Raw genomic sequence first — 56,967 nt, forward strand, 5'->3', positions numbered from 1 at the left:
CCCTCCTACATGCTCACCCTGCTCGACGAGTTCGAGCGCCAGGGCGTCGACCCCCGCTCCACCTCCCTGCGCGTCGGCATCTTCGGCGCCGAGCCGTGGGGCGAGGGCATGCGCCGCGAGATCGAGGAGCGCTTCGCGATCGACGCGGTGGACATCTACGGCCTGTCGGAGGTCATGGGCCCCGGCGTCGCCCAGGAGTGCATCGAGACGAAGGACGGCCCGCACATCTGGGAAGACCACTTCTACCCGGAAATCGTCGACCCGGTCACCGGCGAGGTCTTGCCGGAAGGCAGCCACGGCGAGCTGGTGTTCACCTCCCTCACCAAGGAGGCGATGCCCGTCGTCCGTTACCGCACCCGCGACCTGACCCGGCTGCTGCCGGGCACCGCGCGGGTCTTCCGGCGGATGGAGAGGATCACCGGCCGCTGTGACGACATGGTCATCGTGCGCGGGGTGAACGTCTTTCCCTCCCAGATCGAGGAAATCCTGCTCCGCACGCCCGGCGTGGCACCCCACTTCCAGCTGCGCCTCACCCGCGAGGGCCGGCTGGACCGCCTCACGGTGCGCGCGGAGGCCCGCCCGGAAGCGGCACCGCAGCAGCGCACCGCGGCCGCCGAAGCCATCGCCCGGCAAGTGAAGGACGGCATAGGCATCTCGGTGACGGTCGACGTCGTGGACCCGTACTCCCTGGAACGGTCGGTGGGCAAGATCCGCCGCATCGTCGACGAACGGGGCTAGGCGCCGGCGCGACGCGCCCGCCACTCGTGCCGCAGCATCGCGTAGACGTAGTCCTCGCGCCAGGCGCCCTTGAAGATCCCCGTGTCGATGAAGTGCGCCTCGCGACGCATACCCATCCGCTCCATGAGCCGGGCCGAAGCACTGTTCCCGGCATGACAGCGCCCGATGATCCGGTGCAGGCCCAGCTCGTCGAAACCGAGCCGCAGAGCCGCCGAGGCGGCCTCCGTCGCCAGACCCTTGCCCTGGTAATCGGGGTTGAAGACGCAGCCGATCTCCCCCTGGCGGTCTTCCTCGCCGAGCCACACCAGCTCCACCTGGCCGATGACCTTGCCGTGGTCCGGCGAGACCACCGCCAGGCTGAGGCAGTCGCCCTCCTCGGCCAGTTGGACCTCGCCGGCCATCTGGTCGACGGCCTCCTGGGACTGCCGGCGGTCGCGTGGTTCCCACCGCATATAGCGGGCCACCACGGGCCGGCGCTGGTAGGCCCAGACGTCCTCGACGTCCTCGGAGGTGAAGGGACGCAGCAGCAGGCGCTCGGTGGACAGGGGTTCGGTAATGCGCAGCATCGGGCGACCTTATAGGCGCCCTGCGGACCGGGCCACGGCATTTTTCCTTGCCGAACCGGAGCCGGCCGACGGTCAGTCCAGGGTGGTGGGGCACCGGGTCGTTCCACGGCGCGCCCGGACCCCGTTGCGTCTTGGCCCGGGGGTGGTGACACCCTCCCTCTGGGGCCGAGGGCAGAAGTCCGTACGGCCGTACAGGAGAGGACGGTTCCATCCCATGACTGGTGTGCACTCCCCGTCGGGCCCGGGCGCCGGGCGAATCGGCCGCCGCGGCGTGCTGGCCGGGCTGGCCGCGGCCGCCCCGCTGCTGCTGGCCGGGTGCGGCGGGCACCACGACAAGCGGGCGCAGGCCGCCTCACCGTCGCCCTCCGGCCCCGCCGCGGACGCCACCATCGTGATCATCAGGCATGGGGAGAAGCCCGACGGCGATCACCCCGGCATGGACGAGAGCGGCAAACGGGACAAGAAGTCGCTGACTCAACGAGGGTGGGACCGGGCGAACGCCCTGCCGCGGCTCTTCCCGCCCGCGTCGGGCGAGCCCGCCGCCGGCGTTCTGCCGCGCCCCGCCGTCATCTTCGCCGCCGCCGACCAGGGCCCCCACGCGGGCGCGCACCGCATGCGGCAGACCGTCACCCCGCTGGCGAAGCAACTGAAGCTGGAGGTGGACACCTCCATAGCCGAAGGCCAGGAGGACAAGCTGGCCGCGGCCGCCCTGGCGGCGCACCGGACCGTGCTGATCAGCTGGGAGCACTCCCGGATCCCGGACATCGTCAAGGCACTCGGCGCCGAGCGCGCGCCGGGGGTGCCCACGTCCTGGCCCAACCGCTTCGACCTGGTGTGGGTGTTCACCCGCCGGCACGGGGACTGGTCCTTCCGGTCGGTGCCGCAGCACTTGCTGAGCGGGGACGCGGCGGCGTAGCAGCGGCAGGCGCGCGAACGCCCGCCCGGCGCACTGGATTTCTCACGGCACCCGTCCACACTGGCGAGCAGCACCCCGTTTCCGGGCCGGCCGGCCCGGGATCGTCGGCATCGGCGGAAGGGACACCAGACCATGTGCCGGTTGTTCGGCCTGAGCAGTGCGCCGCAGCGTACGCGCGCCACCTTCTGGCTGCTGGACGCCCCCGACAGCCTCAGCCGTCAAAGCCACCGCGACCCCGACGGGACGGGGCTCGGGTACTTCGACCCCGACGGCACCCCGCACGTGCACAAGGCGCCCATCGCCGCCTACGACGACCGGTCGTTCGCCGAAGAGGCCAGGCAGGTGGAGTCCGCCACCTTCCTCGCCCACATCCGCTTCGCCTCCACGGGCGGCCTCAAGGCTCGCAACACCCATCCCTTCGAGCAGGACGGGGGGCTCTTCGCCCACAACGGCGTCATCGAAGGCCTCGACCGGCTCGAAGCGCGGCTGGGCCCGGACAGGGCCTCGGTCGAAGGGGACACCGACTCCGAGCGGTTCTTCGCCCTCGTCACCCGTGAGACCAGAGCGCACGGCGGTGACATCACCGCCGGGATCGAGCACGCCGCGCAGTGGATCGCGCGCAATCTACCGGTCTACTCCCTCAATCTCGTCCTCACCACCCGGGACGAGTTGTGGGCTCTGCGCTATCCCGAGACACACGAGCTGTATGTGCTGCGGCGCGCGGCCGGCGGTCATCACGGCACCCGGCACCTGGACCACAGCGGCACCGCCGGCCGTATGCGCGTCCACTCCCCCGACCTCACCGACGTACCCGCCGTCGTCGTCGCCAGCGAGGCCATGGACGACAATCCCCACTGGGAATCGATGGCGCCGGGCGAGCTTCTCCACGTCGGGCCGGACCTCGGCATCACCCGCCGGACCGCCCTCCCCGACGAGCCGGCGCACCGGCTCACCCTCGACGACCTGCGCCCCGAAGCGGCGGCTTCCCAACAGCCCGCCTGAGCGCGGCAGCCCGCGGTCCTTGCCGTCCCCACGGCACCGTGCGGCCGTCACCCGACCACACCGCCTCCCGCACCTATTTTCATCGTCTACAGTGCCGTAGACATTGACCGGCCGATCACCCCCGCTTCGACGGAACCGGGGTGGCCGAACCATGTCCTGACGGCGTATATCGGGCAGTTACGGCGCAACGGCGCCGGGAGGAGCGGGGCGACCATGACACAGCCAGGCGGCGGGGCGACGACCGAGTGGGCACGAGCGGCATCGGGCCCGGAGCATGCCCGCCACGGCCGATCCGGGGCGGGGTGGAGCAAGGTCCCGGAGGTCGCGGCCCTGTTCTGGATCGTCAAGGTGCTCACCACCGGCATGGGCGAGACCGCTTCGGACTACCTGGGCCGCACGCTCGGCCCGATACCGGCCGGGGCCGTGGGGCTCGTGGGCATAGCGACCCTGCTGACGATGCAGTTCCGCGCGGACCGCTACCGGCCGTGGATCTACTGGTCGGCGATCGTCATGGTCAGCGTGTTCGGCACCATGGCCGCCGACGTCTTCCACGTCGTGGCCGGAGTCCCGTACACCGTCTCGACCGTGATGTTCTGCGCCGCTCTGGCCGGCGTCCTGACGGCCTGGTACGTCAGCGAGAAGACGCTGTCGATCCACAGCATCCGCACCCGCCGCCGCGAGACCTTCTACTGGACGACGGTGCTCACCACCTTCGCGCTCGGCACCGCGATCGGCGACCTCACGGCCGGCACCCTGCACCTGGGATACCTCTCGTCCGGCATCCTCTTCGCCGTCGCCATCGCCGCGCCCGCGCTGTCCGGCCGCTTCGCCTGGCTGAGCCCGGTGGCCGCCTTCTGGTCCGCCTACATCCTCACCCGCCCGCTCGGGGCATCCTTCGCCGACTGGATGGGCGTGCCCGCCGGGCGCGGCGGCGTCGGCTGGGGTACGGGGCCGGTCACCCTGGCGCTCCTGGTACCGATCATCGCCCTCGTCAGCTACCTGGCGGTCAGCCGCAAGGACACCCCGGCGGAGCAGCGGACGGCCGCCGGCGCCGTCGGCTAGCGGACGAAGACGGCCGAAGGCGAACACAGTACAGCCCCCGGAGAGCCTCCCCACCGATCCTTGAACCTCAGTCGTCGCTGACGTTCCGGTCTCGATACGTGCTCCTCCGGGGGCCTAGCCAGTTGCCGAGATGGGGGTCACTCGGGCCGATGGACGTCTCCACCGACGGTGCGGCTCTCACCGGTTGGCTGGTGTAATGACGAGTCTCCTCCTTATTTGTCCAGAGTCAAGAGGTATGTCGGAAATGCGGTGACGCAGGGGCGCAGGCGTTGCCGTTGAGTGACGCCTGCCGCTGTTTCCGCAGGTCAAGGTAGGTACTCAGCTCACCCCGCGAGGGCGGAACTGGATGCTGATCCGGGGGCCGACGGGCCGTGCCGTCTTGGGGATCGCGTGGTCCCATGTGCGCTGGCAGGTGCCGCCCATGACGATCAGGTCCCCGTGCCCCAACGGCTGCCGCACGCGCGGGGCGCCACCGCCGCGCGGCCTGAGCAGCAGGGGGCGCGGCTCGCCGAGGGAGAGGATCGCGACCATCGTGTTCTCCTCGGCGCCGCGGCCGATGCGGTCGCCGTGCCAGGCGACGCTGTCGCGGCCGTCGCGGTAGAGGCAGAGGCCGAGGGTGCGGAACGGCTCGCCGAGCTCCTCGGCGTAGTGCGCACTCAGCGCGTCCCGGGCGGCCGCCAGTACGGGGTGCGGGGGTGCGTCGGCCTCCCCGTAGTGGGCGAGGAGCCGTGGGACCGCCACCACGTTGGCGTACATGTGCCGGCGCTCAGCGCGCCACGGCACCGTCTCCGCCAAGGCCTCGAAGAGGAGGTCGGCGCCGCCCAGCCAGCCGGGCAGGACGTCGATCCAGGCGCCGTGCGTGAGCATCGTCCGACGGGCCTCGGCCAGTGGGCGCCGCAGGCCCACGTCGTCCGCCACGTCGAAGAGCGAACCCTGAAGCTGTACTGCCATGCGGCCAGCGTACGCCACTTATAGAACATATGAACGAATGAAGCCGCGCGGCACCCCGATGGCCCATCCAGGCCGCCCGGTGTCGGGGAGGGCCGTAGCGTCGGCTTCGGCGGCCGGGTACGACGAGGGCGTCCGGCCACTGAACCTTCTTGCAGACTGCAGGCGTCATCAACGTCAACTGCTGTCTCTCGCATGCCTTTTGGAGGACACGTTGCCCAGACGTCACCGCTTACGCGCACTGGCCGTCGGCGGCCTCGCGCTGCTGACCGGCGCGAGCACGCTTCCCGCCGCGGCGGCCGATCACGCCGCCCGGCCCTCCGAGGGCGGTCTCTCGGCCGTCATCCGCTACACCGAGTACGGGATTCCGCACATCTTCGGCAAGGACTACGCCGACCTCGGCTTCGGCGAAGGCTGGGCCCAGGCCGCCGACCAGGTGTGCACTCTGGCCGACGGGTTCGTCACCCTGCGCGGAGAGCGCTCGCGGTACTTCGGGGCCGACGCCGCTCCCGACCGTTCGCTCTCGTCGGCTGCCACCAATCTCACGAGCGACCTCTTCTTCCGCGGCATCCAGGACGCGAAGACCGTCGACAAGCTCCTCGAACAGCCCGCTCCGGCGGGTCCCAGCCGCCAGTCCAAGGAGCTGATGCGCGGCTGGGCGGCCGGGTACAACGCCTGGCTGCGGCAGAACCGCATCACCGACCCCGCCTGCCGCGGCGCCGCCTGGGTGCGGCCGGTCACCCCCGTGGAGGTGGCGCGGCACGGGTACGCCATCACCGTGCTCGGCGGGCAGGGCCGCGCGGTCGACAGCATCACCGGCGCCCGCCCCACGCCCCAGGGTCCGGCTCCACAGTCCGCCGCCGGCGTCGACCCGGCACAGGCCGCCCGCGAAACGTTTTCGCAGGCGAACTCCGACATGGGTTCCAATGCGGTGGCCTTCGCGGGCTCCACCACCGCGAACGGACGCGGGCTCCTGCTCGGCAACCCGCACTACCCCTGGCAGGGCGGCCGCCGCTTCTGGCAGTCGCAGGCCACCATCCCCGGCGAGCTGAACGTCTCGGGGGGCTCGCTGCTCGGCACCACCCTCATCTCGATCGGCCACAACGACCGCATCGCCTGGAGCCACACCGTCGCCACCGGGGTGCCGGTCAGTCTCTTCGAGCTCAAGGCCGCCCCGGGCAACCCGCACGCCTACCTCGTGGACGGCAGGCCCGAGCGGATGACCGAGCGCGCCGTGACCGTGCCCGTACGGGGCAAGGACGGCCGTGTCTCCAGCGTCACGCGCAGCCAGTGGTGGACGCGCTACGGCCCCGTGGTGACCTCGCTCGGCTCCCTGCCCCTGCCGTGGACGGCCCGCTCGCTCTACGCGCTGTCCGACCCCAACGCCTCCAGCCTGCGCTTCTCCGACGCCTCGCTGGCACTGGGCAAGGCCCGCAGCGTCAAGGGCATCCAGGACGCCCTGCGACGCACCCAGGGGCTGCCGTGGGTGAACACCATCGCCGCGGACGCCGACGGGCACAGCCTCTTCACGCAGTCGCAGGTGCTGCCGCGCGTCACCGACGAGCTGGCCCGCAGCTGCTCCACGCCGCTGGGACGGCAGACCTACCCCGCCGCCGGGCTCGCCGTGCTGGACGGCTCGCGCGGCGCCTGCGCGCCCGGCAAGGACGCCGACGCCGTGCAGCCCGGCATCTTCGGGCCCTCCGCGATGCCCACCCTCGTGGACGCCCCGTACGCCGAGAACTCCAACGACAGCGCCTGGCTGGCCAACGCCGACCGCCCGCTGACCGGCCACGCGCGCATCTTCGGGAACACCGGCACGGCCCGTTCGCTGCGCACCCGCGGCGCGATCGAGGACGTGGCCGCGATGGCCCGGCGCGGCCGGCTGACCGTCGAGGACCTCCAGCGGCAGCAGTTCGCGGACCGGGCGCCCGCGGGCGACCTGGCGGCAGCCGACGCGGCCAAGGGATGTGCGGCGCTGCCCGGGGGCAGGGCGAAGGACAGTGACGGCAAGAGCGTCGACGTGTCGGCGGCGTGCGGCGTGCTGGCGCACTGGGACCGTACGGTGCGCACCGACAGCAAGGGCGCGCTGCTCTTCGACCGCTTCTGGCGGAAGCTGGACGATTCCGCGTACATCCCCGAGGGGCAGCTGTGGCGGGTGCCGTTCTCGGCGGCCTCGCCGGTGACCACGCCCCGCACGCTCAACACCTCGGCCGCCGGGTTCGGGCGCGCCCTGGCCGATGCGGTCACGGAGCTGCGGTCGGCGGGCATCGCGCTCGACGCACCGCTGGGCGAGCACCAGTTCGTGGTGCGCAACGGCAAACGGCTGCCGGTTCCGGGCGGCACGGAGGCGCTGGGCATCTGGAACAAGGTCGAGGCCCCCTGGGATGCGGCACACGGCGGCTACGCGGACGTGGGCATGGGGTCCAGCTACATCCAGGCGGTCGGCTTCGACGGCGGCCCCTGCCCCGTCGCCCGGACACTGCTGACCTACTCGCAGTCCTCCAACCCCAAGTCGCCGCACTTCAGCGACCAGACGGAGCTGTTCTCGGCCGGGCGGACGGTCACGGCCCGGTTCTGCGAGAAGGACATCCTCGCCTCCCCGGAGCTGAAGGTGGTGCGGGTGAGCGAACACTGAGCCGGCGGGGCGCGCGGGCTGCGCCGTGCGCCCCTCTGGTCAGTTCATCCGCAAGTGCCGTTTGTAGAGCTTGCCGTTGGGGTCGCGGGGCATCTCGGCGATGAACTCCAGCGACCTGGGCCGTTTGTAGCCGGCCAGGTGCCGGGCACAGTGGGCGAGCAGCTCGGCCGCGAGCTCCTCGCCCGCCTCCCGGCCCCCGGCCGGTTCCACGACGGCCTTGACCTCCTCGCCCCAGTCCTCGTGTGGCACGCCGATGACGGCGGCGTCGGCGACGGCGGGGTGGGACAGGAGCACCGCTTCGATCTCGGCGGGGTAGATGTTGACGCCGCCGGAGATGATCAGGTCGATCTTGCGGTCGCGCAGGAAGAGGTAGCCGTCCTCGTCCAGGAAGCCGAGGTCGCCGACGGTGAAGAAGTCGCCGACGCGGCTCTCGCGGGTCTTGTCCTCGTCCTTGTGGTAGGAGAAACCGCCGGTGTCCATCCGCAGGTAGACCGTGCCGAGCCGGCCCGCGGGCAGGGGCTTTCCGTCGTCGTCGAGGACGGCGATCTCGCTGATGGGCCAGGCCTTGCCGACCGTACCGGGCTTCTTCAGCCACTCCTCGGCGGTGGCGAACGTACCGCCTCCTTCGCTGGCGGCGTAGTACTCCTCGACGCACCTCCCCCACCAGTCGATCATGGCTCGTTTGATGTGGTCCGGGCAGGGGGCGGCGCCGTGGATGGCGTGGCGCAGGGAGGAGACGTCGTAGGCGGCCCGTACGTCCTCGGGCAGCGCGAGCAGGCGGTGGAACTGCGTGGGGACCATGTGGGTGTGGGTGCAGCCGTAGGTCTCGACGAGGCGCAGCATTTCCTCGGGCGACCATCCGTCCATCACCACCAGCCGGTGCCCCAGGTGCAGGGACGCGGCGGCGAACTGGAGCACGGCCGTGTGGTAGAGCGGCGAACAGACCAGGTGGGTATGGCCGTCGAAGGGCTTGATGCCGAAGATGCCGAGGAAGCCGCCGAGGTGGGTCTCCTCGGGCGGTTTCCCGGGCAGGGGGCGGCGGACGCCGCGGGGGCGGCCGGTGGTGCCGGAGGTGTAGTTCATGACCCAGCCGAGCGTCCGGTCCTCCGGCGGGCCGTCCGGGTGTCCGCCGAGCAGCGCGGCGTAGGGGCGGAAGCCCGGGATGGCGCCGACGGCGTAGCGGCGCTCGTCCGGCAGCCCGGCCTCGTCGGCGGCTGCGATGGCCGTGTCGGCCCAGCGTTCGTGCGCGATGAGCACCTGGGCGCCGGAGTCGGCGACGATCCAGGCGATCTCGGCTGCGACGAGGTGGTGGTTGACGGGGACGAGGTAGAACCCGGCCTGGGTGGCGGCGAGATGGGCGGTGAGGAACTCGGCGCCGTTGGGCAGCACCACCGCGAAGGCGTCGCCCGGGCGCAGCCCCGCGGCGCGCAGTCCGTGGACGAGCCGGTTGGCCGCGGCGTGCAGCCGGCCGGCGCTCCAGCCCCGGCCCCCGGGCGTGACGAGCACCCGCCGCCCCGGGTCGGCGGCCGCCTGTGCCCAGAAGCCGTTGGGGATCTCGGTCATGGCGCCTCCTGGATGTCAGCCGTCTCGTCCGGCGATGCGTGCGATGCGGTCGGCCGCCCGCTCGAAGCCCGCCGTCAGCTCGTCGAAGACCTCTTGGACGCCGCGCACGGAGTCCATCCGGCCGACGATCTGGCCGACCGGTGTGCCCAGCAGCGGGGTGACCTCGTACTTCTGGATGCGCGAGAGCGCATCGGCGACCAGCAGCCCCTGCAGCGGCATGGGCAGCGGGCCGGGTCCGGCGGGATCGTCCCAGGCGTCGGTCCACGCGGTGCGCAGCTGGCGGGCGGGCTTGCCGGTGAGGGCGCGCGAGCGGACGGTGTCGCCGGAACCGGCGGCGAGCAGCTTGGCGGTCAGGGCGGGCGACAGCGGCCCGGCCTCGGTGGTGGTGAGCCAGACCGAGCCGAGCCAGACGCCCTGCGCGCCGAGGGCGAGCCCGGCGGCGATCTGTTCGCCGCTGCCGATGCCGCCCGCGGCCAGTACGGGCAGCGGGCCGACGGCCCGGACGACCTCGGGGGTGAGCACCATGGTGGCGATCTCCCCGGTGTGCCCGCCCGCTTCGTACCCCTGGGCGACGACGATGTCGACGCCGGCCTCGGCGTGGCGGACCGCGTGCCGGGCGCTCCCGGCGAGCGCGGCGACGAGCGCGCCGTGGGCGTGGGCACGGCCGATGACGTCGGCGGGCGGCGAGCCGAGGGCGTTGGCGAGCAGCGCGAAGGGGTAGTCGAAGGCGACGTCGAGCTGGCTGCGGGCCACCTCGTCCAGCCATCCGGTGATGCGCCAGCCACCGGCCTCGCCCGCGGCGAGTTCGGGCACGCCGTGCTCGGCGAGCGTGTCGTGGACGAACCGGCGGTGCGTCGCCGGGATCATCGCCTCGACATCGGCCTCGGTGACGCCCTCGACCCGGGTGGCGGGCATGACGACGTCCAGGCCCCAGGGCAGCCCGCCGGTGTGGGCCTGCATCCAGTCGAGGTCGGCGGCGAGTTCGGCGGGCGCGCGGTAGCGCACCGCGCCCAGCACGCCCAGTCCGCCGGCGCGGGTGACGGCGGCGGCGACCGCCGGGAAGGGGCTGAATCCGAAGAGGGCGTGCTCGATCCCCAGCCGTCTGCTCAGCTCGGTCCGCATGGGCGGCAGGATGCCGCAGCGGGCCGGACGAGGGAACCCGTGGAACCGGGATTTTCTGACGAGGCGTCAGATGGGCCGGGGGTGCCCGCGCGTCGAGCGGGTCTGGCGCAACGCCGCGACCTGCCGGTACAGCTCGACGGCCTCGGCGGCCCGGCCGAGCTGCTCCAGGCAGTGCGCTTCGTCGTTGCGGCTGGCGAGCGCGTCGGGGTGGTCGGCGCCCAGCACCCGCTGCCGGGCCTGCGCGACGTCGCGGTAGACGGCCAGGGCATCGGCCCACCGGCCCAGCCAGCCGAGCCCGACCGCCACCTCGCGGCGGCTGACCAGCGTGTCGGGGTGGTCGGCGCCCAGCACCCGGGTCCTGATCGCGCACACGTCGCGCGCCTCGGCCAGCGCCTCCTCCCAGCGGCCCAGGCGGCCCAGGTTGACGCCCAGGCCGTGCCGGGCGCGCAAGGTGTCGGGGTGGGCCGCACCCTGGGCGCGCGTACGGTCGTCGACGAGAGCGCGGTAGAGCGTCAGCGCCTCTGCGCTGTGCCCCAGGCGACCCAGGCAGATCCCGGCCTCGTAGCGGGCGGCCAGGGTGTCGGGGTCGTCCGGGCCGAGCACCCGGGCGCGGGCGGCCGCCACCTCGCGGTACGTGCGCAGCGCCTCGGTCCAGCGGCCCAGCTGGCCGAGGGCGTAGCCGACCTCGTAGCGGCTGACGAGCGTGTCGGGGTGGTCGGTGCCCAGCACCCGGGTGCGGGCCGCCGCCACCTCGCACGCCATGCGGTACGAGTCCTCCAGGCGCCCCAGCCTGCTGAGGCTGAAGGCGAGGTTGTGCCGGCAGCGCAGGGTGTCGGGGTCGTCGGGGCCCATCACGCGCTCGCGGACGGCGAGCACCGCGGAGTAGACCTGGTGGGCCTCGAAGTGGCGGCCGAGCTGCCCCAGGACGTAGGCGGTCTCCTGGCGGGCGGCGAGCGTCTCCGGGTGGTCGGGACCCAGCAGCCGCTCCCGGCCGGCCGCCGTGCGGGCGAACTCGCGCAGGGCGTCCGCGGGGCGGCCCAGCCTGCCGAGGGCGAAGCCGTACTCGTGGCGGCTGGCCAGGGTGTCGGGGTGGTCGGGGCCGAGCGCCTGCTCGCGCTCGGCGACGACGGCGCCGAGCACCTCGCCGGCCTCGGTCCACCGCTCCAGGCGGGCCAGCCGCAGCCCTTCGCTGTGCCGCCCGGCCAGCTCGGCCAGGAGCCCGGCGGGAGGCGGGCGTTCGGTGCCCGCGGTGTGGGGGGCGGTGGAGCGGCCCTTGTCCCACTGGCCGGTCCAGGGGCCCGTCCAGGTGCCCGTCAGGGCCGCCGACGGGTCGGGGGGCGGGTGCAGCGGGCCGGTGCCCGCGGCCTTGGAGCCGGTGGACATGTTGCGGGCCCAGCCCGGCAGCCGGGGCGGTTCGGTGAGTCGGACGGAGGTGCGTACGTACGGCCGGGGGCGGCCTTCGGGCAGGGTGCGGCGCTCGGCCGGCCCGGTGCGCCGCGAGGGCAGTCCGGCGATGCGGCGCACGAGGTCGGCGGCGTCCTCCGGCCGGTCCGCGGGGTCCTTGGCGAGCAGGTCGAGGACGACGCGCTCGAAGTACTCGGGGAGTTCGGGCCGCATCTCGCGTGGCGGCCGGGGCGGGGTGTCGCGGTGGCCGACGAGGACGGCCCAGGCGTCGTCCATGTCGAAGGGCGGGGCGCCCGTGGCGATCTCGTAGAGCACACAGCCCAGCGAGTACAGGTCGCTGCGGTGGTCGACGCCCGCTGCGCCGATCTGCTCGGGCGACATGTAGTGCGGGGTGCCCATCGCGATGCCGGTGCCGGTGAGCCGGGCGGAGAAGCCGATGTCGTGGCCCAGACGGGCGATGCCGAAGTCGCAGATCTTCACCGTGCCGTCGGTCAGCCGCACGATGTTGGCGGGCTTGAGGTCGCGGTGCACCACGTCCTGCCGGTGGGTGTAGGCGAGGGCGGCGCCGACCTGCTCGGCGATCTCGATGACCTCCGGGACGGGCAGCGGGTGCTGCTTGTTGTCCTCCAGCAGCTGGCTGAGGTTGCGGCCGTCGAGCAGCTCCATGACGAGGAAGAGCACGCCGTCGCTCTCCCCGAAGTCGTGGACGACGGTGATGCCGCGGTGCTGGAGCGAGGCGGCCACCCGGGCCTCGCGCCGGAACCGCTCGCGCAGCACCCGCAGGTACGACGGATCGTGCTGACGGCCCATCGGCTTGAGGCACTTGACGGCCACATGGCGGCCCAGCGACTCGTCGCGGGCGCGCCACACCTCGCCCATACCGCCCCGCCCGATCAGGTCGAGCAGCTCGTACCGGCCCTGGATCAGCCTGGTGTCCGCCATGCCGTGCCGCCGCCCCCGTCGATTCGCTGTGCCTCCCCCGGCCCCTCAAGTATGGCCGCCTGTCTGCGCAGCTTGTAGGCCGAGGGACGGCTGCCGGGGCCCAGCCGGGAGACCGCGCGCAGGATGTGTTTGGGCGGGAGTTGCCAGCGTATGGTCGAGGGAATGCCGCGCAGCATGGTGCCGGTGATGCGCAGGTTCCGGGTAACGGTGGCCGGGGGCGGGGCGGGCCGCCCGTACATCGCGTGGGCGTACGGGGGCAGTGCGGCGTACGCGAGGGAAGCCACACGCCCCCAGATCAGCTCGCGCGCCGGGGCGAGGGCGGGGGTGGGCACGGGCGGGCGGCGCAGGAAGGCGTCGATCTCGCGGGCCTCCGGGGTGAGGGCCAGGGCGGACCGCATCCGGTCGAAGTACGCGGCCAGCTGCACGGTGCTCGCGGGGGCGGTGTCGGGGCCGAGCCCGACGAGCCGCGCGGACGTGCGGTGTTCGGCCACATAGGCGTCGGCCTGCGCATCGGTGAGCGGCACCCCCGAGCGGCGCAGCACGTGCAGGTACGAGCCGATCTCGGCGCAGTGCACCCACAGCAGCAGTTCGGGGTCGTCGACGCCGTAGCGCTCGCCGGTCTCCGGATCGGTGGCGGTCAGCCGGCGGTGGATGCCGCGCACGGCGGCCCCCGCGCGCTCGGCCGCCTCGGTGGTGCCGTAGGTGGTGGTGCCCACGAAATTCGCGGTCCGCAGCAGGCGGCCCCAGGCATCCCGGCGGAAGTCGGAGTTCTGGATGACGCCGCGGACGGCGCGCGGGTGCAGGGCCTGGAGCCACAGGGCGCGGACGCCCGCGATCCACATCATCGGATCGCCGTGCAGCTGCCAGGTGACCGATGCGGGCCCGAAGAGCCCGGGGTCGGCTTGCGGCATGTCACCTCCCGAGGTCGGCGCGGGTCCCGGCGTCGCCGCCGGCCCATCGGCCACAAGGGTCTTCTTCCCCTTGGCCGTGGCCGTCAGGGGGGATCGTGGAAGGAGAGACGGAGAGGCGGTGACGACGGTGGATCTTCCTGTGGTGGTGGGTGCCGACGGGTCCGAGGGCAGCCTTGCGGCCGTGGAATGGGCGGCTCGGCAGGCGGTCCGCTTCCGGCTGCCCTTGCGCATCGTCCACGCGTCGCGGTGGGAACGCTACGAAGGGCCGGACGAGCTCGTCCCCGGGCAGGTCCTCGCCACCGCCGAGCAGCGCGCCCGGCAGCGCTGCCCGGACCTGGAGGTGCACGGCGTGGCGGTGCCCGACGACGCCGTCTCCGCCCTGGTGGACCAGTCGCGGCAGGCGGCGGCGCTGGTGACCGGCGCCTCGGGGCGGGGGGCGGTCAAGGAGCTGCTGCTGGGGTCGGTCGTGCTGGCCGTGGCGGGCCGGTCCCACTGCCCGGTCACGGTGGTCCGGGGAGACGAGCGCAACGTGTGGGGCGCGTCCTGGCCGGTGGTCGTCGGGGTCGGCGAAGGCGGCGAGGGGATCGCCGCCGTCCGCTTCGCCCTGCGCGAGGCCGCGGCCCGCGGCTGCGAGGTCCAGGCGGTGCGGGCCTGGCGCGCTCCCCAGCAGGTCGTGGGTCCGCTGAGCGTCCTGGACGACACCGCCCGCGCCTTCGAGGAACAGGCCAGAGCCGTCCTCGACGAGGTGCTCGGCGCGGTGCAGAGCGAGTATCCGCAGGTCACCGTCCGGCGCACGGTCCTCGAAGGACCTCCGCACCGGGTGCTGCAGTGGCCGTCGGCCGATGCCGGCCTCCTGGTGCTCGGCGCGGGCGGCCGGCACGGGCACCGGGGCCTGCAGCTGGGCCGGGTCTGCCACACGGCACTGCACCGCGCGGCCTGCCCCGTCACCGTGGTGCCGCACTCCTGAGGCGCGGCGCCCGCGGCCTGGCCTCACCGGCGCACCCTCGGCATCCCCAGGCCGATCCAGGAGATGATCTCGCGCTGGATCTCGTTGTTGCCGCCGCCGAAGGTGAAGATGACGGCGCTGCGGTAGCCGCGTTCGAGTTCGCCGTGGAGGGCGGCGCCCGCGGAGCCCTCCTTGAGCGGGCCGGCCGCGGCGAGGACCTCCATCAGCCAGGCGTGGGCGTCGCGGCGGGCCTCGGACCCGTAGACCTTGACGGCCGAGGCGTCCTGGGGGGTGAGCGTGGAGCGCTGGAGGGCGTCGACCATGCGCCAGTTGAGCAGCTTCATGGCCTCCAGCCGGACGTGGGTCCGGGCCAGCCGGCCGCGTACCCAGCCGAGGTCGATCACGCGCCGGCCGTCGGCGAGCTTGGTGGCGGCGGCCCAGCGCTGGACGTCGCGCAAGGCCCTGATCGCGGTGGTGCCGTGGGCGGCGAGGGTGACGCGCTCATGGTTGAGCTGGGTGGTGATCAGCCGCCACCCCTGGTTCTCCTCCCCCACGCGGCGGGAGAGCGGGACGCGGATGTTGTCGTAGTGGCTCGCGGTGGTGTCGTGCGAGGCGAGGGTGTTGATGAGGGTGCAGGAGTAGCCAGGGTCGCTGGTGGGGACCAGCAGGATGCTGATGCCCTTGTGGGGCGGGACCCCCTCTTCCGCGGGGGCGGTGCGCACGGCGAGCCAGACCCAGTCGGCCGTGTCGCCGTTGGTGGTCCAGATCTTCTGTCCGTTGACGAGGTAGCCGTCGCCCTCGCGGACGGCCCGGGTCGTCAGGGAGGCGAGGTCCGTGCCGGCGCCGGGCTCGCTGTAGCCGATGGCGAAGTCGATCTCGCCGGAGAGGATCCGGGGCAGGAAGTGGCTCTTCTGCTCGTCGGTACCGAACTGCATCAGGGTGGGGCCCACGGTGTTGAGCGCCATCAGGGGCAGCGGCACCCCGGCCTGGGCGGCCTCGTCGAAGAAGATGAACTGCTCCATCGGGGTCAGGCCGCTGCCCCCGTACTCCTCGGGCCAGCCCACTCCCAGACGGCCGTCCGCCCCCAGGCGGCGGATGGTGCGCCGGTAGAAGCTCTTGCGCTCGGCGGGGTCGGCGTGCCGCTCGTAGGCGCCGTCGGGCACCAGGGCCGCGAAGTACTCGCGCAGTTCGGCCCGTAACCGCTGCTGCCCCGGGGTGTATTGGAGATCCACGGTCCCTCCCAGCCTCGCCGTCCCCGCGCTGACGGCGCACACGGTAGAACGTGTTCCAGTGATTCGGAAGGCGGACGGCCGTCCGGGAACGGAAGAGCGGGCGCGGATCACCGAAGTGATCCGCGCCCGCCGCTTGCCGCGTGGGGGCCGTCAGCGGCCCGCGTGCCTGCGGTGCCGGCCGCCGGAGCCCGGCCGGGCCGGGCCGGGCACGGAGGTGGCGTGGCCGTAACGGGCCGCCTCCAGCTCGGCCCGCTCCTCGGCCAGGCCGAAGCGCTCCAGCAGCGTCAGGCGCTCCAGCCGCGGCAGCAGCCAGGCGTGCCAGACGCCGGTGACGAAGAGGATCGCGGACGTGGCGATCAGCACCGAACCGAAGGTGTCGGTCGGGTAGTGGGCGCCGATGTACATCCGGGAGAACGCCACCAGCAGGACCGCGAGGACGCCGCAGACCGCCACGGTGCGCCGGTGGCGCGTCTCGCGGAAGAGGAAGTACGCGGCGACCGCCGCGGCCACGGTGAAGGCGGTGTGGCCGCTGGGGAAGCTGTTGGAGCCGATCTCCGGGTCCAGCGAGAACTGCGTCGGCGGCCGGTGCCGGGCGACGATGGCCTTGGCGATCTGCGTGCTGTTCCAGCCGATCGCCACCACGAGGAAGGTGGACAGCGCCCGCAGCGGACGGCGCCGCACGAACAGCAGCCAGCCGCTCCACACCGCGAGGATCAGCACTCCGGCGACCGGCGACGCACAGTAGCTGACCAGCTTCATGACGGTGTTCAGCCAGCCGGTGCGGGTGTTGGTCTGGATCGTGCGGTCCAGGTCGAGGTCGTGCGGCTGGATCAGCTGGGTGTGCGCGGCGACCAGCCCGAGCACGATCGCCGCCGCGAACAGCAGGATGGAGTTGCGCAACCAGTGGCGCACGTAGGGCATGGGTGGGGCGTCCTTCGTATCGGTATGGCGGCGGCACGCGTGCCCGCGGTCTGGATGACGAGTACATGCCGCGGGTAGTAGTCACCAGCACGGCTGTACGGCAAAACTACACGCGCCGCACCGCCCGCCTCGGGGACGCCCGCCCGGAGCGCGGACGGGGCCCTTGCCGAGAGAGCCCGTCAGGGTCCCGGTCGTGACAGAGGTCACTCCATTTGCGTACGCCCCACAGGTGGTCTTCCGGCCACACGAGGGGGTGTGGTGGACGGTGCGTCCGGCCGCCATACTCTGGGCGGTGCTCTTGGGCGTGTCCGGTGGGTCAGTGCGGGTCCCGCGGCGTCTGGCGCTGGGGGCACCTCCCAGCGGTAGCTGGGGGAGCATCGCAAGACGGAGCATGACCCGCGTACTGGGCGTACTCGGGTCGTGCGACAACGCAGCGAGGTGCCGTACCAGACGCTGCGGGGCCTGTGCCGACCCACCGGACACGCCCTAGGTGCCCTGTCCGAAGCCCGTGCAGCGGGGAAGGGAGTGGGGTGGCATGTCGGATGTGACGCTCCTGGTGATGGGCAGCACCGCGATGACCCCGTGGGGCCGCGACCAGATCCGGCGGCTGAGCCGGCAGGCCCGGCGGCGCGGGGCGCGGCTGCTGGGCGCCGACACCCCGGAGAATCTGCGGGCGGCCCCGGAGGAGCAGCATTCCCTCGTCGACGACGTGGTGGAGCTGGACGTGCACGACCCCGCCGCCTGCCGCGCCTGGGCCGCCCGCACCCGGCCGCGGGTGGACGCCGTGCTCACCATCCGCGAGCTGTCCGTGCTGCCCACGGCGGTGGTCTGCGAGGAGCTCGGCCTGCGGGGCAACACCCCCGAGGCCGTCACCCTCATCCGCAACAAGGACCTGTGCCGGCAGCGGCTGCGCGAGGCCGGATTCGCGCAGCCGCTGACCGGACTGTGCAAGGACGCCGGGGACGCCGAGCGGTTCATGGACGGGACCGGGCCGGGCCCCTGGATCGTCAAGCCGCGCGACGGCCTCGCCAGCATCGGCGTCTCCCGGGTCGACCGTCCGGAGCAACTGGCCGGGGCGCTGGCGAAGTTCACCGCGCCCCCGGCGGCCATGGGCTCGCTGCCGCCCTCCCCCTACTTCCTCGTCGAGACCTACGTCGAGGGCGAGGAGTACTCCGCCGAGGGCGTCGTGACCGGCGGCGTGCCCCGCGTCCTGGCGCTGACCCGCAAGGGCATGGCGCACGGCTTCGTGGAGGTCAGCCAGCGGGTGCCGGCCGGCCTGGACCCGGCCACGGCCACGGCTGCGGGCGAGGCCGTCGCCGGGGCGCTGACCGCGGCCGGCGTACGGCACGGCGTCTTCCACGTGGAGTTCTGGGTGACCGCGGCCGGCATCGTCCTGGGCGAGCTCCACGACCGTGGCGGCGGGGACTACATCCACGCCCTCGTCGAGCACACCCGCCCGGGGCTGGAGCTCTACGGCACCCTCGTCGACGACCTGCTGGGCCTGGACGCCGGCCCGCTGCCGGGCGCCGTCGGCGCCGCCCGCGCCGAGTTCCTCGTCGCCCCGCCCGGCCGGCTGCGCGCCGTGCGCGGCTGGGACGAGCTCAGCCGGCACCCCGCCGTGATCGCCGCACACCTCCAGGTGGCGCCCGGCGACACCATCGGCGCGGCCAAGGACTCGTACACCCGCTCGGCCGTCTTCGTGGCGGGCGGCGATTCCCCCGACGACATCGACGCGCTGGTGACCGGCCTCGCGTCGGGGGTCGTCTTCGACGTCGGCTGACGAGACGGCGCGCATGCCGCGCGGCGCACCACCGGGACGAAAGGCGGACATGGACCCTTCACTGAGCAACCTGCTGTACGACGACCCGGCGCTGTACGAGGCCGTGTACCCGACATCCGAGAAAGAGATCCCCGCCATGGCCGAGCGGCTCTTCGCCGAGCACAGCCGGGCCGGGGTGCGCACGCTGCTCGACTTCGGCTGCGGGACCGGCCGGCACGTGGAGTACTTCACCGGGGCCGGCATGGACTGCGTCGGCGTCGACTACCAGGACGCCATGGTCTCCTTCGCCCGCCTGCAGCGGCCCGGGCACGACTTCCGCGTCGGCGACATGCGCACGGTCCGGCTCGGCCGGACCTTCGACGCCGTCACCTGCCTGGGCTGGGCGATCTCCAACATCCACGCCAACGAGGACCTGGCCCGGGTCGTGGCGACCTTCGCGGCGCACTCCGCACCGGGCACGCTGCTCTTCCTGCACGTGCCCAACGCCATCGCCGGCCCCGAGGGCCACGGCCTGCAGCGGCACTTCACGATCGACACGCCCGGCTTCACGGCCACCGCCGAGGCCACCTACACCCTCGAACACCGCACCCAGCTGCTGACCCGCGAGCGCGTGTGGCACATCGCGGGCCGGCCTCCGCACCGGGACCACGTGCGGTTCAGGCTGCTCTTCCCGATGGAGCTGGAACTCCTGCTGGCCGGCGGAGGGTTCACGGTGCTCGGGATGTACGACAACACCGCCGCCCGGCCCGGCGATCCGACCGGTCCCGCACTGTACGTCCTGGCCCGCTTCGACGGCGCCCGGACCGACCGCGGATCTACTGCTCCACGTTGACGGTAACGGTCTTCGGCCGCTGGTACTCGGCGAGGGCCAGCACGCTCAGGTCCGTGCCCGTGCCGGACTGTTTGCGCCCGCCGTGCGGCAGTTCGCCGGTCTGCTCCAGATGGCAGTTGACCCACACCTCACCGGCCTCGAGGGCGGTGGCCAGCCTCAGTACCTCCGAGGTGGTCCGGCCCCACACGCTGGCGGCCAGCGCGTGCGGCACGCCGTTGGCCGCGCGCACCAGCTCCTCGGGGCCGGCGACGGCCTGCACGGTCAGGACCGGGCCGAAGACTTCCTCCCGCACCGCCGGGTCGTCCTCGGGGAGATCGGCGAGGATCATGCCGGGCCGCCAGTAGCCGTCCTCCTCGCCGTCGGCCGCGGCCACCTCGGCGACGTGCCGGACGCGGGCGCGGCTGGCGCCGATGATGCCGTCGAAGCGCTTGGCCTGGTCGAGGCTGTTGAGGGGGCCGAAGTCCGTGCCCGCGCGCCGGGCCGCCATGGCGGCGGCCAGCTGCGCAACCGTCCGCTCGTAGTTCTCCCGCAGCGTCAGCACGCGGGCCGGGGCCGCGCAGCTCTGGCCCGCGTTGTAGGTGGCGGTGCGGACCAGGGTTTCGCAGGTGTGGTCCGGGGCGTCCGGCAGCACCAGGGCCGCGCAGTTGCCGCCGAGTTCCAGGCTGACCCGGCGCAGCCCCGCGCGGGCGGCGACGTCGAGGCCGCCGGTGCGGCTGCCGGTGAAGGCGATGCCGTCCACCGCCTCGTGCCCGACGAGCAGCCGGCCGGTGCCGCGGTCGCCGGGCAGCGTGGTGAGGACGTCCGGGCCGAGGGTCTCGCGCGCGTCCTCCGCGACGAGCAGCGCGCTGTCGGGGGTGGTCTCGGCGGGCTTGAGCAGCACGGTGTTCCCGGCGGCGAGGGCCGGTGCGAAGCGCCACACGGCCATCAGCAGCGGGTAGTTCCACGGCACGACGGCCGCGATCACACCAAGGGGCTCCCAGCGGACCCAGCTCTCCCGGCCCGGCAGCCGGTGCCCGCCGCCCGGGGCGAGGTCGGCGCGGACGGCGCCGGCGTAGAACCGGATGAGGTCGATGCACTGCTCGATCTCGCCGCGCGCCTCGGCGGCCGGTTTGCCGGTGCCCGCCTGTTCGGCACGTACGTACTGTTCGGCGTCGTCCTCGACGGCGGCGGCCAGGGCGAGCATCCGGCGGGACCGCTCGCCCGTGGTCAGGGCCGCCCAGGCGGGCTGGGCGGCGCGGGCCGCGGCGACGGCGGCGTCGACGCGGCCGCGGCCCGAGACCGGGAAGCCGGCCCTGGAGCGGCCGGTGCGCGGGTCGGTGAGCAGGGTGGCCGTGGCGTCGGGGGCGGTGTGGGCGTCGGGTGTCATGGCGCTGCCGTCACCGCTTCCCGTCCGCCGTGATGACGGCCGTGACGGCCGTCCACAACCGGGCACGCGCGTGGAGCGCGGCGCGCACCGCGTCGGCGCACCGCGCCCACTTGGCCGGGTCGTCCCGGCACAGGTCGACGAGCATGTGCATGGCCATGGGGGTGTGCTCGTCGGCGTCGACCTCGATGTGCCGGGCCAGGTAGTCCTTGAAGCGGGTGAGGCTGCCGTTCGGGTCCTCGATGCGGACGACCTGCTCGAACATCTCGGGGATCAGGTCTTCGCGGCCGAAGGCGAAGACGGCGGCCTGGCAGTGCACCGGTGCCGTTTCGAGGACGCTCCAGGTGGCGCTCACGAAGTCGGCGGACGGCGCGGGGACGCGCGCGGCGTCCAGGGCCTTGGCCACCGGCACGCCCTGGCGCAGCGCCTGGATGAAGGCGTCGACGGGTGCGGTGTCCGCGCCGACGTCCGCCATGCCGGCGCGGTAGAGCTCGAAGTGGCTGATGTAGCTGTCGCCGTATTCGTCGCTCTCCTCCACCAGCGTGATCTCGTTGATCAGCCGGCGGCTGGCCACGGGGCCCTCGGGGACCCAGGGCACCTCGACGCAGGTGAGTTGTCGTTGCAGGTTGGTCAGCAGCGACATGAAGTCCCAGACGGCGAAGACGTGGTGTTCCATGAAGACGCGCGTGGCCGCGGCGGTGGTGATGCTGCGGTAGAGGGGGTGGCCGATGACGCTGTTGCGGACCGGCTCGATCTGCGCCTTGAGGGCGGTCAGGCCCGGGTGGGTGACGTCGGTGTGGTACCGGGACGGTGCCATGGTCATCTGCTCCTGGGGTCGGTGCACAGCCGCGCCTGCTTCAGGTACGGGCCCGCCCGGCGGCCGCGCATGCGTGGCAGGGGCAGTGCGGGCATCCGACGTCGTGCAGGCAGGCGGGCAGCTGGGATTTCGTGTCGCAGATCAGGCAGTGCAGGTTGCCGACCTCGCTCAACACCTCTTCGTAGACGACGACTTCCATCCGGCGGTCGGATTCGACCGGCATGTGGGGCGCGCCGACGGCCAGGATCACGTGGTCCGAGATCGCGCCGACGGCATGGGAGACCGCGCCTTCGACGAGGTAGATGTCGCCCGCCTCGGTGGCGTGGACCCGTCCGTTGTAGGTGATGGTGCCCTGCCCGCCGAGTACGACGAGCACATGGTGCCCGGGGTGGGTGTGCGGCGGGAATCCGGCACCGGCGGGGAGGCGGATGATGTCGGCTCCGATGGCGCCGTTGCTGACCAGGCCCACACCGGTGGCGGCCGCGCCGTGCATCGCCACGGGGCGCTCGTCGTGCGGGATGGTGAGCGAGGTGGCCTTGTCACCGATGAGAGCGGTGGACCACCGTACGATCGAAAGGGTGTCCTGCGGTGCGTGCTGCCCGGTCACGAGCGCTCACCCGCCTCGCAGGTGGCGAAGTAGTCGGCGTTGACGGCGGTGAAGTGCTCCCATTCCGGCGGTAGTTCCTCTTCCCGGAAGATGGCGTCGACCGGGCAGACCGTGGCGCACAGGTCGCAGTCGACACATCGCTGCGGGTCGATGTACAGCTGCCGGTCCTCGGCTTCTCCCTCGATACAGTCCACGGGGCAGACGTCGACGCAGGCGCCGTCCTTGACATCGATGCAGGGTTGGGTGATGACGTACGTCACGTGCAGTCAACTCCTCACAAGCGGTGACCTTGTACGTCGCGGTGGTCGGACCGGTGCGGGGCGACCCTTTTGCCGCTCTCGCCCGTGACCGTCCCGGCGATCCCGAGGTCGGCGCATTGCGGCCCGCGCAGCCGTTTGCCGGTGCGCAGATCGAAGGTGGCCCCGTGCCAGGGGCACTCCAGGAATGTTCCGGTGATGACCCCCTGCGCCAGCGGGGCGCCACGGTGCGGGCAGCGCGCCGGCACCGTGACGGCGCAGTCGCCCAGCCGCACCGTGAAGGCGTCTTCGCCGGGCTGCTCATGGATGGTGTTGTCGGCCTCGCGCATTCCGGCTCCGCTCAGATGTCGAGATCCTTGACCTTGTCCGACCATTTCTCGTCGAAGCCGAGGCCCCTTCGGTAGGTCGCGTCCGCAATTCCCTTGGCCCATTGCGTATAGCGGTATCCGACGATCATGTCGCTCGGCCGGAAGCGGTTTTCCCGGCTGTACGTCGCACGGTTGAGCCGGACGTCCGCCAGGCCGTTCCAGTCGGTGCCGTGGTGCGCGATGGTGATGGGCAGCCGGCACGCCAGCCGGATGCCCGCCGCGGCGTGCCCGCCGTGGTTGGCGTCCTCCGCCACCGCGATGTCGGGCAGGTTGAAGCCCTGTGGCGCGAAGCGCATGACCGGCGCGTAGTTCTGCGCCTTCTTCACCGCGTTGTAGCGCATGCGCTGGGCGATGACGTTGTACATCACCACGCGGTTCGCGGCGATTCCGAAGTCCTCCGGCCGGAAGCCGTAGCGGAATCCCGTGTAGCAGAACAGGTCGGTGAACTCCATGGTCCACGGTTCGTCCAGTTTGCGGCCGAGCGGGACCGTGAAGATCGCGAGATCCACCCGGAGGTCCTGTGCATTGGCCGCCCAGTGGGCGAGTTCCTGCATGACCCGGGTCGGGCTGCTGCCCGCTTCCAGGGCGAGTTCGAGAAAGCGGTCCCATTCGTGGAGGGCGCCCGTGCGGCCGGGCGGCTCGACGCCGAGTTCGGCGTGCAAATGGGCGCAGAGGCTTTCCGGGATGCTCTGCCGGCGCCGGTAGACGGACAGGGGCAGCAGGAATTCCCGGCGCTCCCAGTTGCTGCCGTCGAAGTGCAGGCACCGCTCGTAGTCCTTTTCGACCCGGGTGCGCAGCGTGCCCAGGTGGCGGGCGAGCGCGATGAGGTCGCCGTCCGCGAGGTCCGCGGCGGGGCCGCCGTCGGGCAGCCGGGCGGCGTACTCCCGGGTCTTGCGCAGCAGGAAGAGAGCGAGGGCGGGGAAGGAGAGGAGGGACTGGTTGAGCTCCTGCAGGACGAACCCCGCCTCCTGCCAGCACCACAGCAGGGTGGCCAGGACGAGGCGCTGCTCGGGCCACTCGGCGACGTCTTCCTTGCGGCAGGCGGCGGCTTCGGCGACGACGCCGCGGTTGTCGAGGAGTGTCTCGCCGACGAGGAGGCGCACCCGTTCGATGGAGGAGATCCGGCGTTCGAAGGTGGCCAGCAGCTCGTCGCGTTCCTGCTCCGGCAGCTGCCGCCATGCGGCTCGGGCCAGGGCGGGCAGGTCCCGCAGGGCTGGCACCGGGCCGAGCCACAGGGGGTGGACCGGCTCGCGGGCGCTCCCGGCGGCCGGGGTGGCGGTGACGACCGTGCGGCCGACGACGCGGCCCGCCTCCCTCGCCGCGGGTATGTCGGCCACGGCGAGGAAGGGGGCGCCCAGCCGGACGGCGGTCGTCAGGGCGTCCAGGTCACGGGGCTCCGCGTCGGTGACGACGACGGTGTCGCCGGGCAGGTCGAGCACGTCGCCGATCCGGGTGAGGGCGGCCTTGACGTCGTCGCCGAGCGCACCGAGCCAGTGCGTCATGCGCCGCAGGGCCTCACTGACGTCGCCGTCGCGACCCAGGGCCAGGCAGAAGAGGTACCACCAGACCAAGGAGGCGCGGGCGTAGGGGACCTTGAAGTGGTACCAGAGTTGCTGGAAGCGCGAGAATTCCGCCGCCGGAATCCCGTGCGCCACGAGATCGAGAGGCCGTCCGGCGCGCTCGGCACCGGTCGCCAATCGGGTGACGACGGAGGAATCCACCAGACCCGCGGCGGCCATCCCGGACACGACAATGAGATCGCTGTCGTCGGACAGCATCCGCAGTCGCCGGAAAAGATGTCTCTCGACCTCTGCTATCTCGGTCTCGTCCGCCTCGGTGAAGTCCGGGTGGGATCGGAGCGACGTCGGTAGCGTCATGAGGCGCCTCCAGAGTGCGACTCGAGGAGTCAACGGGGCGACGAATCGTGGGGTGAGAAGCACGGCGAGCGTGGTCCGGTGCCTAAAGAATTAAGGAGACGAGAACCACACACCATAGAACTGACGCTCGATCAAGGAGATTAAAAGCGTTCAGTGGGGGTGTCAATCAACCGTCGGCGGCCTGTGTCGATTCTCCGCCATGAGATGGCTGTGCCCTGGCGTGGCGCCCCGTCATCACCGCGGGCACCGGGCGAGCGGACGGGCATCTTCTGACAGTCAGTCAGAGCGGTTCAAAGTCCGTATTTCCTGGCACCGCCATGCGATTCGAATATGCGCCGGGCAAACGGAGAATGCACCGCGGCGCCATCCTGCCACGGGCCCCGCCCCGGCCGTGTCCGAAAGAGCGGCTTCCGGCAAATGGCGACACCCCGCGGTCGGCGCACCCGTACACCCCGGACGCGAACGGCTACCCTTCGTCACCGGAGCGGGAGCGCGTTTCTCACAGGTACCACGAGGATTTCTCACGGTCACAAGAGGAAGTGGGTTGGTCGACATGGCAGATGTGACGCTCCTCGTCCTGGGTATCGCGGGCATGCCGCCCTGGGGCCAGGACCAGATCCGGCGGCTCGCCGCGCAGGCCCGGCGCCGTGGTGTGGCGCTGGTGGGTGCCGACACCCCGGACTTGCTGCACGCGGCCTCCGCGGCGGAGCTCGCCCTCTTCGACGACGTGGTCCACCTCGATGTGCACAGCCCCCAGGCGTGCCGCTCCTGGGCCGCCGCCACCAGGCCGGAGGTCGATGCGGTCGCCACCGTCCGCGAACTGTCCGTGCTGCCCGCGGCGGTCGTCGCCGAGGAGCTCGGCCTGTGCGGCAACTCCCCCGAGGCCGTCTCGCGCGTCCGCAACAAGGACCTGTGCCGTCGGCGGCTGCGCGAGGCGGGCTTCCCCCAGCCGCTGTCCGTCCTGTGCCGGGACGCCGAGGACGCCCGCCGCTTCCTGCGGGACACCGGGCCCGGCCCCTGGATCGTCAAGCCCCGGGACGGCCTCGCCAGCATCGGCGTCAGCCGGATCGACCACCCCGACCAGCTGCCCGGGGCGCTCGCCAGGCTCGCCGTGCCGTCCGGTGCCATGCCGTCGCCCGCGGCGGCCACGGGCTTCCTGATGGAGACCTTCGTCACCGGCGACGAGTACTCCGCCGAGGGGATCCTGCTGCGCGGGGTCCCCCACGTCCTCGCGCTCACCCGCAAGACCGTCACCGAGGGGTTCATCTCCACCAGCCAGCAGGTGCCGTCCGGGCTGGACGAGGCGACGGCGCGGGCCGCGGGCGACGCCGTCGCCCGCGGCCTGACGGCGGTGGGCATCACCCACGGCATCTTCCACGTCGAGCTCTGGGTGACCTCCTCGGGCATCGTCCTCGGAGAGTTCCACTGCCGCGGCGGAGGCGACTACATCCACGCACTCATCGAGCACACCCGACCGGGCCTGGAGCTCTACGGCACCCTCGTCGACGACCTGCTCGGCCGCGCCCCCGAACCGCTCCCGGCGAGCTCCGGCGCCGCGCGGGTGCAGTTCCTCTTCGCCCCGCCCGGCCGGCTGCGCGCCGTGCGCGGCTGGGAGGAGGTCATCCGGCACCCGTCGGTGCTCGCCGCACACCTGCACGTCTCCCCGGGCGACGTCATCGCCCGGCACAAGGACTCCTTCACCCGCTCGGCCGTCTTCGTCACCGGCACCGAGCGCCCCGAGGACATCGACGACCTGGTGACGTCCCTCGCCGCGCGCGTCGGCTTCGAAACCGAAGACACCGAAGACAGCACGGAAGCCAGCAACGACAGCGACGGCACCGACGAGGACGAGTCGGCGCCGGCCCCAGCCGTGTGAAGCCCGGCAGGACGGCGGCGGCCGGCCCCCACTTCGGCGGAGCCGGGGCCGGCCTCTGCGATTCCGCGCCCTCCTCTACGCCGGCGGCGTGAACGTCACGGGCAGGCTGTGGACGCCGCGCATGATGACACCGGGGCGCCAGCGCAGTTCGCCGGCCGGCACGGCGAGCGCGAGGTCCGGGAACCGGCGCAGCACGGTCCCCAGCGCGATCTGCCCTTCGAGCCGGGCCAGCGGTGCGCCCAGGCAGTAGTGGATGCCGTGGCCGAAGGCGAGGTGCGGGTTCTCGGCGCGGGTGATGTCCAGCCGGTCCGGGGCGGAAAAGCGCTCCGGATCGCGGTCGGCGGCGGCCAGGACGACGAGGACGGCCTCGCCGGAGGGGATCGTCACGCCGCCGATCTCCACCGGTTCGGTCGTATAGCGCCAGGTGGCGGTCTCCACCGGGCCGTCGTAGCGGAGGAACTCCTCCACCGCCGGGCCCAGCAGGGACTCGTCGGCCCGCAGGGCGGCGAGCTGGTCCGGGTGGGTCAGCAGCGCGATCAGGCCATTGCCGATCAGGTTGACGGTCGTCTCGTGGCCCGCCACCAACAGCAGCAGGGACATGGTCACGATCTCTTCGTCGGCGAAGTCCTCGGCACGGTCCTCGTGGCTCTCCGCGGACACCAGGGCCGAGATGAGCCCCTGGTCCGGCTCGCGGCGCTTGCGCGCCACGAACTCGGCCAGATAGCCGTGGAGTTGCTCGTACGCCCAGGCCACCTGCTGCCGCTCGTCCTCGTCCGCGGCGGTGAGCAGGGTGGACCACTTGCGGAAGGCGTCCCGGTCCGCCACCGGTATCCCGAGCAGCTCGCAGATGACGGTGATCGGGAGGGGGAAGGCGAAGCCGTCGATGAGGTCGGCCTGCCCCTTGGGCGCCAGTTCGGCCAGCAGGTCGTCCGCGATCTCCTGGATGCGCGGGCGCAGCGCCATGACGCGGCGTGAGGTGAACGCCCTGACGACGAGCTTGCGCAGCCGGGTGTGATCGGGCGGGTCGCTGTTGAGCATGCTGGACATCAGGGGGAGGTTGTCCTCCCCCTCCCCCGCGACGATGGCCTCCAGCAGCGACGCGCTCACGTTGGCGGGGTCCTTGGACAGCCGCGGATCGGTGAGCACCGCCCGGGCGTCCGCATACCGGGTGACCAGCCATACGTCGGAATACGCCGGGAAGTGCACCCGCCGCACGCCTCCCGACTCACGCAAACCGGCATAGAACTTATATGGGTTCGCCCGGAATGAGGGATCGAACATTTCGAATGTCAGGTCCTCAGGCAATTCCACTCCTCGGTTCGTTGCCATGCACATGCGTCCACCATCATGAATTCGGCAGCATGATGCCGTGCTGACTCGTCGCTGACTTTGAACGGCGGTCCGGGAGCAATCCGGGCGTGAAATCACCTGCGGCCGTGGCCGGTTCGGCCCGCTCATTACCTCGCATGTAATCGACAAGAGGTGGGAGGCAGTCCAATGTGGAACCCGTACTTACCGTCGGCTCGTCCCGCGCACGCCGGGGCGGCCGTACTCTGCATGAGTTCCCTGGAGCATCCGGATGACCACTGAGGCAAACCCGCTGCCCGTGGCGGACAGGCAAGAAGCCGCCGCCGGCCCCTCATGGGGGGCATTGGCAGTTGTCCTGGTCGGCACCTTTATCACCGTTCTTGACTATTTCATCGTCAACGTGGCCATTCCCGCGATCCAGTCGGATCTGCATGCGAGCTCGGCACAGTCGCAGGGCGTCATCATCGGCTACGGGCTCGCCTTCACCGGCGGCATGATCACCGGGGGCCGCCTCGGGGATCTCTACGGCCGGCGGCGCATGTACGAGCTGGGCATCGCCGTCTTCACCGTCGCCTCGGCCGCCTGTGGCTTCGCGCCGTCCGCGGGCTTCCTGATCGGCGCCCGCATCGTGCAGGGGCTGGCCGCCGCCCTGCTGGTGCCGCAGGTGCTCGGCATCCTCACCTCCACCTACACCGGCGAGCGGCGCGGGCGGGCCTTCAACGTCTACGGGCTGACGATCGGTTTCGCCAGCGTCTTCGGGCAGTTGATCGGCGGTGTGCTGATCACCGTGGACATCGCCGGGCTCGGCTGGCGGAGCATCTTCCTCATCAACATCGTGGTGGGCGCGGTGGCGGTGGTCCTGACCCGGCGCCTGGTGCCCGAGTCCCGGGGCGAGGGCGAGGCCCGGCTGGACGTCCCCGGCGCGATCCTGGTCACCGCGGGCCTGCTCGCCGTCACCCTGCCGCTCATCGTGGGCCACGAGCACAACTGGCCGTGGTGGGGCTGGGTGTCCATGGCCGCGTCCGTCCCGCTGCTCGGGGGCTTCGTCGCCCAGCAGCGGCGCCTCGGCAACGCGGGCCGCGCACCCCTGATTCACCTGGGGCTCTTCCGCGAGCGGGTGTTCTCCGTCGGCCTGTTCGCCGTGCTGCTCTACTTCATGGCCATGGGCTCGTTCTTCCTGGTGCTCGCCCTCTACCTCCAGCAGGGCCGGGGCTACTCCGCGCTCGAATCCGGGCTGATCTTCAGCGCCCTGAGCGTCGGCTACTTCCTGTCCTCCCTGCGCTCGGGGCGGCTGGCCCAGCGGCTCGGCCGGCAGCTCGTCGCCCTCGGGGGCATCGCTGTCGCGGTCGGCTACACCCTGGCGGGGCTGACGGTGTCGCACATCGGCATCAGCGGCGGCATCGGCTGGCTGATCCCCTCGCTGCTGGTCGCCGGCGTCGGCATGGGCATGGTGACCGGCCCGCTCACCAACGCCGTGCTGACGGGCGTCGTGCCCGACCACGCGGCGGCCGCTTCCGGGGCCCTGTCCACCATGCAGGAGGGCGGCGCCGCCCTGGGCGTGGCCGTGGTGGGCACCGTGTTCTATCCGGCACTGACCGAGGGACGGCTGGAGAGCTATGCGCACGCATTCAGTCTCGGTGTGATTCCGCTGGTCTGTTTCTCGGTGGTCGTCGCGGTGGCCGTCCAGTTCTTCCCCCGGCCCGCCAAGCAATAGGCTCGGGAAAAGCGCAACACGGCGGACGACCGCCGGCCGGGGCCCCGCGGACAATTCGCCGCGGGGCCCCGGCCGTTGTCCCGTCCGTTACTCATCAGGGCCTCGTCAGGACCCCGCCGCCATAGTGGAGCCAGTGCCATGGATCCAGTGCCGCCGAAGGGATTCTCATGACGGAAACCGACGTATCGTTGCCCGAATGGCCGCTCAAGCGCACCTGCCCGTTCTCACCGCCGCCGGATTTCCGGGACCTGCGCGACGGGCCGCCCCGGCTCGTCCGGCACCGCGGGGGCCTCGCCTGGCTCATTTCCCGCCACGAGGACGTACGCCAGGCCCTGGCGGACCCGCGGATGAGCTCGGACGACCAGCAGCCGAACTTCCCGCACCGGATCATGGTCCCGCCGTGGCCCAGGATCAACTCCTTCTGGCGCATGGACCAGCCCGAGCACGGCCGGCTCCGGCACATGGTCATGCCGGAGTTCACCGCCCGCCGCACCCGTGAGATGCGCCCCCTGGTGCGGGAGCTGGTGGACGAACTCCTCGACCAGATGGCCGACCTGCCCCGGCCCGTCGACTTCGCCACCGCGTTCGCCGTCCAGCTGCCGTGCCTGGTCATCGCGCGCATCTTCGGCGTCCCGGACGAGGACATCGCCTTCTTCAAGCAGCAGAGCGCGCTGATCCTCGCCCAGGACCGCGGCCCCGAGGTGCCGCTGGCCGCCTACCAGGCGATGTCCGACTACCTGGGCGAGCTCGCCCGCGCCAAGGCCCGCCGCCCCGGGGACGACCTGATCAGCCGGCTGGCCGTCGAGTACGGCGCCGCCGGCGAGCTCACCCACGACGACCTCGTCGGCATCGTCCGGCTGATGATCATCGCCGGTCACGAGACGACCGCCAACCTCCTGGGCCTGACCGTCCTGGCCCTCCTGCGCCACCCCGCCCAGCTCGCCGAACTGCGCGCCGACGCGGGGCTGGTGCACCAGGTCATCGAGGAGGCGCTGCGCTACTGGTCGATCTCCCAGGACAACATCGTCCGGGTGGCCGCCGAGGACCTGAGCATCGGCGGCGCCGACATCGCCAAGGGGGACGGGGTGATCATCTCCATCCCCAGTGCGAACCACGACGAGAGCGAATACCCCGACCCCGGACGCTTCGACATCCACCGGGACACCAAGAACCACGTGGCGTTCGGGCTCGGCCCGCACTACTGCCCCGGCGCCCCGCTCGCCCGGCTGGAGCTGGAGATCGCCCTCCCCGCCCTCTTCGAGCGGTTCCCCGGCCTGCGCCTGGCGAAGGACGTCGAGGAGCTGAGCTTCCGCGAGGGGGCGCTCGTCTACGCGGTGGACGGCATGCTGCTGACCTGGTGACGGCCGCGGGCCGCAACACCAGCGGGCACCGCCCGGCCGGGATGGCCGGGCGGTGCCCGTACGCGGCTCATTCGCGTCGTCCGCGGGCGATCAACTGCTTTGGTTGAGAAGGCAATAGCTATACTCGCTCAAGTGACGGTCATCGATACGAGCACGCAAGCAGCCACTCAGGTAGGGCCGTTATTGCGGGAGTGGCGCCAGCGGCGCAAGCTGAGCCAGGCGGAGCTCGCCCTGTGCGCCGACACCTCGGCGCGTCACATCAGCTTCATCGAGACGGGGCGCTCCCGGCCGGGCCGCGACCTCCTGCAGCGGCTCGCCGACCGGCTCCAGGTGCCGATGCGCCAGCGCAACACCCTGCTGGTGGCCGCCGGGTACGCGCCCGTCTACCGCGAGACGGCGCTGGACGCCCCTCGGATGAGGATCATCAAAGAGGCCGTCGACCGGGTGCTCTGCATGCACTCGCCCTTCCCCGCCCTGGCCGTCGACGCCGACGAGAACATCATGGCGATGAACCGGGGGGCCGAGCTGCTCCTCGAAGAGGCCGCCGACCCGGCCCTGCTGGTCCCGCCGGTCAATGTGATGCGCGTGTCCCTGCACCCCGCGGGCCTGGTCCGCCACGTCGACAACGCCGAGGAGTGGCGCGGGCATCTGCTGGGCCGCCTCTACCGGCAGGCGGTGTACTCCGGGCGCACGAGCCTGCGCGATCTGTACGAGGAGGTGGCGGGCTATGTGATGCCGGAGGAGGGGCCCTGCCACGAGCTCGCCGACAGCATCGTGTCGACGCTGTGCATGCGCGCCTTCGGCACCCGGCTCAAGCTGTTCAGCACCATCACCACGTTCGGGGCCACCACGGACATCACCGTCGCCGAGCTGTCGCTGGAGACCCTCCATCCGGCCGACGACCACACGGCGGCGGTGTTCCAGCGTCTGGTGCCGCCTCTGACCGGCCACGCTCCGACGCCGGGCAGGCGGCCGATGGCGGAGCACAGCGCCTGACCGTCAGGGGAGTTCGAGGATCTCCACCACGGCGGCCGAGAAGCCGAACCCGGGCCCGGACCCGACGAGCAGGACGATGTCCCCCGGTGCCACGGCCCCCTGCTGAACGAGATGGTGCAGGCCGGCGTACTGGTCTCCGGCGCCCAGGTGCCCGACGGTGCGCCCGTATTCCCACAGGCTCTGCTTCTCGGAGAAACCCAGCACGTCGTAGTTCTCGCCCTGGCCGCCTCCCCGGTGCATGAAGGGCACCACGGCCCGGCGTATGTCGCCGGTGCCGAGCCCCGCCTCGGAGAGGGCCTGCCAGACGACCTTCACCAGCCCCGCCTCGTACCGCTCCCAGGAGCCGGCCGCCTCGGGCGTGCTCGCGTGCTGGGCGCCGCGCTCCAGCAGGGCCACCGGGCACTCCTGGCCCGGCATGGAGCGGAACGGCGCCGCCCCGCGCAGCCACGGCTCCAGGGAATTGTCCGCGCCGACGGCCGTGGAGAGGATCCGGGCGAAGCCCGCCCTGCTGGAGAGCGTCAGCGCGGTGCCTGCATCGCCGAGGATCATATTGAGCTGCATGTTCCAGCGGTCCAGCATCGGCGGGGCGAAATGGTCCCCGGTGGTCAGCAGCGCCTCGGAGGCAAATCCTGCGAGCAGGTAGGAGGTGGCCAGGTGCAGCGCCCCCATTCCGCTGTTGCAATTCCGGCCGATGTCCACGGGGAACGCGGCACGGCCCACCGTCCGGTTCGCGACATAGGCCGACGGGGTCCACAGGTCGATTCCCTGGAACCAGCAGCTGCTGTGCAGCACGAGGCCGAACTCCTCGGCCGGCACCCCCGACCACCGCACGGCTTCCGTGCCCGCATTGACGGCCATCTCCGGCCCGGCGACGCCCTCGGCCACCGCGATCGACTCATAGCCGAGATCCTGGTGCGCCGCATCCACCACCCCCGATTCCACCGCTTGTGCCAGGGGGACCAGCGGGGGAAGCCAGACAGCGGTACTCGCTATGTAGACCGGGCGGTTGCAGAGCACGTTTCACCTTCTCGGAATTTCACGCCGGGGAGGGCGAGGGGGGCGGAATGACGGCGGACGCGGCGCCGACGGGGGTACGGCGCCGCGTCCTGGAGGGCTCGTATCAGGCGGGAACCTTGTCGATGAACTGGTAGTCGCGCACGATGCGGCCGTCCTCACCGAGGGTGAAGAACTGGGTGCCGATCGAGGCGGCTTCGCCGCCGGCCGGCGGCACCATGTCCCAGGTGAACCTCACGGCATCGTGGTTGACATCCACCTGCGCCACCGTGAAGACGAAGTCGCCGTTCTTGACGAACTGCTCGTAGGCCTCCACCACCGCCGACTCGATCTCCTTGTGCCCGGAGAACTCGGCGCCCTGGTTGGCATACACGGCGTTTTCCGCCCAGATCTCGGCGATACCCCGGCGGCGGAGTTCCGCGTCCGCCTCGTTCCACACCGCGACATACCGCTCCACGAAATCCTCGATCTTGGTCAAGAGTTGTTCCTTTCAGGACACATCGAACGATGACGAAAGAACCGGGACGGCACCGCCCCGACGCCTCCGAGCCTTTCACCGTCCGGCGTCGCCTGTCGATTACCTGAACAGTAATGGCGCACACGCCAAGAGGGGCCTAACGTCCAAAGAAACGGGGGTGATCGAGTGACGCCATTGCGAGCGGCCTTGACTGCTTCCCCATGCCCATCTCTCCCGCCACCCACACACCGCCGTGCAGTTCTAGACGAAGGCAATGGAAGCCAGCATGCTCGAATTCGGTGTACTCGGCCCGCTCGTCGTCCGTTCCCGTGCGGAGTCGTACTCGGCACAGGGGCCTTTCCAGGCAACCCTCCTCATCTCCCTGCTCGTGGCCGACGGACGCCCCGTCCACGTCTGCGACCTCGTCCACGAACTCTGGGGCGGCGGCCACCCGGCACGCCCGGACAACGCCTTACAGGCGCACATCAGCCGGTTACGGCGGCGCCTTGAGCGGCTGGAGCCGCAGCGGCCCACGCCGCGCCTGATCACCCGGCCCAGCAGCTACCAACTGATCGTCGAACCTGGCGAACTCGACGGGCAGTTGTTCACCTCGGCGGTGGCGAGGCTGGAGGCGGAGGCGGCCACGCACCGTCCCCAGTGGACCGTCGCACGGCTGCGGGAGGCGCTCTCCCTGTGGCGCGGGCCGGTCTTCGGCGGCATCGTGGGCGGGCACATCTGCCAGAGCGCCGCCCAGACCTTCGACGAGGCCCGGCTGCGCGCGTACGCCCTGCTCTTCGACGCGGAACTCGCCCGCGGCAGGCACTCCGCGATCATCGCAGAGCTCAGGGCGCTGCTGACCTCGTACTCGCCCTTCCACGACCGGTTCTGCGAGCAGTTGATGACCGCCCTCTACCGTTCGGGCCGCCAGGCCGAGGCGCTGGAGACCTACCGGCAGACCTGCGAGCAGCTGGCACGCATCGCCGGCCGGCAGCCCTCCGAACGGCTGCGCATGTGCGAGCACATGGTCCTGGTGCAGGACCCGGCCCTCGGCGGGCCGCTCGCCGAGGCGGCGCTCGCGGTGCCGTAACCGACCGCAAAGCGAGGAGGCCGCGGCACAAGTGCCGCGGCCTCCTCGTGTGGTGCTGCGGAGAGGGCAGGATTCGAACCTGCGCGGGCAGAACCCGACCGGAACTGGCTTCCGGACCCCGTTGGGCCGCTTCGGGTACCTCTCCTCGGACCTCTCGGCCCGTTGACTCAATGATGCCCGGCGGATCCTGATCCGCCACTGACGGATTCCTGACCGAGGATCGCGCGTTCGACGTCACGCATCACCGGCGAGGGTTCCAGCCCCAGCTCCTGCGAGAAGGTGTGCTGGAGATCCCGGTAGACGGCGAGCGCCTCGGAGCGGCGGCCGGACCGGTAGAGCGCGATCATCAGCTGCTGCCAGAAGCGTTCGCGGAACGTCTGGTCCGTCAGCTGCTCCCGCAGCTCCGGGATGATCTGCGCATAGTTGCCGAGGCGCAGTTCGCTGTCGAAGAGCAGCTCGAGCGCGGCGATGCGCGACTCCTCCAGCCGGCAGATGGCGGCCTGGCACAAGGGGGTTCCCGCCATGCCGTACAGCGCCGGGCCGCGCCACAGGCGCAGCAGGGCGCGCAGCTCGCCGGCGGTCCGAGCCGGGTCGGCGTCCGCGTCGGCGTTGCGGATCCTTTCGAGCCCGGCGGTGAAGACGTCGGCGTCCAGCTCGCCCTCGGCCACGTCGAGCTGGTAGCCGGAGGGGTAGGTGACGAGCCGGGGCGTCTGCGCCTCGGGCTCCAGTGCGGCCAGCCGCTGTCGCAGCCTGCTGACGTGTGCCTGCAGGGCGTTCTCGACGTGCGCGGGGGGAGCCTCCCGCCAGAGCTCGTGGATGAGCGGGTCCGTGGGAACGAGGTTCCCGGCGTTCACGAGCAGTGCCATGAGGAGCTTGCGCTGCAGCAGCCCCCGCGGCCGTACCGCCCGGGTCGGTGTGAATATCTCAAGTGGCCCCAGAACTCGGAACGTCAGCACATGCCCTCCGAAACGGGTATGGGATCTCCGGGCCGGCCAGCGCCGTCCCAGTTGTTTGATCCTTACACGTACCGACTGACATGTTGCTGACGTGTCCCGTGTCCGCCCTCCCGGGTCCGGCTACCGGCGTGCCGCGGCCGCCAACCGCCGCATGTGGCGGGTGAGGTCGAGTGTGATGGGCAGGGCGTTGTCGTTGATGTAGAAGTGGTCGCCCTGGAACTCGGAGTTGCCGAGGTAGTCCGGGGTCCGGGGCAGCCAGGAGTCCATGGCACCGGCCTCCATCAGCTGGTCCGACCGCCCGCTGTAGGTGACGACCGGAATCCGCACCGCGGCGCCGTCGTCCACATAGCTGGCGACCACTTCGAGGTCGGCGCGCATGGCGGGGATCACGGTCGCGAGCGCCTGCGGGTCGTCCATGATCTCCTTCGGCACGGACCCCAGGCTGCGGATCCAGCCCAGGAGTTCGGGCTCCGGCATGCGCGCCTGCTCGGCGGTGACCACCAGGAAGCCCTCGGGCGCCCAGCCGGATGCGCCGATGAGCAGCGGCGTCTGCTCGCCGCGCTCTTGGAGCGCGAGCGTCAGCCGGTAGGCGAGCTGGGCGCCCATGCAGTGCCCGAAGAAGGCGTAGGGGCGCCCGTCGTGCTCGGCGACGAAGGCGTCGCACAGGGCCTCGACGAGCGGCTCCATCTCGGTGAAGCCGGCCTCCCCCAGCCGGTCCTGCCGCCCCGGCAGCTGCACCGTCTGGTGGGTGATGTCGGCGGGCAGCAGCGGGGGCCAGTCGCGGTAGATGGAGGCGCCGCTGCCCGCGTGCGGGAAGAGGAAGAGGCGCATGCCCGCCTCGGGGTCGGTGTCGGACGGCTGGAACCAGCGGCCGACGGCGTGGGGTGCGGAAGTGGTCACTTCGTCTCCTTCACAAGGGGGCGGAGGGCGGGCAGCAGCTCCTGGGCGATCTTCTTCAGCTGGGGGCCGGGGTGGAGGGAGCCGATGCGCAGCACGATGTGGCGGGCTCCGGCCTCCAGATAGCCGGCCAGCCACTGGGCGCACTCCTCGGCGCTGCCGTAGCCGTACGCCTGGATGGTCTCCATGGCCGCGAGCGGGCGGCCGTAGTAGCCCTGGACGTAGGTGTCGAGCTCGCGGCGGGCGCGGGACCGGTCGGGGTTGATGTTGACGGTGGCGTAGAGGCCCGGCGTGATCGCGTCCGGGCGGCGGCCGTGTTCCGCGGCGAGGTCCTCGATGCGGTGCCAGGCGGCCGCATACGCCTCGGCGCTCGGCAGGAACGGCAGCCACCCGTCGTAGTGCCGGGCCACCCGGGCCGTGACGGCGGGTGTGTCGCTGCCGGCCAGCCACAGCCGCGGGCCGCCGGGGCGGGCCGGCGGGGGCAGCCGGTCCAGGGCCTTCCACTGCCCGAGGCGGCCGTCGAAGTCGGCCGCGCCGGGTTCGTCCCGGCTGCGCCAGGCCTGCCGCCACAGTGCGACGGTGTCGTCGAGCCGGGCGGCCCGGCCCGCGAAGGGCACGCCGGCCGCGGCGAACTCCTCCTCGGTCTCCGGAATCGGGAAGCCCGCGCCGAGGCCGAGTTCGAGCCTGCCGTCACAGATCCGGTCCAGCGCGGCGATCATGTTGGCGCCGATGAGCGGCGGCCGGAGCGCGGCGGTGAGGGCGGCCGTGCCGAGGGTGAGGGAGGAGGTGGTCGCCGCCATGGCGGCGAGCACGATCAGCGGGTCCAGGCGGGGGCGGGCCAGCAGGGAGTCCCCGGTCCACAGCGAGTCGAAGCCGTACTCCTCCGCCTGGCGTGCGAAGGCCAGCAGCGGCTTGGTCGAGTAGTCCCCGGTCATGGCCATTTCCCGGGTCGGCAGCAGAACGCCGATCTCCGGCCGCCGGGTGCGGTCGTCGGTCATGTGCCCTTCCTCTGTCCGGCGGCGGGGGCGGACCCGCCGCGGTACGCCTCGCGCAGTTCGCGCCGGAGCAGCTTTCCGGAGGGGTTGCGCGGCACGGTGTCGGCGAAGACGTAGCGGGTGGGGATCTTGTAGTCGGCGACGCGGCCGGCGAGCGAGCGCATGAGGTCGCGCGGGGTCGCCTGCTGGCCGGGGCGCAGCACCACGCAAGCCTGTACGGCCTCGCCCCAGCGCTCGTCGGGCACGCCGATCACCGCGACGTCGGCGACGGCGGGATGCTCGCCGAGCGCCTTCTCCAGCTCCGCCGGGTAGATGTTCTGCCCGGCGACGATGATGGTGTCGTTGACGCGGTCGCGCAGGAAGAGGTAGCCGTTCTCGTCCAGGTAGCCCGCGTCCCCCATCAGCAGCCAGTCGCCGCGGACGAGTTCGGCGGTGGCGTCAGGGAGCCCCCAGTACTCCAGCATCCGGGAGGGGGTCCGTACGCAGACCTGGCCGGTCTGCCCGGCCGGCAGCTGCCGGCCCTCTTCGTCGACGATCTTCAGTTCGTTGCCCGGGCAGGCCCGGCCGGCGGACGCCAGGAGCGGGCTGCCGGGGACGTGGTCCGCCGGGGGCAGGCACGCGGCGACGCTGCCGGTCTCGGTGCTGGCGTAGATCTGGGCGAACTCGCAGCCCATGGTCTCCAGGCACTTCTCCAGCAGGGCGCCGGAGATGGGGGCGGCGCCGTAGGCCACCTTGCGCAGGGAGCGGAAGGTGTGGCGGCCCACCCCGGGTTCGGTGAGCATCATCTGCAGCATCGCGGGGGCGACGAAGGTGGTGGTGACGCCCAGTTCCTCGATCAGCCGCACCGCCTCCTCGCTGACGAAGATGCGCATGATGACGTTGGTGGCACCGGCGGTGAAGCTGTGCATGAACCAGCCCATGCCCGCGGTGTGGAAACCGGGGAAGGAGATGAGGCTGACGTCGTCGGGGCGCCAGTCGATCCAGCTCTCGCCGTGGCGCCGCATCTCCTCGGTGAACGCCAGGAAGGTGCGGTGCGCCAGGACGACCCCTTTGGGGAGGCCAGTGGTGCCGCTGGTGTAGAGCTGGATGACGGGGGTGTCGCGGTCGCCGCGCGGTGCGAGGTCTCGGTCGGGATAGCCGTCCTTCCATTTCACGAAGCCCGCGCCCGGCCCGTCGCCCGCGTCGAGCCGGACGAGCGTGCGCAGGCTGTCGAGGTCCGCGGCGACCCGCTCGGCCGTGGCCAGGAACTCGTCCTCGACGAAGAGGATGTCGGCGCCGGAGTCGCGCAGAATGTGGTCGACTTCGCCCGCGGTGAGCCGCCAGTTGACCGGTACCAGTACGCTCTCGCTCTTCGCGCAGGCCAGGGCGATGGTGTAGTAGTGCTCGGATTCCCGGCCGAGGTAGGCCACGCGGCTGCCGCGGACCACTCCCTGGGCGCACAGCGCGTGGGCGGCGCGGTTGCTCTCGCGGTGCAGGGTGGCGTACGTGGTGCGCCGCCCCTCGCAGTGGATGGCGACGTGGTCCGGCCGCTGTTCGGCGTGGAGCGCCGCGATGGTGGCGAGGGTGTGCTGCTGTGTGGTGTCCATGCTTCCTCCTTCCGGTGTGGCAACCGGGGTCGTTCAGGCCGGCTGTCCGGCCGTGAGCTGTGCGTCGATGTGGGCGGCGAGCTGTTCCGCGCAGGGGTGGTCGAAGGCCACCGAGGCGGGCAGCGGCAGGTGGAAGGCCCGCTCCAGGGCGTTCTTCAGTTCCATGGCGACCAGGGAGTCCAGTCCCAGCTGCGGGAAGGGGACGTCGGATTCGACGGACTCCGCGGATTCGAAGTGCAGGACGGTGGCGACGGTGGTACGGACGAACTCCTCGACGGCCGCGGCGCGTTCCTGAGGCGCTTGGGCCAGGAGTGCGTCGAGGTCGAACGCGGTGGTGTCCGGCCGTCCCGCGCCGGTCAGCCGCTCGTAGAGCGCGTTGGCCACCGGTTTGGCGGCGGTGAACCGGTCCCAGTCGCACTCCCCCGCGACGACCTGGGCCGCCGGGCCGTCGAGGAGGGTGGTCAGGGCCCGCATGCCGCGCCGCGGGGTGAAGAGCTTGATGCCCTGGCTCTGCCACGCGGCGAGCACCGGCTCGCCGAGCCTGGCGGACATGCCCACCTCGGACCAGGGTCCCCAGTTGATGCTCAGCCCCGGCAGCCCGTGGGCCGCCCTGCGCACCATGAGGTGGTCCAGGAAGGCGTTGGCGGCGGCGTAGTTGGCCTGCGTGGCGCCGCCCACCACGGAGGCGGCGGAGGAGTAGCCGACGAAGAACCGGAGCTCGGGCAGGTAGGCCGTCGCCTCGTGCAGCAGCCAGGTGCCGTACACCTTGGCCCGGAACACGGCGTCCAGGCTCTCCCAGTCGAGCTCGGACACCGGCATGTCGGCCAGGGCGCCGGCGGCGTGCACGATCCCGCCCACCGGCCGGCCGGCCGAGGTGAGCTCGGCGATGATCTGCCGGACGTCGCCCGGCTCGGATATGTCGCCCTGGTGAACGGTCACTTCTGCCTTGGTCCGCAGGCTCTCCAGCAGGTGGGCGGCGTCCGGCGGCGGCGTGGCGCTCCGGCCGACCAGCGCGATGTGCCGGGCGCCCAGGCCGACGAGGTGGTGGGCGGTGGTCAGGCCGAGTCCGCCGAGCCCGCCGGTGATCAGATAGGTGTGGGTGTCCGTGACGACGGGCGCTGCGGCATCCGCCGGTCCGGCCTCGCGGCCCGGTACGCCGGGCAGCAGCCGCCGTACGTGCCGGATCCCGTTGCGGAAGGCCACTTGGTATTCCCCGGCGTCGCGGCCGCGCCACTCGTCGGCCAGGCAGTCGAGGCCGCCGCCGGACGGCAGGTCGACCAGGGTCGTCCCGTAGGAGGGGTGCTCGTTGAGCAGCACGTGCCCGAAGCCCCACAGCGTCGCCGAAGCCTGCGGGTGCTCGGCGTGGGCCGGGTCGCCGGGGAGGGTCTGGGCGCCTTCGGTGACGAGCCACAGCCGCCGGCCGCGGCCGAACCCTGCGGCGGCGAGGCCGGACAGGAGGCCGAGCAGCTGCCGGTAGTTGCGCTCGCACTCGCCGCGCAGGGATGCGGCGCACAGCGGACCGGCGGCGGTGTCCCAGAACCAGCACAGGTCGGTGACGCTCTCTTCCCGCAGCCGTTCGAGGGCGGCTTCCGCGGTGGCCGCGAAGGTCAGGCTGGTGCCGGAGTCCGCCAGCCGGTCCGCGAGGGGGGCGAAGTCGGCCTCGGTCCGGCCCACCACGAGGACGTGGCGCCGGCCGGTCGCGGGCGGGCTCGCCAGGGGGTGTTCGAGCCATTGCGTGTGGGAGAAGAAGTCGCGACGCAGCCCGGCGGGGACGGGCGTGGGCCGCAGCCGCACTCCGAGGAGCTCGACGACCGGCCGGCCGTCGTCCAGGAGGACGACGTCGGCGGTGGTGCCGTCGCCGTCGGTGGGTGTGGCGTGGACGCTGATGACCGCCTTGAGGTGGGCGGCCCGCGGCTTCTTGAAGAAGCGCAGCTGCCGGATGCCGTGCGGCAGCAGCACGGGGCCGTCGGTGTCCAGGGCCGACAGGCAGCGCAGCGCGCTTTCGACGAGGGCGGGCGGCAGGTGCTCGGCGGCGGCCCCGTTCAGGCCGCGCAGGTCGCCGACGACGAGGCCGCTGCCGTAGGTTTCGATCCCGGTCACGCGCTGGTAGGCGGGCCCGGCGTCGAGGCCGCAGGACGCCAGGTCGGCGAGGATCTCCTCGCCGGTGCACACGTCGACGGGCAGGCCGGTCGGCCGGGGTATGTCCGGGGACGCAGTGGCGGGCTCCGCGAGGATCCGGGCGGTGGCGTGGCGGCGTTCGGCCGGTCCGTCGCCGCCGGTGGCGAGGCTGACCACTTCCATGACGGCGTCGCCGCCGGGGAGGGTGCGCAGCCGGGTGCGGAGGTCGACGGTGCCGTCCTCGGGGAGGGTCAGGGGCTCGTGCAGGGCGAGGTCCGCCACGGTGCGGTCGGTGGTCCCGTAGACGGCGTCCTGGAGTGCGAGGGCCAGCTCCAGGTAGCCGCCGAGGGGGAAGACCGCTTCTCCCAGGGCGGTGCTGCCGTCCAGGCAGGCGGGCTGCGCGGCGGAGATGCGGGCGGCGAACTCCCGGGTTCCGTCGGCCGTGGTGGCCTCGGTCTCCTCGCCCAGCAGCGGGTGGTGGGCTGCGGCGGTGGCGGCGGGGCCGCCGAGGCCGTGCCGGGGGCCGGTGAAGGGCAGCCAGTACTTCTTGTGGTCGAAGGCGTAGCCGGGCAGGGTGATCCTGCGGCGGTCGGCGCCTTGGTGGAGGCCGGACCAGGAGACGGGGAGCCCGGCGGTGTACAGCTGGGCCAGTGACCGCAGGGCGGTGTCGCCGTGCGGGTCGGTGCGGGCGGCGCTGGGCAGCCAGAGGTGTTCGCCGGCGGCCACGCACTGCTTGGCGAGCGGGGTGAGCGCCGCCGAGGGGCCGATCTCCACGAAGGCGTGCTTGCCGCGCCGTTCGATGGTGCGGACGCCGTCGGCGAAGTTCACCGGCTCGCCGATGTGCCGGACCCAGTACTCGGGCGTCGACAGCTCGCGCGGTGTGGCGATTTTGCCGGTGGTGTCGGAGACCAGAGTCACGGTGGGCTCGTGGAAGCGGATACCGGCCAGGGCCGTGCGGAACTCGTCGTACGTACCCGTCATCAGCGGCGAGTGGAAGGCGTGCGAGACGGGCAGGCGCTTGACGCGGATGCCGCGGTCGCGCAGCACCGCGACGACCTCTTCGAGCGCGGCCTCGCCGCCGGATACGACGCACTGCTCAGGGGAGTTGACGGCGGCGATCGCCAGGTCGGGGTGGTCGGCGCAGAGCGGGGCGACGTCCTCGGCCGGGGCGGCGACCGCCGCCATTCCGCCGGGTACGGACACCTCCTGCATCAGGCGCGCCCGGACGGAGACGAGGGTGACCGCGTCGTCGAGGGTGAACACGCCGGCGACCGCCGCGGCCGCGATCTCACCGATGCTGTGGCCGAGCAGGACGTTGGGGCGGATGCCCCACGAGATCCACAGTTTGGCGAGCGCGTACTCGTAGGTGAAGAGCGCGGGCTGGGTGTACAGGGTCTGGTCGATCGCCGCCGCGTCATCCCCGGCCGCATCGAGCAGCAGGGACCTGACCGACCGTCCGAGGCGGGGTGTGAACAGCCGATCGCACTCGTCGACGTGCGTGCGGAATTCCGGGTGGCGCAGGTACAGCTCCCGGCCCATGCCCGCGTACTGGGCGCCCTGCCCGGTGAAGAGGAACGCGACCTTGCGGATGTCGCGGGCGGTGGCGCGCTGCGGTTCCTTCTGTGCCAAGTGACGGTCGAGCAGCCCCACCAGGTCCTCGCGCGTGCGGACCACGCCCGCCACGCGCCGGGCGAAGTGGGAGCGGCCGACGTTGCCGGTGTGGCACAGGTCCGCGATGTCGGTGTCGGGGTGCTCGTCGAGGAAGCCGCGGTAGCGCTCCAGTTGGAGCCGCAGGGACCGCTTGGTCTTGGCGGAGAGCGTGAAGACGCTGCCGCGGTCGTCGGAGGCCGGTGCCCGGGTCGGGGCGGGTGCCTCTTCCAGGACGGCGGCCGCGATGCCGCCCGCGAAGCCGAAGCTGTTGACGAGCGCGCGCCGGGCCCCGGCGGGCTTCCAGGGGCAGCCATCGCGGGGGACGGTCACCGGGTAGCTGTCCCAGGGGATGCGCCCGGACGGGTTGGTGAAGTTCAGGTGCGGGAAGACGGCGCCGTCGCGCATCTGCAGGAGCGTCTTGATGACGCCCACGACGCCCGCCACCGGTTCCATGTGCCCGAGGTTCGTCTTGACGGACCCGACCACGACGGGATCCGCCTTGGTGTGAGACTCGGCGAAGACGTCGCTGATGGCGCCCATTTCGATGGGGTCGCCGAGCTGGGTGCCGGTGCCGTGCGCCTCGACGTACTGGATGTCGGCCGGCTCCAGCCGGGCGTTGGCCAGGGCGGTGCGCATCACCGCCTCCTGGGCCGAGCCGTTGGGCACGGTCAGCCCGGCGCTGTCGCCGTCCTGGCCCACGGCGGTGCCACGGACGAGGGCGAGGACGGTGTCCCCGTCCCGCTGTGCGTCGCCGAGCCGCTTGAGGACCAGGACGCCGCAGCCCTCGGACCGTACGTAGCCGTCGGCCGCGTCGTCGAAGGTCTTGCACTGCCCGTCCGGGGCCAGCATGTTGGCGTGCGAGAACATCACCAGGATGCGCGGGTGGTGAATGGCGTTGACGGCGCCGCACAGGGCGATGTCGCACTCCCCGTCGCGCAGCCCGCGGACAGCGAGGTGCAGTGCCGTCAAGGACGAGGCACAGGCCGTGTCCACGCTCAGGCTCGGACCCCGCCAGCCCAGGAAGTACGACAGCCGTCCCGAGAGGGGAAAGGCGGAGATGCCCGAGGCGAGGTGGCCGTCCAGCTCCTCGTAGGCCAGGCCGTCCAGCTCCAGCGCGTAGTCGATGGAACTGGTCCCCACGTAGACGCCGCCGTTTCCGTGCCGCAGCCGGGCCGGGTCGACGTTGGCGTGTTCCAGCGCCTGCCAGGTGGTTTCCAGCAGCATGCGCTGCTGGGGGTCCATGTACTGCGCTTCCTTGGGCGAGATGTTGAAGAACTGCGCGTCGAACCGGTCGATGTCGTCGAGGAATCCGCCGCCCGTGGTGTGGATCTTCCCCGGCTCGTCGTCGGACTGCGGGGTGAACCGCCGGGCGTCCCACCGGTCCTCGGGCAGGGGCACGATGCCGGAACGGCCTTCGCGCAGGAACGCGCCGAAGTCGTCGAGGGTGTCGTTGCCGCCGGGGAAGCGCAGGCCGACGCCGACGATGGCGATGGGCTCGTGCTTCTCCCGCAGCAGCTTCTCGATGGTCTCGTCGCGCTCGCGCCCGGTGTCCTCCTCGCCGAAGAGGTCGGCGAGGACGTCCTCGCGCAGGTGGGCGAGGAGCTGTCCCAGGGTGGGCCGGCTGAACAGGGCGTTGGCGCTGACGGGGCGGCCGAGCAGCTCCTCCAGGCGTTGTTTGATCTCGGTGATGCGCAAGGAGGTGAAGCCGAGGGTGAAGTAGCTGGTGTCCAGGGGGAGGTCTTCGGTCTCGGTCATCAGGAGGGTGGCCCGGAACTCCCCGGTGACCATCGCCTCCAGCGCCTCCCCGCGCTCGGCCCGCGCCAGCCCGCGCAGCCGCCGGACCGCCGGGGTCGGTTCATTCATCGCGCTCACCGTTTCCATGGGTTCGTATCGAGGTCCAGCTCATGCGGCGGCCACCACCAGTGCGGCGTTCTGGCCGCCGAATCCGGCCGAGTTGCTCACGGCGATCCGCGGCGTGACGGGTGACGGCTCGCGGGCCACCCGCAGGTCGATCTCCGGCTCCAGGGCGGTCAGGTTGGCGGTGGGCGGCACCACGCCCCGCTCGACGGCGAGCACGCTCAGGGCGGCCTCCACCGCGCCGCCGGCCCCGAAGAGGTGGCCGGTCACCCCCTTGGTGGAGGTGACCAGCGGTCCGTCCCCGAAGACCCGGCGGATCACCCGGGCTTCGACGAGGTCGTTGACGGGGGTGGAGGTGCCGTGCGCGTTGACGTGGCCGACCTCGTGGCCGCCGATTCCGGCGTCGTCGAGCGCCGCGCGCACGGCCCGCTCCAGGCCCCGGCCCTCCGGGTCGGGCGCGGTGACGTGGTGCGCGTCGGCCGAGGCGCCGTAGCCGGCCAGCAGGGCGCGGGGGCGCGCGCCGCGCGCCGTGGCGTCCTGCCGCCGCTCCAGGACCAGGACGGCCGCGCCCTCGCCCGCGACGAAGCCGTCGCGGTCCTTGTCGAAGGGGCGCGAGGCGCCCTTGGGGTCGTCCTGCCGCCGTGACAGGGCGCCCATCCGGGCGAAGCCGGCCATCACCAGCGGGGTGACCATGGCTTCGCTGCCCCCGGCGAGCACGACGTCGCAGCGGCCGTTGCGCAGCAGGTCGAGGGCGATGCCGAGGGCGTTGGCGCCCGAGGCGCAGGCGGTGGCCACCACCATGCTGGGGCCGGTCGCGCCGAACTCCATGGACAGCTGTCCGGCCAGCATGTTGGGCAGTTGCATGGGCAGCAGCAGCGCGGAGATGTACTGCGCGCCTTCGGCCAGCAGCACTTGGTGCTGTGCCTCCACCGTGCCGGGGCCGCCGTCCGCGCACCCCATCACCACCCCGACGCGCGCCCCGTCCCAGCCGGCCGGGGTCAGCCCGGCGTCCGCGACCGCCTCCCGGCCCGCGACGACGGCGAACTGCACGAACCGGTCGAGGCGCCGGGCGAGCCGCCCGCCCAGGAGGCGGGCCGCGTCGAAGCCGGGCACCCGGCACGAGATGCGCACCGGGTTCGCGGCCAGGGTGTCGTCGAGGGCGGCGGCAGGGGTGCCGGAGCAGATGCCCTCCCAGCTGCTCTCCACGCCGATCCCCGCCGGGGTGACCAGGCCGAGGCCGGTGACCACCACGTCGCTGCGGGGCATCAAGCGGCCCTGGCGGTGCGGTCCCCGATGAGGGAGGCGATCGCGTCGAGGCGCTGCAGCTCGGCGAGTTCGTCGTCGCTGACCCGGGCCTCGAACTGCTTCTCGATCACCAGGGAGAGTTCCACGAGGTCCAGCGAGTCGAGTTCGAGTTCGGTGAGGGTCGCCTCGGGGGCGACGAGGTCGGGGTCGGCCTGGAACGAGGTCACGAGGATCTCTTTGAGCTGGTCGAGCAGCATGGGGGTCTCCCTCGTTTTGTCGGTGCGTGTGCGGGGTGCGGGGCCGGGTGCCGTCCGGGTCAGGCGGCTTCGGCTTCGGTGTTCACATAGGCGGTCACACGGGGCCAGACCACGGTGGCCGCGCCCCAGGTGAGGCCGCCGCCGAAGGCGGCGAGCAGGGTGCGGTCGCCCTCGCGGAGCCGGCCGGCGGCGGTCTCCTCCGCGAGCAGCAGCGGCACCGAGGCCGCCGCCGTGTTGCCGACCCGGCCGATGTTCGCCAGCCGGCGCTGCGGGGGCACGCCGAGCCGCTCGGCGACGGCGTCGGTGATGCGGGCGTTGGCCTGGTGGGCCGCCAGCCGGTCCACCTCGTCGGCGGTCCAGCCGGCGGCGGCCAGGGCCTGGTGTGCCGCCGCGGTCATGCGCTCGACCGCGTGCCGATACACCTTGCGTCCGTCCATGCGGAAGTAGTGATCCTGCGGGTCGGCGGGGCCGCCGGCCGAGCGCTGCCGCGAGCCGCCCGCCGGGATGCGGATGAGGTCGCTGTGGTCGCCGTCGCTGCCCAGGACGCACCGGCCCACCGCGCCGGGCTCCTCCGGCCGCCCGGCGCGCAGCACCACGGCCCCCGCGCCGTCGCCGAAGATGGCGGCGGTGGTGCGGTCGTCCGGGTCGAGGATGGTGCTGTAGGCCTCGGCGCCGATGAGCAGGACGCGCTCGGCCGTGCCGGTCGCCACCAGGCCGGCGGCGGCCGCCAGGGCGTACAGGAATCCGGTGCACACCGCCGAGACGTCGAAGGCGGCGGCGCCGGACAGCCCCAGCCGGGCGGCCACTTCGGGGGCCGTGGCGGGACACGGCCGGTCCGGGGTCGTGGTGGCGAGTACGACCGTGTCGGCGCTGTCGGAGCCGGAGGCCTTGAGGGCCAGCCGGCCCGCTTCGACGGCCAGGTCGCCGGTGGCCATGCCTGCCCCGACGCGGCGCCGCTCGCGGATGCCGGTGCGCTCGCGGATCCAGGAGTCGGTGGTGTCCAGGCGCGCCGCCAGGTCGTCGTTGGTGACCACGCGCGGCGGCAGCCAGGCCCCCAGGCCCGCGATCACGGCCGCCGGGCCGCTCACCGGGGTTCCCGTGCCGCGCGGGTGAGGGGCTCAGTGATCCCCATGTAGGCCATCCGGGCCGCGGCCATCTCGTCGGTCCACTGCTCGGCCATGTCGTAGCGCTCGCGCGGGGTGGTGTCGATCAGCTTCTTGCCGGGCCACACCTCGTAGTCGCCGACGAGGTCGGCGTGTTGCAGCATGCCTTCCTGGAAGAGCTCCTCACGGTGCATGACGAACTCCTCGTCGGGCACCTCGTCCCAGAGCCGGCGGCCCCGTTCGAGGATCTCCGCGAGCCGGGGCCGGTACTCGGGGTGCTTGAGCAGGTGTTCGCGGATGATGGAGCTGCCGACCGCCAGGTGCCGGATCTCGTCGATCGCGGTACCGCGCGCGATCTCACCGGCTGCGGGGTCGAGCGGGTCCCACTTGCGCTCGCTGAGCTCGGCGGCGGGGGCGAGCACCCCCTCGATGACGATGGCGAAGACGGCGACCGCCCCGATGAAGTCCCCCTCGTCGCGCACCACGCGCACCGCGAACTCCTCGACGGGGTCGAGGACCCTGCGGGTGTAGTCGGCGGCCATCTCGTCGATGGTGGGGATCAGCTTGTCGGCGGGGATGCCCAGTTCCACGAGGTGTTTGCGGAACACCATGGAGTGCCGGGCCTCGTCGACCAGCTGGGTGGCATAGAACTCCATCTCCGTGATGCCGGGGGCGCTCGCCACGTAGTGCGAGAGGATGCGGGTCGCCTTCTCCTCGGCCACGGAGCGGAAGCCGAGTTCGAGGATGAGGGCGTCGCGCAGCGGGCCGTCCTCGCGCATGTGGTCCGGCGTCGCCGCCTCGGGCGCGTGCCCGGTCGCCGCGCGGCCGGCCAGCGTGCCCTGGGCCACGTGCCCGAGCCAGTAGGCCAGGTCGCACTGGTCGGCGGTGAGGGTGAGGGTGGTGGCGCCGTCGAGCAGGCCGGGTGCCTGCTCGAAGTCCGCCTCGGGAGGGGTCGTACCGCTCATGGGTCGTTCTCCTTGTCGCGGGGTCGGTCAGTCCAGCGGGGTGGCGGCGTGCGGGGTGTCGTGGCGGCGGGTGCGGCGGGCGACGTCGTAGAGCTCGGCGCCGTACAGCCGGCCGTCGCAGCTGAGCAGGGGCCGACCCTCGCCCGCGGCACCGTCGGTGACCTCGGCCAGCAGCAGGTCGTGGTCACCGCCCGGGAACACCCCGGTGATGCGGCACCCGAGCCAGGCCATCGCGCCGTCGAGCAGCGGCGCGCCGTGGGCGTGGTGCGCGCTCCAGCCGACGGCGGCGAACTGCTCCGGCCCCGGGGCGCGGCCGGGCCGGGCGAACCAGTCGGCCAGCAGGGCCTGGCGGCTGCTCAGCACGTTGACGGCGAAGGTGCCCGCGTCGCGGGCGAGCTCGCTGAACCGGGAGCCGCTGCGCAAGCACACGCACACCAGCAGCGGGTCCCGGGAGACCGTGCCGACGGAGCTCGCCGTGGTGCCGTGCAGGGGGCCGCCGCCCGCCACGGTGAGCACCGAGACGGCACTGGCGAGGCGGCGTACGGCGGCCACGGCGTTCATCGGCCGGTGCCCGAGGCGCTCGTCACGGGTTCGGCGGCCGGTGCGGGGCCGCCCATGAGGTCCGCGACGAACCGCCGGTAGGCGGGGCTGGGCTGGGGCTCGAAGGACAGGGCGAAGGGTTTGAGGAAGTTGCCGAACAGACCCCTGTCGCCGAAGAGGTGGAAGGGCAGGACGAGCAGGGCCCACTCGGGGCCGTACAGCCAGATCCACAGACCGGCGACGACGGCCTGGGTGGCCAGGCTGTGCATGAGGTTGTAGGCCACGTAGTAGCCCTTGGCGATGCGCCCGTCCGGACTGCGCCGGTAGGCCAGGGCGCCGGGGAGGTATCCGATGACGTCGATGTAGAGGAAGAGGATCAGCGCGGGAAGCCAGCGGATCTCGTCGTAGTGGGCGATCATCAACCCGGTGACGACGGCGAATCCGACGAGGTACTCCGCCCGGTGCAGCCGGTAGGTGACGGGGGTCTCGACCGGGTTGGCGTGGTCCATCCGAAGCCCCCTCAGTCCACCGCCGCCGCGCCCTGCGGCGCGGGGGCGAGTGCGAGGTCTCCGGTGAAGGAGACGCCGGTGAACATGCCGGAGACAGCCCAGGCGACGGTCTCCTTGATGACGCGCTCGGCGATGGGGTCGAGGATGCCTTCGAGGCTGACGATGCCGAAGTCGAAGTCGGCGTGGAAGCGCAGCCGGCAGTCCGCGCCGTCCTGGGCCAGTTCCCAGGCTCCGGAGAAGGAGTCGAAGTCGCCGTCCGACTGCTCGAATTCGATGCGCAGTTCCTCGCGCAGGAAGGTGTCGTCCTCCTGCCACCGCAGCAGACCGCTGCGGAAGTGCAGCTCCCAGCTCGACGAGCCGGTCTTCTCCGGCCAGGTGGCGTGCACGGTCGCCGACTCGACATGGGGGGCGAGCTCCGGGTAGCGGTCGAAGCGCACCACGTTGTCGAACACGGTCCCCGCATCGGTGTCCGGGATCACCGCTTCCAGTTCCACACGCCGCATGTCACCTACCGCCTTCCGGCATCCGGGCGCGCCGGGCCAGCAGGTCCCTGGTCGCGCGATCGAAGGAGTCGAGCAGAATGTCCGCTTCGTCGTCGGTGAGGTTCGCCGGCGGGGTGAAGCGCACCACCGCGCTGCCGTTCATGGAGTGGTTGGCCACGAGCCCGTGGTTGAACAGCTCGATGAGCAGTTCGCCGGCGAGTCCCGCCTCCACGAACTCCACGCCGATGAGCAGCCCTTGGCCGCGCACGTCGACCACCAGCTCCTGGCAGTTCTCCCGCGCCACCCGCTCGATCTCGGGCAGGAGCCGTTCGCCCAGCGTGCGGGCCTTCTCGACGAGGCCGTCGTCGCGCACGGCGCGGACCGCGCCCTGCACGGCCGCCATGAGCAGCGGGGCGCCGGAGAAGGTGGCGGTGTGCAGGTAGGGGTCCTTGTCGAAGGGCGCGAAGGTCTTGCGGTTGGCGACGGCGGCCGAGACCGGGACGACGCCGCCGCCGAGCGCCTTGCCGGTGAGCAGGACGTCCGGGGTGACCCCGTACAGGTCGGCGCCCCACCATGCGCCCAGGCGGCCCATGCCGGTCTGGACCTCGTCCAGGATGAGGAAGCCCTCGTGCTCCCGGCACAGCCGTGCCACGCCCGGCAGGTAGCCCGGCGGCGGAAGGATCACGCCTCCCTCGCCCTGGACGGGCTCGACGATCACGCAGCACTCGCCGGGGTGGGCGGCGAGCACGGCCTCCAGTGCTTCGAGGTCGCCGAAGGGAAGGTGGGTGACGTCGGGGAGCAGGGGCCGGAAGGGCTTCTGGTAGACCTCCTTGGCGGTGGCGGACAGCGCCCCGAGGGTCTTGCCGTGGTAGCCGTTGTGCATGGAGATCAGCCTGCGCTTGCCATGGGCGCGGGCCAGTTTGAGGCCCGTCTCGACGGCTTCGGCTCCCGAGAGCGCGAAGTGCACCCGGTCCATGCCGGGCGGGGTGACGGAGGTGAGGGCCTCGGCCGCGCGGGCCACGGAGGGTTCGAGCAGGATGCGGGTGGCGACGGGGTGGGTCGCCAGCTGGCGCCGGACGGCGTTCATGACGACCGGGTGGCGGGCGCCCATGATGAAGACGCCGTAGCCGCCGCAGTTGAGGAACCGCTCGCCGTCGCTCGTCTCCAGCCAGGCGCCGGAGGACGACACCTCCATGTGGCTGCCGAACAGCTCGGCGAGGGTGGCCCGTCCCTTGCTCAGGTGTGCGCGGTACAGGCCGAGGATTTCGTTCTCGGTATCGGTTGTCGCCTGTTCTTCGAGATAGGTGGTCACGTCCTGCTTCCCCAGCGGTCGGTGTGTGGGTGGGTGGACTGGTGCGGGCGGTCGGGAGGGTCAGGAGAGGATGAGGGGGCGGCCCGCGAAGTAGTCGGCGAGCGCCTCGGCCGTGCTGCCGCGGGACGGCGGGTGGAAGGCGAGCGGACGGACCGCGGTGGCCAGGTAGGCGACGTCGTCCGAGGTGATGAAGGCCATGCCGCCCAGCAGTTCGGTGGCCAGGTCGGCCACGGTGGTGAGCGCCTGCTGGGCCGCGAAGCGGGCGACGAGGACGGAGGCGACGGCCGCGTCGCCGTTCTCCCCGTCGCGCACCGCCCGGGCCGTGCCCTCGACCAGGGCCACCGCCGACTCCAGGGCGACGCCCAGGCGCGAGCGGTCGGCCACGCTCCCCCGGCCACGCTCCATCACCTGCTCGGCCAGCGCACCGGCCGCACCGATGTACCCGGCGGTGACCAGCAGTTCGAACCAGATGAAGCCCGCGGTCTGCAGGTCGTCCAGCCGTCCGGGGTCGTCGGGGGTGGTGCGGATGACGTGACCGGCCGGGACGTGGACGTCCGTCAGCCGTACCTCGTCGCTCTGCGCGGCCGCGAGGATGCGGCTCGACCAGAAGGGGCTGACGGTCAGGCCGGCGGAGTCGGAGGGGATGAGCAGCAGGGCCAGGGAGGCGGAGCCATCGTCCTCGGGCAGGGACACGCTGGCCGTGAGCAGGTCCATCGAGCCGGAGAGGCTGCAGGGCTTCTTCGAGCCGTTGACGAGGTAGCCGCCGTCCTCGGCGGGGGTGGCCACCACCGAGGGGTTGAGGATGTTCTGCTCGGTGCGGCCCTCGGCCCAGCCGGACGCCAGCAGCAGCCGCTCCGGGGCGATGCGGCCGAGGAGGTCCACCTGCCGGGGGGTGAGCCGTCCGGCGGTCGCCGCGAGGGCGAAGAGCATCGCGGCGGTGAAGTGGTGCATGGTGGAGGCGACGGCGAGCGACGGCGAGCACGAGCCGATGGCTCGGGCCACCCGCACGGCCTCCAGCGCATCGGCGTCCCGGCCGCCATAGGCGGCGGGTACGAGCAGGGACGGGCCGTCGTGCTCCCGGAAGAGCTCGACCACCGGGCTGCCCGGGGCCTCGCGCTCGGCCAGCGGGATCTCCGCCAGGGCCTTGACGAGTCCCGGGTGATGACGTTCGCAGGCTTCTCGGGCCGTATCGAGGGAACGCACGGGGGATGCCTCCTGAGGGCTGTGGGGCGGGCTGGATGCGGGGGCGGCGGGGCCGGGCGTCAGGCCTCGAAGGCCGCCTGCCGGGGCGGTATCCCGTCGCAGATGCTCACGCCCTGCAGGTGCGAGGTCTTGAGCATCGGGTAGTTGGCCTCGCCGAAGACCCCGCCGGTCAGGCCGGTGCCGCCGTGGCTGGGCACATAGGGCAGGAAGCCGATGTGGGAGTCGTTGACCTTCAGCAGTCCGCCGTTGCGCACCCGGGTGACGAAGCGGTCCACCACCTGCGGGGAGCGGGACCACAGCGAGTTCCGCAGCCCGTACTCGTTCGCGTTGACGAAGCGGACGACCGCGTCGAGCAGCGCCGCGTCGTCCGCGGCCGGCTCGGGGACCACGACGGGAATCAGCGGGAAGAACGTCTCGTGCCGGACGACGTCCAGCTCCCGCGCTCCGGTGAGCCCGTCCACCCGCAGGACGGTGGGTTCGAGGAACACTCCGGTCGGCGAGGGCGTGCCGTCCACTTCCAGCCGGCGGCCGCCGCAGACAGGCTGCGCGCCCTGGCCGACGGCCTGTTCCAGCAGGGCGAAGAACCGCTCGCTGCGGCGTACCGGCGAGAGCAGGACGTCCGGCTCGTCGGGATAGCCGGGCCGGATCAGTGCGGCCTGGCGGCGGACGGCGGACAGCAGCTCTTCGGCGACGTCGGGGTGGACCACCACGTGGTTGGGGACCATGCAGATCTGGCCGGAGCCGAAGAAGCACTCGGTGATGGCCTCGGCCGCGAGCTCCAGGTCCGCGTCCTTCCAGACCACCAGGCAGTCGTTGCCCGCGAGTTCGAGGATGGGCTTCTTGCCGCGGGCGACGCAGTCCTGCTCGAAGCGCTTGCCCTCCTCGCTGCCGCCGAAGTAGAGGATGTCGTCGACGCCGGGGTGCTCCAGCCAGCGGTCCAGTATCTGCCGCGGCTTTCCGCAGATGACGTTCAAGGTGCCGGGCGGGGCGCCGAGTTCGGCCAGCAGCGGGGCGACGAGCTCGCGGAGGATGTACATCGTGCTCAGGGCGATGCTGCGTGGCGCCCGCACCACCACGGCGTTGCCTGCCATGAGGGACAGCACCGCAAGCGCCGAGCTGGGCGCCGGAGCGTTCTGCGGCGGGTTCACGCACACCACGCCGTCCGCCTGGCGGCGTACGACGAGCCGGCGCGGGCCGTGCTCGAACTCCGTGTGCATCTGCTGCTCGTACCAGGAGCAGCTGTCCGCGCTGAACACCTGGAGGAGGCAGGTCAGTTCCCATTCGGCGAGTTTTCTGGGGTGTGCCTCGGCGACGAGAATCTCCAGCAGGGTTTCCCGGTGCGCCACGAGCTGTTCCCGGAACATCTCGCCGAGCTTCATGCGCGTAGCCAGCGGCATGCGGGACCACTCGTCGACCGCGGCGGCCGCGGCCTCGGTCGCCGCATCGATCTGGGCGCCTTCGGCAATCGCCACGCGCCCCACCACATAGGGGTGCCTCGCGGCTTCGGAATTCGGGTCGGGATCCAGTTCCAGCTGCCTTTTGAGGCTGACGCTCGTGAATACGTCCTCGAGCAGGGAGCGGGAGCTGACCGTATACACCCAGCTCGTACCCTCGACGTCATCGCCTCCGATGAAGGAGGCAAAATCGAATAACATGCGTTGTCTTCCCTTCGCATTACACGGGTACGACCGGATGTTCCGCTTCAATCCTCGCAAGATTGCCTGACCCGTTACTGACAGGTTTCTGACTCTTCCGGCACACTGCCGACGGCGGTCTCCAGCAGGTGGCCCAGTTCTTTTGCGTTCATGTCGAAGAGTTCACCGAAGGACGCCGCGGATTCGACATCACCGCCGGTGGAAAGGAATTTGGCGCGCATCAGGTCGCGGTGCCGCGCCCGGGTGTCGGGTCCGGCGCCGCCGACGGGGATGGTCCGCTCGCGCATCACCGTCCGGCCGTCGGCCAGTTGAACGGTGACGCGGGCCGGGGTGCGTTTGGTGGCGTGCGCATAGTCGTCCGCCGGATCGCCGGGACGGCCGAGGAGGTCGAGGAGCTCCTCGCCGCCGAAGGCGCGCAGCCACTCCGCTCCGCGCGGGCCGGCCCTGCGCACCGCCTCGCCGAACGGCGCCTCGCCGCGGAAGAGTTCCCGGGTCATCTCCGGGTCGTGCACCAGGCGCACCTTCTCCGCCAGCGCCCAGCGGTCCGCGTCCCGCACCGCGGGCGGGGCGTAGTCGGCGACCGTCAGGTCGCCGCTGAGCAGCGCGGTCGCCACCGTGTAGCGCAGCGACAGCGGCAGGGTGCTGCTGGGAGCGCCGGGGCCGGCCGCGTACTTCTCCGCCAGACGTCCGACGTAGGCCGTGTAGCAGGAGGCCTCGACGACGATTTCCGAGATCTGTGAGGGCTCGACGCCGCGCAGGGCGGGGTGGAGTTCGACGGCGCAGTCCACGGCCGCGTCGATGCCGGGCCCGGCCGGGCGCACCTTGAAGGAGAGGGTGTCGGTGTGCCACAGCCGGCCCAGTCCGCAGGTCACGGCGTCGGGCAGCGGCACGTCGGCGAAGCGGGACAGGAAGCCCCCGGGGTGCTCCAGGAGGTCGGCCGCCCCGCGCAGGCCCGCGGCGGCGGCGTCGCAGGCGTCCATGCTCATGCGTACCGGCGCAAGGACGCTGAGCACGCGGGCGTCGCTGCTCAAGAAGGCGTGGTGGAGGGTCCACGGGGGCATGGACAGCGCCAGGCCCAGCGCGTCGGTCCAGCGGGCGGCCGGGGCGCCCTGGCAGTGCAGCCGTCCGCTCACGGCCCCCACCAGGGACGTCTGGACGGCCATCTGGCCGCGGAAGGGACCGAGCGTCGACGCGGCGGTGACGCGCGCGGCGCACTCGTTGGCCACGATCACCGCGGTGACCAGCTCGGCGCCGCTGAGCCCCAGCGCACGGGCGTAGGCCACGGGGACGGAGACGGTGGAATTGGACAGATGGCCCGCATAGGCCGTGTCGTCGAGGTTGAGCCAGGAGCCGAGGCCGGCGAGCACGCACGCCGACCGGGCGGGGTCGTCCTGCAGCGGCGGGCCGAAGGCGCGCACCAGGTCCCGTCCCCGGGGGTGCGCGAGCCCCGCACGGATCGCCGCGAGCTGGGAGAGCACCTGGCTCTGGGCCAGCTCCACCACGCGCGGGGGCAGATCGTCCGGCCGCAGCGCGGCCGCCCACTCCGCCAGTTCGGCCAGCAGGCCCCCGCGCTCCGTCTGCTCCTCTGTTTCCTTCATTTCCCGTCCCGGGCCGCGGCGCGGGAGCGGTCGGGGGCCGGGCTGCACAGGACGGGCAGCGCGCCGGCGACCACCTCCAGGGTGTAGCGGGAGCGGGCCGGGGGGAGGAGCTCGCCGTCGTGCTCGAAGCAGAGCGGAGCCCCGTCGAGGCGTTCGAGGACGACCTGGCGTCCGCGGGTGTAGACCGCGCCGGGTTCGAGGACGTGCCGGCCGGTGCGCAGGAGTCCGGGGAGTGCGGCGGGGGGCGTACCGCTCCCGGCTATGCAGACGTCGAGCAGTCCGTCGTCGAGGACCGAGCGCGGCAGCACGTCGTACTGCCAGGCGCGGAAGCGGCCCCCGCCGACGTTGGCGAAGACGGTCGGCCCTTCGTGGACCACCGTTCCGTCGACGGTGACCCTGCCTTCGTAGGGGGTGAAGCGCGCCGCCGCGCGGGCGAGTCCGGCTTCGAGCCGGGCCGGGCCGGTGACCTTCACCTCGCGGGCGTCCTGCAGGACCTGCGCGGTGAGGCCGGCGCCCGCGCCGAGCACGACCGGCCGGGCGAGCTCGGATATCCAGGCGAGGTCGAGGTGGCGGACGCGGTCGTCGGGAGCGCCCAGTGCGGCTTCGAGGGCGAGGGGCCAGGGCGTCTCGCCCCAGTGCGAGCGGTAGTTGGAGTTCCCGGTCCCGGCGGGGATCACCATGAGCGCGTGCCGCCTCGGGCGCCCGCGGCCGGCGGTCATACCCGACACCACTTCCCAGGTGGTCCCGTCGCCGCCGACCGAAACGATCACGTTGGTTCCCTCGTCCGATGGCCGCGACACCTCCTGGAATGCGTAATTCCGGGCGTCCTCACGCCCTCCGGCCCAGTGGACCCGGACCCGGGGAGTAAATCGCGAGCAGTGCTCCGCCACCTTGTCCACCAAGGACTCGGACACCCGGCCGGCGATTGGATTCGCAATGACGACGCAGCAATGCGGCGGCCGCGTGGAGCCTCTCACCATAATTCACTCCCGCTCGTCCGTGATTAACTTCCGTCCATCATTCGCTCCCGGATCTGACGCCCGGCTGACCTGTTACTGACAAGCGCATCAAGGGATTTCAAGCGTCCAACCGGGCTCTTGCGCCGGGTTCTTCCTGCCATATAGTGAGCGGTGCTCGACACCCTGGCGACCGGCGCCGACACCGGCAGAAAGGCGACCAGCATGACAGCGGAAACCATCTCGGCGGAAACGGTGCTGGAACAGATCCGGCAGCACACCGAATCGGAAAACCCCAGTTCATTTCTCGCGGTGAACGAGGGCAACGAGTACTTCACCGCCCCGGGTCTGCCCGGAGTCGTCGTCTACCGGTCCACGGGCCGATATCTGGTGCAGTTCGGGGGCCCTTTCGCCCCGCGGGAGTCATATCTGCCGCTGCTGGCAGCCTTCAAGGACTTCGC

General features: G+C 72.1%; 47 protein-coding genes, 1 tRNA gene and 1 pseudogene (2 of these 49 cut by a window edge). 14 read left to right on the forward strand and 35 right to left on the reverse strand.

The annotated features are described in order from the left end of the window. Window positions 1-738, forward strand: partial view of a phenylacetate--CoA ligase PaaK gene (gene paaK, locus FHS39_RS13165; protein WP_184349502.1) — the 3' portion only. The gene continues 567 nt to the left of window position 1, outside the view; only the last 738 of its 1,305 coding nucleotides appear in the window; its start codon lies off the left edge, out of view; its stop codon occupies window positions 736-738. Here the strand turns inward: paaK and FHS39_RS13170 are convergent. After that, complete coding sequence (locus FHS39_RS13170) at window positions 735-1,304, reverse strand: GNAT family N-acetyltransferase (RefSeq protein WP_184349503.1); 570 nt, start codon at window positions 1,302-1,304, stop codon at window positions 735-737. The genes paaK and FHS39_RS13170 overlap by 4 nt on opposite strands. A 214-nt stretch (window positions 1,305-1,518) precedes the next feature. On the opposite strand from FHS39_RS13170, the gene FHS39_RS13175 reads away from it, so the two are divergent. The 3 genes from FHS39_RS13175 (at window position 1,519) to FHS39_RS13185 (ending at window position 4,284) form a co-directional block, all read left to right on the forward strand. Beyond that, the gene (locus FHS39_RS13175) at window positions 1,519-2,220 is read left to right on the forward strand and encodes a hypothetical protein (protein WP_184349504.1); all 702 of its coding nucleotides are present in this window, start codon (window positions 1,519-1,521) and stop codon (window positions 2,218-2,220) included. A gap of 132 nt (window positions 2,221-2,352) precedes the next feature. Then, complete coding sequence (locus FHS39_RS13180; RefSeq protein WP_184349505.1) at window positions 2,353-3,222, forward strand: class II glutamine amidotransferase; 870 nt, start codon at window positions 2,353-2,355, stop codon at window positions 3,220-3,222. Between the two features lie 213 nt (window positions 3,223-3,435). Continuing rightward, window positions 3,436-4,284: a COG4705 family protein gene (locus FHS39_RS13185; protein ID WP_184349506.1), complete on the forward strand. Its 849-nt coding sequence runs from the start codon at window positions 3,436-3,438 to the stop codon at window positions 4,282-4,284. 318 nt (window positions 4,285-4,602) lie between these two features. Here FHS39_RS13185 and FHS39_RS13190 read toward each other — a convergent pair whose 3' ends face one another. Next, complete coding sequence (locus FHS39_RS13190) at window positions 4,603-5,235, reverse strand: alpha-ketoglutarate-dependent dioxygenase AlkB (RefSeq protein ID WP_184349507.1); 633 nt, start codon at window positions 5,233-5,235, stop codon at window positions 4,603-4,605. A gap of 211 nt (window positions 5,236-5,446) precedes the next feature. Between FHS39_RS13190 and FHS39_RS13195 the strand changes: the two genes are divergently transcribed. Next, window positions 5,447-7,867 carry a penicillin acylase family protein gene (locus tag FHS39_RS13195; protein ID WP_246470173.1) on the forward strand — a complete coding sequence of 807 codons (2,421 nt, stop codon included), beginning with the start codon at window positions 5,447-5,449 and terminating at the stop codon, window positions 7,865-7,867. Window positions 7,868-7,906: 39 nt separating this feature from the next. On the opposite strand, the gene FHS39_RS13200 is transcribed toward FHS39_RS13195, so the two are convergent. The 4 genes from FHS39_RS13200 to FHS39_RS13215 all read right to left on the reverse strand — a co-directional run bounded on the left by FHS39_RS13200 (window position 7,907) and on the right by FHS39_RS13215 (window position 13,809). Further along, window positions 7,907-9,430, reverse strand: coding sequence for an acyl-CoA synthetase (locus FHS39_RS13200; RefSeq protein ID WP_184349508.1), 1,524 nt, complete (start codon window positions 9,428-9,430; stop codon window positions 7,907-7,909). A gap of 15 nt (window positions 9,431-9,445) precedes the next feature. Then, on the reverse strand, window positions 9,446-10,552 hold the full coding sequence (locus FHS39_RS13205; protein ID WP_184349509.1) for an NAD(P)H-dependent flavin oxidoreductase: 1,107 nt from the start codon (window positions 10,550-10,552) through the stop codon (window positions 9,446-9,448). A 66-nt stretch (window positions 10,553-10,618) separates the two neighbouring features. Then, the gene (locus FHS39_RS13210; protein ID WP_184349510.1) at window positions 10,619-12,898 is read right to left on the reverse strand and encodes a serine/threonine-protein kinase; all 2,280 of its coding nucleotides are present in this window, start codon (window positions 12,896-12,898) and stop codon (window positions 10,619-10,621) included. Beyond that, a complete protein-coding gene (locus tag FHS39_RS13215; RefSeq protein ID WP_184349511.1) occupies window positions 12,880-13,809 on the reverse strand; it encodes an oxygenase MpaB family protein in 930 nt (309 codons plus the stop codon). Before FHS39_RS13215 ends, FHS39_RS13210 begins: the two co-directional genes overlap by 19 nt. Window positions 13,810-13,927: 118 nt before the next feature. Between FHS39_RS13215 and FHS39_RS13220 the strand changes: the two genes are divergently transcribed. Continuing rightward, a complete protein-coding gene (locus FHS39_RS13220; RefSeq protein ID WP_343069551.1) occupies window positions 13,928-14,776 on the forward strand; it encodes a universal stress protein in 849 nt (282 codons plus the stop codon). A 23-nt stretch (window positions 14,777-14,799) separates the two neighbouring features. On the opposite strand, the gene FHS39_RS13225 is transcribed toward FHS39_RS13220, so the two are convergent. Next, a complete protein-coding gene (locus tag FHS39_RS13225) occupies window positions 14,800-15,987 on the reverse strand; it encodes an acyl-CoA dehydrogenase family protein (protein WP_184349513.1) in 1,188 nt (395 codons plus the stop codon). A gap of 150 nt (window positions 15,988-16,137) precedes the next feature. Further along, a complete protein-coding gene (locus FHS39_RS13230; RefSeq protein WP_184349514.1) occupies window positions 16,138-16,908 on the reverse strand; it encodes a phosphatase PAP2 family protein in 771 nt (256 codons plus the stop codon). Between the two features lie 535 nt (window positions 16,909-17,443). Between FHS39_RS13230 and FHS39_RS13235 the strand changes: the two genes are divergently transcribed. After that, the gene (locus FHS39_RS13235; RefSeq protein WP_184349515.1) at window positions 17,444-18,688 is read left to right on the forward strand and encodes an ATP-grasp domain-containing protein; all 1,245 of its coding nucleotides are present in this window, start codon (window positions 17,444-17,446) and stop codon (window positions 18,686-18,688) included. Window positions 18,689-18,824: 136 nt separating this feature from the next. Beyond that, the gene (locus FHS39_RS13240; protein WP_425507781.1) at window positions 18,825-19,520 is read left to right on the forward strand and encodes a class I SAM-dependent methyltransferase; all 696 of its coding nucleotides are present in this window, start codon (window positions 18,825-18,827) and stop codon (window positions 19,518-19,520) included. Between the two features lie 64 nt (window positions 19,521-19,584). On the opposite strand, the pseudogene FHS39_RS13245 reads toward FHS39_RS13240, so the two are convergent. The 6 genes and pseudogenes from FHS39_RS13245 to FHS39_RS13270 form a co-directional block, all read right to left on the reverse strand. Continuing rightward, window positions 19,585-20,886, reverse strand: a pseudogene (locus tag FHS39_RS13245) (aldehyde dehydrogenase family protein); the annotation flags it as partial. A gap of 10 nt (window positions 20,887-20,896) precedes the next feature. Further along, window positions 20,897-21,700 carry a DUF3050 domain-containing protein gene (locus tag FHS39_RS13250; protein ID WP_184349518.1) on the reverse strand — a complete coding sequence of 268 codons (804 nt, stop codon included), beginning with the start codon at window positions 21,698-21,700 and terminating at the stop codon, window positions 20,897-20,899. A gap of 40 nt (window positions 21,701-21,740) precedes the next feature. Further along, window positions 21,741-22,307 carry a cupin domain-containing protein gene (locus FHS39_RS13255; protein WP_343069553.1) on the reverse strand — a complete coding sequence of 189 codons (567 nt, stop codon included), beginning with the start codon at window positions 22,305-22,307 and terminating at the stop codon, window positions 21,741-21,743. Continuing rightward, window positions 22,304-22,567: a 4Fe-4S binding protein gene (locus tag FHS39_RS25725; RefSeq protein ID WP_184349519.1), complete on the reverse strand. Its 264-nt coding sequence runs from the start codon at window positions 22,565-22,567 to the stop codon at window positions 22,304-22,306. The genes FHS39_RS13255 and FHS39_RS25725 overlap by 4 nt, the downstream gene beginning before the upstream one ends. A 14-nt stretch (window positions 22,568-22,581) precedes the next feature. Then, the gene (locus FHS39_RS13265; RefSeq protein ID WP_184349520.1) at window positions 22,582-22,893 is read right to left on the reverse strand and encodes a Rieske (2Fe-2S) protein; all 312 of its coding nucleotides are present in this window, start codon (window positions 22,891-22,893) and stop codon (window positions 22,582-22,584) included. 11 nt (window positions 22,894-22,904) lie between these two features. Beyond that, entirely contained in the window at window positions 22,905-24,809 is a 1,905-nt protein-coding gene (locus FHS39_RS13270) for a hypothetical protein (protein ID WP_184349521.1), read from the reverse strand. A 553-nt stretch (window positions 24,810-25,362) separates the two neighbouring features. Here FHS39_RS13270 and FHS39_RS13275 point away from each other — a divergent pair. Further along, the gene (locus FHS39_RS13275) at window positions 25,363-26,685 is read left to right on the forward strand and encodes an ATP-grasp domain-containing protein (RefSeq protein WP_184349522.1); all 1,323 of its coding nucleotides are present in this window, start codon (window positions 25,363-25,365) and stop codon (window positions 26,683-26,685) included. Between the two features lie 75 nt (window positions 26,686-26,760). Here FHS39_RS13275 and FHS39_RS13280 read toward each other — a convergent pair whose 3' ends face one another. Then, the gene (locus FHS39_RS13280; protein ID WP_246470179.1) at window positions 26,761-27,918 is read right to left on the reverse strand and encodes a cytochrome P450 family protein; all 1,158 of its coding nucleotides are present in this window, start codon (window positions 27,916-27,918) and stop codon (window positions 26,761-26,763) included. 346 nt (window positions 27,919-28,264) lie between these two features. On the opposite strand from FHS39_RS13280, the gene FHS39_RS13285 reads away from it, so the two are divergent. From FHS39_RS13285 to FHS39_RS13295, 3 genes are all read left to right on the forward strand, one after another. Continuing rightward, complete coding sequence (locus FHS39_RS13285) at window positions 28,265-29,707, forward strand: MFS transporter (RefSeq protein WP_184349524.1); 1,443 nt, start codon at window positions 28,265-28,267, stop codon at window positions 29,705-29,707. A 167-nt stretch (window positions 29,708-29,874) separates the two neighbouring features. Further along, complete coding sequence (locus FHS39_RS13290) at window positions 29,875-31,068, forward strand: cytochrome P450 (protein WP_184349525.1); 1,194 nt, start codon at window positions 29,875-29,877, stop codon at window positions 31,066-31,068. A 132-nt stretch (window positions 31,069-31,200) separates the two neighbouring features. Continuing rightward, on the forward strand, window positions 31,201-32,064 hold the full coding sequence (locus FHS39_RS13295; protein ID WP_343069555.1) for a helix-turn-helix domain-containing protein: 864 nt from the start codon (window positions 31,201-31,203) through the stop codon (window positions 32,062-32,064). 3 nt (window positions 32,065-32,067) lie between these two features. Here FHS39_RS13295 and FHS39_RS13300 read toward each other — a convergent pair whose 3' ends face one another. Both FHS39_RS13300 and FHS39_RS13305 read right to left on the reverse strand, forming a co-directional pair. Next, complete coding sequence (locus tag FHS39_RS13300; protein WP_184349526.1) at window positions 32,068-33,081, reverse strand: 3-oxoacyl-[acyl-carrier-protein] synthase III C-terminal domain-containing protein; 1,014 nt, start codon at window positions 33,079-33,081, stop codon at window positions 32,068-32,070. 103 nt (window positions 33,082-33,184) lie between these two features. Beyond that, the gene (locus FHS39_RS13305) at window positions 33,185-33,556 is read right to left on the reverse strand and encodes a nuclear transport factor 2 family protein (protein WP_184349527.1); all 372 of its coding nucleotides are present in this window, start codon (window positions 33,554-33,556) and stop codon (window positions 33,185-33,187) included. Window positions 33,557-33,821: 265 nt separating this feature from the next. Here FHS39_RS13305 and FHS39_RS13310 point away from each other — a divergent pair, with 265 nt between their 5' ends. Further along, window positions 33,822-34,622, forward strand: a complete 801-nt coding sequence (locus tag FHS39_RS13310) for an AfsR/SARP family transcriptional regulator (protein WP_184349528.1) — start codon at window positions 33,822-33,824, stop codon at window positions 34,620-34,622. A gap of 58 nt (window positions 34,623-34,680) precedes the next feature. Here FHS39_RS13310 and FHS39_RS13315 read toward each other — a convergent pair. The 18 genes from FHS39_RS13315 to FHS39_RS13400 all read right to left on the reverse strand — a co-directional run bounded on the left by FHS39_RS13315 (window position 34,681) and on the right by FHS39_RS13400 (window position 56,530). Then, window positions 34,681-34,767: transfer RNA gene (locus tag FHS39_RS13315), tRNA-Trp, on the reverse strand. Window positions 34,768-34,789: 22 nt separating this feature from the next. Then, window positions 34,790-35,488, reverse strand: a complete 699-nt coding sequence (locus tag FHS39_RS13320; RefSeq protein ID WP_221462691.1) for an AfsR/SARP family transcriptional regulator — start codon at window positions 35,486-35,488, stop codon at window positions 34,790-34,792. A gap of 210 nt (window positions 35,489-35,698) precedes the next feature. Then, window positions 35,699-36,478 carry a thioesterase II family protein gene (locus FHS39_RS13325; RefSeq protein ID WP_343069556.1) on the reverse strand — a complete coding sequence of 260 codons (780 nt, stop codon included), beginning with the start codon at window positions 36,476-36,478 and terminating at the stop codon, window positions 35,699-35,701. Then, the gene (locus tag FHS39_RS13330; RefSeq protein ID WP_184349530.1) at window positions 36,475-37,473 is read right to left on the reverse strand and encodes an LLM class flavin-dependent oxidoreductase; all 999 of its coding nucleotides are present in this window, start codon (window positions 37,471-37,473) and stop codon (window positions 36,475-36,477) included. Before FHS39_RS13330 ends, FHS39_RS13325 begins: the two co-directional genes overlap by 4 nt. Further along, entirely contained in the window at window positions 37,470-39,056 is a 1,587-nt protein-coding gene (locus FHS39_RS13335; protein ID WP_184349531.1) for a fatty acid--CoA ligase, read from the reverse strand. The genes FHS39_RS13330 and FHS39_RS13335 overlap by 4 nt, the downstream gene beginning before the upstream one ends. A 33-nt stretch (window positions 39,057-39,089) precedes the next feature. Then, window positions 39,090-44,687 carry a type I polyketide synthase gene (locus FHS39_RS13340; RefSeq protein WP_184349532.1) on the reverse strand — a complete coding sequence of 1,866 codons (5,598 nt, stop codon included), beginning with the start codon at window positions 44,685-44,687 and terminating at the stop codon, window positions 39,090-39,092. A 39-nt stretch (window positions 44,688-44,726) separates the two neighbouring features. Next, window positions 44,727-45,947, reverse strand: a complete 1,221-nt coding sequence (locus tag FHS39_RS13345; RefSeq protein WP_184349533.1) for a beta-ketoacyl-[acyl-carrier-protein] synthase family protein — start codon at window positions 45,945-45,947, stop codon at window positions 44,727-44,729. After that, entirely contained in the window at window positions 45,947-46,183 is a 237-nt protein-coding gene (locus FHS39_RS13350) for an acyl carrier protein (RefSeq protein ID WP_246470181.1), read from the reverse strand. The genes FHS39_RS13345 and FHS39_RS13350 overlap by 1 nt, the downstream gene beginning before the upstream one ends. A 59-nt stretch (window positions 46,184-46,242) precedes the next feature. Further along, on the reverse strand, window positions 46,243-47,271 hold the full coding sequence (locus FHS39_RS13355; RefSeq protein ID WP_184349534.1) for a beta-ketoacyl-ACP synthase 3: 1,029 nt from the start codon (window positions 47,269-47,271) through the stop codon (window positions 46,243-46,245). Further along, window positions 47,268-48,251 carry a ferritin family protein gene (locus tag FHS39_RS13360; protein WP_184349535.1) on the reverse strand — a complete coding sequence of 328 codons (984 nt, stop codon included), beginning with the start codon at window positions 48,249-48,251 and terminating at the stop codon, window positions 47,268-47,270. Before FHS39_RS13360 ends, FHS39_RS13355 begins: the two co-directional genes overlap by 4 nt. A 27-nt stretch (window positions 48,252-48,278) precedes the next feature. Beyond that, entirely contained in the window at window positions 48,279-48,812 is a 534-nt protein-coding gene (locus FHS39_RS13365; protein WP_184349536.1) for a flavin reductase family protein, read from the reverse strand. Beyond that, on the reverse strand, window positions 48,809-49,300 hold the full coding sequence (locus tag FHS39_RS13370; protein WP_184349537.1) for a hypothetical protein: 492 nt from the start codon (window positions 49,298-49,300) through the stop codon (window positions 48,809-48,811). The genes FHS39_RS13365 and FHS39_RS13370 overlap by 4 nt, the downstream gene beginning before the upstream one ends. Before the next feature lie 11 nt (window positions 49,301-49,311). Beyond that, window positions 49,312-49,803, reverse strand: a complete 492-nt coding sequence (locus FHS39_RS13375; RefSeq protein WP_184349538.1) for a type II toxin-antitoxin system RatA family toxin — start codon at window positions 49,801-49,803, stop codon at window positions 49,312-49,314. 1 nt (window position 49,804) lies between these two features. Continuing rightward, on the reverse strand, window positions 49,805-51,094 hold the full coding sequence (locus tag FHS39_RS13380; protein WP_343069558.1) for an aspartate aminotransferase family protein: 1,290 nt from the start codon (window positions 51,092-51,094) through the stop codon (window positions 49,805-49,807). Between the two features lie 60 nt (window positions 51,095-51,154). Next, entirely contained in the window at window positions 51,155-52,297 is a 1,143-nt protein-coding gene (locus tag FHS39_RS13385; RefSeq protein WP_184349539.1) for an acyl-CoA dehydrogenase family protein, read from the reverse strand. A 59-nt stretch (window positions 52,298-52,356) separates the two neighbouring features. Beyond that, window positions 52,357-53,952 (reverse strand): aldehyde dehydrogenase family protein, encoded by a 1,596-nt coding sequence (locus tag FHS39_RS13390; protein WP_184349540.1) that lies wholly within the window; start codon window positions 53,950-53,952, stop codon window positions 52,357-52,359. A gap of 74 nt (window positions 53,953-54,026) precedes the next feature. Beyond that, window positions 54,027-55,550: an MmgE/PrpD family protein gene (locus FHS39_RS13395; RefSeq protein ID WP_184349541.1), complete on the reverse strand. Its 1,524-nt coding sequence runs from the start codon at window positions 55,548-55,550 to the stop codon at window positions 54,027-54,029. Continuing rightward, window positions 55,547-56,530 (reverse strand): diacylglycerol/lipid kinase family protein, encoded by a 984-nt coding sequence (locus FHS39_RS13400; RefSeq protein WP_184349542.1) that lies wholly within the window; start codon window positions 56,528-56,530, stop codon window positions 55,547-55,549. The genes FHS39_RS13395 and FHS39_RS13400 overlap by 4 nt, the downstream gene beginning before the upstream one ends. A gap of 201 nt (window positions 56,531-56,731) precedes the next feature. On the opposite strand from FHS39_RS13400, the gene FHS39_RS13405 reads away from it, so the two are divergent. Next, window positions 56,732-56,967, forward strand: partial view of a DUF2156 domain-containing protein gene (locus FHS39_RS13405; protein WP_184349543.1) — the 5' end (the start) only. The gene runs 763 nt beyond the window's last position; 236 of the gene's 999 nt are visible here — the first part of the coding sequence; it begins with the start codon at window positions 56,732-56,734; the stop codon falls past the right edge of the window.

The organism is Streptomyces olivoverticillatus (assembly GCF_014203555.1).
GTDB classification, from domain to species: domain Bacteria; phylum Actinomycetota; class Actinomycetes; order Streptomycetales; family Streptomycetaceae; genus Streptomyces; species Streptomyces olivoverticillatus.

Excerpts from the sequence above, each read along its gene's own strand:
- FHS39_RS13170 (WP_184349503.1), bottom strand. The coding sequence starts at position 1,304 with ATGCTGCGCATTACCGAACCCCTGTCCACCGAGCGCCTGCTGCTGCGT.
- FHS39_RS13175 (WP_184349504.1), top strand. The coding sequence starts at position 1,519 with ATGACTGGTGTGCACTCCCCGTCGGGCCCGGGCGCCGGGCGAATCGGC.
- FHS39_RS13180 (WP_184349505.1), top strand. The coding sequence starts at position 2,353 with ATGTGCCGGTTGTTCGGCCTGAGCAGTGCGCCGCAGCGTACGCGCGCC.
- FHS39_RS13185 (WP_184349506.1), top strand. The coding sequence starts at position 3,436 with ATGACACAGCCAGGCGGCGGGGCGACGACCGAGTGGGCACGAGCGGCA.
- FHS39_RS13190 (WP_184349507.1), bottom strand. The coding sequence starts at position 5,235 with ATGGCAGTACAGCTTCAGGGTTCGCTCTTCGACGTGGCGGACGACGTG.
- FHS39_RS13200 (WP_184349508.1), bottom strand. The coding sequence starts at position 9,430 with ATGACCGAGATCCCCAACGGCTTCTGGGCACAGGCGGCCGCCGACCCG.
- FHS39_RS13205 (WP_184349509.1), bottom strand. The coding sequence starts at position 10,552 with ATGCGGACCGAGCTGAGCAGACGGCTGGGGATCGAGCACGCCCTCTTC.
- FHS39_RS13210 (WP_184349510.1), bottom strand. The coding sequence starts at position 12,898 with ATGGCGGACACCAGGCTGATCCAGGGCCGGTACGAGCTGCTCGACCTG.
- FHS39_RS13215 (WP_184349511.1), bottom strand. The coding sequence starts at position 13,809 with ATGCCGCAAGCCGACCCCGGGCTCTTCGGGCCCGCATCGGTCACCTGG.
- FHS39_RS13230 (WP_184349514.1), bottom strand. The coding sequence starts at position 16,908 with ATGCCCTACGTGCGCCACTGGTTGCGCAACTCCATCCTGCTGTTCGCG.
- FHS39_RS13235 (WP_184349515.1), top strand. The coding sequence starts at position 17,444 with ATGTCGGATGTGACGCTCCTGGTGATGGGCAGCACCGCGATGACCCCG.
- FHS39_RS13240 (WP_425507781.1), top strand. The coding sequence starts at position 18,825 with ATGGCCGAGCGGCTCTTCGCCGAGCACAGCCGGGCCGGGGTGCGCACG.
- FHS39_RS13250 (WP_184349518.1), bottom strand. The coding sequence starts at position 21,700 with ATGGCACCGTCCCGGTACCACACCGACGTCACCCACCCGGGCCTGACC.
- FHS39_RS13265 (WP_184349520.1), bottom strand. The coding sequence starts at position 22,893 with ATGCGCGAGGCCGACAACACCATCCATGAGCAGCCCGGCGAAGACGCC.
- FHS39_RS13270 (WP_184349521.1), bottom strand. The coding sequence starts at position 24,809 with ATGACGCTACCGACGTCGCTCCGATCCCACCCGGACTTCACCGAGGCG.
- FHS39_RS13275 (WP_184349522.1), top strand. The coding sequence starts at position 25,363 with ATGGCAGATGTGACGCTCCTCGTCCTGGGTATCGCGGGCATGCCGCCC.
- FHS39_RS13285 (WP_184349524.1), top strand. The coding sequence starts at position 28,265 with ATGACCACTGAGGCAAACCCGCTGCCCGTGGCGGACAGGCAAGAAGCC.
- FHS39_RS13290 (WP_184349525.1), top strand. The coding sequence starts at position 29,875 with ATGACGGAAACCGACGTATCGTTGCCCGAATGGCCGCTCAAGCGCACC.
- FHS39_RS13310 (WP_184349528.1), top strand. The coding sequence starts at position 33,822 with ATGCTCGAATTCGGTGTACTCGGCCCGCTCGTCGTCCGTTCCCGTGCG.
- FHS39_RS13320 (WP_221462691.1), bottom strand. The coding sequence starts at position 35,488 with ATGGCACTGCTCGTGAACGCCGGGAACCTCGTTCCCACGGACCCGCTC.
- FHS39_RS13330 (WP_184349530.1), bottom strand. The coding sequence starts at position 37,473 with ATGACCGACGACCGCACCCGGCGGCCGGAGATCGGCGTTCTGCTGCCG.
- FHS39_RS13335 (WP_184349531.1), bottom strand. The coding sequence starts at position 39,056 with ATGGACACCACACAGCAGCACACCCTCGCCACCATCGCGGCGCTCCAC.
- FHS39_RS13340 (WP_184349532.1), bottom strand. The coding sequence starts at position 44,687 with ATGAATGAACCGACCCCGGCGGTCCGGCGGCTGCGCGGGCTGGCGCGG.
- FHS39_RS13345 (WP_184349533.1), bottom strand. The coding sequence starts at position 45,947 with ATGCCCCGCAGCGACGTGGTGGTCACCGGCCTCGGCCTGGTCACCCCG.
- FHS39_RS13350 (WP_246470181.1), bottom strand. The coding sequence starts at position 46,183 with ATGCTGCTCGACCAGCTCAAAGAGATCCTCGTGACCTCGTTCCAGGCC.
- FHS39_RS13360 (WP_184349535.1), bottom strand. The coding sequence starts at position 48,251 with ATGAGCGGTACGACCCCTCCCGAGGCGGACTTCGAGCAGGCACCCGGC.
- FHS39_RS13365 (WP_184349536.1), bottom strand. The coding sequence starts at position 48,812 with ATGAACGCCGTGGCCGCCGTACGCCGCCTCGCCAGTGCCGTCTCGGTG.
- FHS39_RS13370 (WP_184349537.1), bottom strand. The coding sequence starts at position 49,300 with ATGGACCACGCCAACCCGGTCGAGACCCCCGTCACCTACCGGCTGCAC.
- FHS39_RS13375 (WP_184349538.1), bottom strand. The coding sequence starts at position 49,803 with ATGCGGCGTGTGGAACTGGAAGCGGTGATCCCGGACACCGATGCGGGG.
- FHS39_RS13390 (WP_184349540.1), bottom strand. The coding sequence starts at position 53,952 with ATGTTATTCGATTTTGCCTCCTTCATCGGAGGCGATGACGTCGAGGGT.
- FHS39_RS13395 (WP_184349541.1), bottom strand. The coding sequence starts at position 55,550 with ATGAAGGAAACAGAGGAGCAGACGGAGCGCGGGGGCCTGCTGGCCGAA.
- FHS39_RS13400 (WP_184349542.1), bottom strand. The coding sequence starts at position 56,530 with ATGGTGAGAGGCTCCACGCGGCCGCCGCATTGCTGCGTCGTCATTGCG.